Source organism: Desulfitobacterium hafniense DCB-2, assembly GCF_000021925.1.
GTDB lineage: Bacteria > Bacillota > Desulfitobacteriia > Desulfitobacteriales > Desulfitobacteriaceae > Desulfitobacterium > Desulfitobacterium hafniense.
The window spans coordinates 4,265,854-4,323,524 of sequence record NC_011830.1 but is presented as its reverse complement, the minus strand read 5'-3'; the positions used below and the strand labels follow the sequence as shown (position 1 = coordinate 4,323,524).

Here is a 57,671-nt window from a genome sequence, read left to right as displayed (position 1 = left end):
AGGCCTCGTTCTTACAGTTATTTTGCTTATTCGCAATGTTAAAGGCGCTATTTTGATTGGTATTATTGTGACAACTCTGGTCGGTATTCCTTTAGGTCTTACTCATATGGGTTCCTCCATCAGCTTTAGCGGTGCTCTTGCTGAACTGCCGCAAACGTTTATGGCAGCCTTCGGAAATCCCGGACTTGTTTCCCTCTTCAGTGATCCGGCTAAGATTCCTCTCGTTCTGGTCACAATTTTTGCTTTCAGTTTATCTGATGTTTTTGACACTATTGGTACCTTTATCGGCACCGGCCGCAGTTCAGGAATTTTCTCCGAAGCCGATCTGAAAGCCATGGAAACCAGCAAAGGCTTCAGCTCCAAAATGGACAAGGCCCTCTTTGCCGATGCTATCGCTACTTCGGTAGGTTCCCTCTTTGGGACATCCAACACAACCACTTATGTGGAAAGCGCAGCCGGTATTGGAGCCGGTGGACGGACCGGATTAACCAGCATCGTGGTCGCCGTTCTCTTCGCGGCCAGTGCTTTCTTAGCCCCGGTGGTCAGTGCGGTTCCTGGTGTAGCTACTGCTCCAGCTTTAATCATCGTCGGTATTATGATGCTTTCTTCCTTTAAGGAGATTAAATGGGGAGATTTAAGCGAAGCCATTCCTGCTTTCTTTGCCGGTATCTTCATGGCTTTTTGCTACAGCATCTCTTATGGTATTGCCGCCGGCTTTATTTTCTTTTGCATCGTCAAGGTCTTCAAGGGTGAGACCAAAGAAATCAGCCCGGTATTGTGGATCGCTACTCTGCTCTTTGTTCTTAACTTTATTCTTTTAGCCAGAATTTAATTTGAATCAAGGGGACAGGTCCCGTTATTCACTAGCCCGGAGTATTCCTTCCAGGCAGTGAATGATGGGACCTGTCTTTTGGCGTTTTTTTCGGTCAAATTCCCAAGCGCTTGGGAATTTGACCGGGAGTTTTCTCAAAAAGTGGAGACACCAGGGCTTGAGGCCGGAAACTCATGCCCCTGGTGTTTTTAGCATTTTTGTATAGGATAAGGGAAAATTACTGCGGGATTCAGGCTGAAAAACGGGACCTGTCCCCTTGATTCCCTTGATTCCTTCAATAGGACTTTCTTCCCATTTTTCGGTTTTCGCAAAAAAAGCGCTTAAGGCAAGAAGGAAAACCTTTATTAATGGAGAATAAGTGGGGTAAAGTGGGTTGAAGTGGGGCAAAGTGACGCCGCTGTGGGGTGACGAAGTATGTTCATGGGGGAATACCTCCATACGATCGATGGAAAAGGCCGGCTGATTGTACCGGCAAGATTCCGGGAAGCCTTAGGGGAGCGGTTCATCGCCACCAAAGGCTTAGATCACTGTCTCTTTGTCTACCCATTGGACGAATGGAAAGTGCTCGAGGAGAAATTGCGGGCCTTGCCTTTTACTCAACCTGAAGCACGAGCTTTTGTCCGTTTCTTTTTTTCCGGGGCTACTGAATGCGAGTTGGATAAGCAAGGGAGAATTCTTTTGCCTGCTAACCTGCGGGAATATGCTCAGCTTGATAAGGATGCGGTCTTGGTGGGTGTCTCCTCCCGTGTGGAGATTTGGAGTCAGGCCCTTTGGGCAAACTATTCCCGTCAGGCTGAAGATGCTTATGCCAGTGCTGCAGAATCTTTGGTGAACCTGGGAATATAGAGAAGAGGTCGAATGGTTTGGAATTTCATCATGTCACAGTTTTGCTCAAAGAAACGGTGGACGGGGTTGTGAGGGATCCTTCGGGAACCTATGTGGACTGCACCTTAGGGGGAGCAGGGCATAGTGGTTATGTATTGTCGAGGCTGAGTGAAAAAGGAAAGCTGGTGGGCTTCGATCAGGATCCCTTAGCCATCAAAAACGCTCAGGACAAATTTGCGGGAGACCCCCGGGTTTTTCTGGTTAACCGCAATTTCGAAGGGTTGGAGGAGTCTCTGCAATCTCTGGAACTTCTTCCCGTTCAAGGTGTCCTTTTTGACCTGGGGGTGTCTTCCCCTCAACTGGATGAGGCTGAACGAGGGTTCAGCTATATGCAGGATGCGGAGTTGGACATGCGGATGAATCCGCAGAATCCACTGTCTGCGAAGACTTTGGTTAATGAAGGGAAAGCTGAAATGCTGGCTGAGATCCTCTGGAAGTATGGAGAGGAAAAATGGTCCAAACGCATTGTGGAGTTTATTGTGGAAGCCCGTAAACAGAAATCCATCACAACTACGGGTGAATTAGTGGATATTATCAAAAGAGCGATTCCGGCAGGGGCTCGCCGGGAAGGGCCTCATCCTGCGAAGAGGACATTTCAGGCCCTGCGCATAGCCGTCAACGATGAACTGGGGGTCTTGGAGAGAGCTCTGGACCAAGTGATACGCTGTCTGGCTCCGGGAGGAAGGGTAGGAGTCATCACCTTTCACTCTCTGGAAGATCGGATCGTGAAAGAAACCTTCAACTCCTGGCTGGGCCGCTGTACTTGTCCGCCGGTTTTTCCGGTTTGCCAGTGCGGCGCCAGGGCAATGGCCCGTTTAGTTCATCGCAAACCGATTCTGCCCAGTCCCCAGGAGATTGAAGCCAATCCCCGGGCACGCAGTGCGAAGTTAAGAATTGCTGAAAAGCTTTGATTTGGATTTTTTGAATTCTAAAGAGAACGGAGGAGGAATACCTTTGGTATTAGCGCAGGAAAAAATTGAATGGGAACAGCCCATAGAGAAGAGACCCCGCAAAGCAAAAAAACCTGTCCATAGGGAGAAGCCCCGTTCTCACTGGAAAAGTGTACTTATCTTGAGTTTAGTGGTGGCCGTAGCGACAGTTTTTGCCGCGGAAACCATTAATCTGACGGTGGTTAAGGGAGCACAAATCCGGGCGACCCAGAAGGAGATTGCCGACCTGAAGGCTAATAACGATCTTCTGCAAGCCCAAGTGGATAAACTGCGCTCGGTAAGCCGGATTGAAAGTGCTGCACTTGCCATGGGCATGGAAAAACCTGCGGGAACGGTCTATGTGGCTGGAACCTTGCCTGTCGCCAAGACTGAAATGGGCGTCCAGTCAACACCGGCCAAAGCCGAAGAGGTCGTTAAAGAACCTTCCGCTTTGGAACAGATTTCGCAGAAATTTACAAGCTTTTTTGCTTCCACGCAACGATAAACGATCAAAGGCGGTAGAGTTTGCTGTGACGCCCTAGAATAGGGGGTGGGACGATGAGTCCTTATGTCGTCATGCGCAAACGTATCGCCTTTCTTTTTTTCTGTGTCAGTGCTTTTTTGGTGGTGCTGATTGTCCGACTGGCCTTTGTGCAATTGGCTCAGGGGGCGATTTTAAGCGATAAGGCTGATGAAAGCCATTATCGGGGAGTTCCTGTAGCAGCCAAAAGGGGAAATATTGAGGATCGCAACGGGGAGGTGCTGGCCATGAGTGTCAGTACCGAGACTGTCTATGCGGTGCCTGCCCAAGTTCGCTCCTCCGGCAGAGCGGAGGAGATCGCCCATGCTTTGTCCGGCCTCTTGGAGATGGGACCGGAGCAGGTTATGGAAAGAATAACCAAGCGATCGGCTTTGGAATATGTCAAGAAAAGGGTGACGGCAGAGGTGGCGGCTCAAGTCCGGGCCTTAGAGCTGCCTGGGATTGGGATTACTGAGGATAGTGTGCGTTATTACCCCAACAGCACCTTAGCTGCACATATTATTGGCTTTGCGGGGATTGACAACCAGGGGTTAGAAGGAATAGAGTTGACTAGGGATTCCGAGTTGAACGGAGTCCCGGGTGCCGTATTGACAGAGTTTGCTGCCAATGGTATCCCTTTGCCCTTTGCCAATCAAATGTATGTTTCCCCGAAGAATGGCAATACGGTGCGTCTGACCATTGATAAAAATATTCAGGCTTTTGCGGAGCGGGAACTGCAGAAGCTGATGTCCGGCCAAGGGGATAATATGAATGGGCAGGTCCCCAAGAGCGGCACCATCCTGGTTATGGATCCCAATACCGGGCAGGTCTTGGCTCTTGCTTCGGCGCCTACCTATGATCCTAATTATTACAACAACTATGATCAGAGTACCCGGCGCAATATAGCGATTCAAAACGGCTATGAACCAGGTTCCACTTTTAAGATTATCACGTTGGCGGCTGCCCTTGAGGAAAAGAAGATCAGTCCTCAGGAAGGTTTTTTTGATCCGGGAGGAGTGACCATCCTGGGTAAAACCGTTCATTGCTGGAAGCGTGGGGGCCATGGCAGCCAGACCTTCACTCAGGTCGTGGAAAACTCCTGCAACCCAGGGTTTGTCGCCATGGGCCAGCGCCTGGGTATGGATAAATTCTATAAATACCTCCATGACTTCGGTTTTGGTCAGAAAACGGGAATCGAAATGTCCGGTGAAGCTGTAGGAATTTTAGCCGGGAAAAAGAGAGCCACTGCCTTGGATCTTGCCACCATGTCGATCGGGCAAACCAATAATGTGACGGCCATTCAGCTGCTTACGGCAGTTTCCGCAGTAGCTAACGGCGGGAACCTGATGAAGCCCCAATTGGTTAAAGAGATCGTGGGACCTTCGGGGAACGTGGTGGAATCCTTTGAACCTCAGGACGTGCGGCGTGTGATCAGCGAGGGTACTTCGAAAACTGCCCGGCAGATGCTGGAGTCTGTGGTCACCAACGGCACGGGTTACCGGGCCTTTCTGCCCGGATACCGGGTGGCGGGCAAGACCGGGACCGCCCAAAAAGTTGCCAATGGGGCGTACATACAAGGGGAATATATTGCTTCCTTTATCGCCTTTGCTCCGGCCGATAATCCCCAGCTGGCCATCCTTTGTGTGATCGATGGTGTGCCCTTTTACGGGGGATCTGTGGCGGCTCCGCCGGTGAGAGGGGTGCTGCAGGATTCTTTGAAATACTTAGGTGTGGAAATGGATCTGAAAGCCCCTCTGACGCTGGGCAAACCCCGCTTGGATATGCAGATACCTCCAGTGAAAAAAGCGGCAACGGTCCCCTCTGTTCTCGGGCTGACTCTGGCCGAGGCCGAAAAGTCTCTGCGGCAAGCCGGTTTTACCGTCCTGACGGAGGGCAGTGGAACGGTTGTTCAGGACCAAATTCCTCATGGGGATTCTAAAGTGGAAGAGGGATCCTCGGTGCTGCTCTATCTTGGTTCCGAGGCGGGAGCACCCACTTCAGGCAACTGGTGGGCCGTGGAAGAGGAAGTGGATATCGACATAGAAACCATGCTGCAAATGCCCTGGCGGCAGCCCTTAAGCCAATGATTGCAATAGATTTTTACTGTCTATAATAGAGTTGAAAGGTAGTGATGAGGGTGAAGTCTGTTCGCAAAAGACTCTCAGAGATTGCATCCGGAATTGAAATTGTGAATCATGTTGGAGATCAAGATACTCTGATCCAGGGGATGGTTATGGATTCCCGCCAGGTTCAGCCCGGAGACCTCTATGCCTGTGTACCCGGAATGAATGTGGACGGCCATGACTTTGCAGCCCAAGCCATTGCTCAAGGAGCAGCTGCCTTACTGGTGGAACGGATTCTCCCTCTTGATATTCCTCAGCTCCAAGTGAAGAAGGTGCGGGAGGTTATGGGAAATCTTGCAGCCAACCTCTATGATCATCCTGCCGCTAAATTGGAAGTGGTGGGGGTAACCGGTACCAATGGGAAAACCACCATTACCTATCTTGTGGAGAGTATTGCTGCAGGGGAAGGTAAGAAGGTGGGTTTAATCGGCACTTTAGGAGCCCGCATCGCGGGCAGGGAACTGCCGGGAAACCGGACCACCCCGGAGGCCATTGATCTCCAGAAGCTGCTCAAGGAAATGGTGGATGAAGGGGTGCAATTGGCTGTCATGGAAGTCTCTTCCCATGCCTTGGTTTTCGGGCGGGTAACAGGATGCGAATTTGACGCAGGTATTTTCAGCAATTTGACACAAGATCATTTGGATTATCATAAAACAATGGAGGAGTACCTCCAGGCGAAAGCCCAACTTTTCAGCGGTCTTACCGGGGTTAAAGAACCTAAGGTGGGGGTTGTTAACGGGGATGATCCGGCTGCAGAGACCTTGATCCGGCTTTCCGCCGCCCCTGTGGTGACCTATGGCGTTAACGCCGATCTTCTGGATTATCGGGCAGAAGATATCCTGCTGACTGCCGATGGCGTGAAATTCACGGTTCGTTTTAAGGGCGAAGCAGAGCAGGTGGAATACTCAACCCCGGGCATGTTCAGCGTGTATAACGCTCTGGCGGCTTTTGCCTGGGGGGTGGAGAGCGGAAGAAGCCCGGGGCAGGTTCGTGAAGCCCTGGCAGCGGTTCAGGGGGTTCCGGGACGCTTTGAAAGCGTGCGGATGGGGCAGCCCTTTCAGATCATCGTCGATTATGCTCATACTCCTGATGGACTGGAGAATGTTTGCCGAACAGCTCAGGAGTTTACCCAAGGACGTCTGATTACGGTCTTTGGCTGCGGCGGGGATCGGGATAAAGGAAAAAGGCCCCAGATGGGAGCCATTGCCGAGGAACTCAGCGATCATGTGATCGTTACTTCAGATAATCCCCGTACCGAGGATCCCCGGCAGATCATCCGGGACATTCTGGAGGGTATCGAGGGAATCGATTATACTGCTAATGTGAACCGCCGGGAGGCGATTGAATGTGCCTGCCTGCTGGCCAAGGAAGGGGATACGGTGCTGATTGCCGGAAAAGGCCATGAGGACTATCAGATCATCGGCAAGGATGTGTTCCCCTTTGATGATCGGGAAGTAGCCCGGGAAGCCTTAAGGAGGCTCGGTTATGTGGGATAGCCAAAGGATTGCCGATTTGGTCCGGGGGGAATTGACAGGTGATTCCCAGGTCAGGGCTTCCGGCTGTTGTATCGACAGCCGGGGGGTCAAAGCAGGGGAGATCTTTTTTGCCTTAGTGGGCGAGCGGACGGACGGACATGATTATATTGAGGGGGCCTGGCAGAAAGGCGCCTCGGTGGTGATCGGGGAGAAGGAACGGTTGGAACACCGCCGGGAAGTCCGGGTTCCTGAGGGCAAAGCCCTGATCCGGGTGGAGTCCGGCCTTGCCGCTATGCAGACCTTGGCTCAGGCCTGGCGTAAGGAGTTGGGGGCCAAAGTGGTGGCCATCACAGGCAGCAATGGGAAAACCACCACCAAAGATATGGTAGCGGCGGTCTTAAGTGAAAAATACCGCACCCATAAAAATTTAGAGAACCAAAACAATGAGTTGGGCCTTCCTATGACTATTTTAAAGGCGACCGAGAATACGGAAGTTCTTATTTTAGAGATGGGCATGCGCGGATTGGGGCAAATTGCTTTTTTATGTGATATAGCCTGCCCGGATATCGGTGTTATAACCAATATTGGCACGACCCATATGGAGCTTTTAGGTTCACAAGAAGCTATTGCCCGGGCTAAGTGGGAGCTGATTGAAGCCCTTCCTGAGACAGGGAGCGCCGTCCTCAATGGGGAGGATGAGTGGAGTGTGAAGCAGGCTGAGCATGACTCACATCGGACCTTCTTCTATGGCCTGGAAGGGAGATTCCACGAGCCCGATCTGCGGGGAAGGTCTCTGACACCCTTCGGTACTCTGGGAACCTGCTTTCAAGCGGAAATGGGACACGGGGACAGGTCCCTTGTCCCACTAGGAGAAAAGCAAGCCGCTTCGTCGGTTACGGTTCGCCTGCCCCTGCCGGGAGAGCATAATGTGCTGGATGCACTGGCCGCCCTCAGTGTCGGGGTTCTCTTGAATGTATCCCTGGAAGAGGGATGCCGGGGGCTGGCTGCCATGGAACTATCCAGGATGCGCCTGGAGCTTCAACCGGGACCAGGGGGCAGCACCTTAATCAGTGATGTCTATAATGCCAACCCGACCTCGATGAAGGCCTCCCTGCAGGTCTTAAAGGAAAGAGGGGGGGAGTCCACTCTTGCCATACTGGGAGAAATGTATGAACTGGGGCAATCCTGCCGGGCGGGGCATTATGAAGTGGGGCAGACGGTAGCCGACCTGGGAATCTCTGAACTGATCACCGTTGGTCCGCTGGCTGAGGAAATTGCTCGCGGAGCTTTGGAAAAGGGGTTATCACCCCAAAGGATTCATTCTTTTCCTGAGCGCGAGGGGGCGATCAAGAAAGCCCGGGAGTTGCTGGCAGGTTTAAATCAAGGCACCTGGGTCTTAATCAAAGCTTCTCGTGGTATGAAAATGGAAGAAGTCACAAGGGCACTTCGCAAAGATTAGTGTGTCGCTATGCTGAGAGTAAAGGAAGGAATTAATCCATGTGGGAACGCATATTTTTGGCTGCTGCTTTAGCGCTGATGATCACTTTAATACTTGGGCCGTTGATGATTCCCGTTTTACGGGTGATGAAATTTGGCCAGACTATTCGTGAGGAAGGCCCTAAACGGCATTTAGCTAAGGCTGGAACGCCCACCATGGGTGGTATTATCTTTTTAGTGGGGATTGTCGTAAGTGCTCTGATCATGGCGGAAAAACCCACGTCTCTGGAAATGGTCATGGTGATTAGTGCCATGCTGGGATACGGTCTGATCGGTTTTATTGATGATTTTATCAAAGTGGTGCTGCACCGCTCTTTGGGTCTGAGGGCATACCAAAAGTTGATCGGCCAAATAGCCCTGGCGTTGCTCCTGACCTGGGGGGCCAATCGCTATCTGGGGCGGGGGACGGATCTTGTGATTCCCTTTACCTCCATTCATTTGGAGTTAGGTTTATTCTACTATCCTTTTGTCTCCTTCATCATCGTGGGGATTACCAATGCCGTCAATCTGACGGATGGACTGGACGGCCTGGCGGCAGGCACCACCCTGTTCAGTATGCTGAGCTACGTTAGCATCGCTACGCTGGCCGCTTCCCAGGGGGGCGGAGTGGCTATTCTGGCCTATGAATCCGATCTTGCCGTCTTTGCGGCGGCCGCTGTCGGAGGATGTTTCGGCTTTCTCCGCTTTAATAAAAACCCGGCCCGGGTCTTTATGGGGGATACGGGTTCCTTAGCCTTGGGGGGAGCCTTGGTCGGCTTAGCTGTGCTGACCAAAACGGAGCTTATTCTCCTGATTATTGGCGGGGTCTATGTGGTTGAGGCAATTTCGGTTATTTTACAGGTTTTTTCCTATCAGACTACGGGTAAACGGATCTTCCGCATGAGCCCATTGCATCACCATTTTGAACTGGGCGGTTGGAATGAATGGAAGGTCGTCATGGTTTTTTGGCTGGCTTCTCTTCTTTGCGGTGTGCTTGGGGTAATAGCTTACATGGCTGGAATGTTCTGAGCTTGATTTTTTCAAGAGGGTGAAAGAATGAATTTAAAGAAAAAAAAAGTATTGGTCGTCGGTGCTGGAAGAAGTGGCTTGGCGGCAGTTAAAAGACTGAAAGCCCTGGGCGCCCGCGTCATCTTAACGGATCAAAAGGAGCCGGATCAACTCAGTGGTATCTTAGAATTGGGCTTGCCGGATGGACAACTTGTGTTGGGGCATATCCCGCAATGGCATGAGGTGGAAGCTGAAGTGATCGTTCTTTCTCCCGGAGTATCCCCCCAACTTCCCTTTATTCAAGAGGGGATTGCTCAGGGGGCTTTGGTTTGGAGTGAGGTTGAGCTTGCCTTGAGAGATCATCCGGCCTTCAAGATTGGCGTGACAGGTACCAATGGGAAAACCACTACCACCACATTGATTGGGGAACTGGCCAGGCGGACCGGAAAATCAACTCTGGTCGCCGGCAATATCGGCGTGGCCTTAAGCGATCAGGTGGAGAACCTGGATGAGGAAGGGATTATCGTAGCCGAGCTTTCCAGTTTTCAGTTGGAATTGGTGGACAGTCTCTGTATGAATGTGGGGATTCTCCTCAATGTGACCCCTGATCATTTAGATCGTCACGGGACCCTGGAGAATTATCTGGCAGCCAAGGCCCGGATTTTTGAGAAGCAAAGGCCGTCGGATTGTGCCATTTTAAACTGGGATGATGCCAGGGTTCGTGAGTTGGCTCCTCATCTCAAGGCCCGGGTGGTCTTCTTTAGCCCTACTTCTCTCTTGGCAGAGGGATACGGAGTGCAAGGGGATGAGATTGTTCTCGCCAGGGACGGGAAGATCACTCCCATCATCAAGCGCAGGGAACTTCAGCTCAGGGGTAATCATAATCTGGAAAACATTATGGCTTCCATCGCGGCGGTGAGGGAGCTGGGACTTTCCTGGGAGGAGATCGCTCAAGGCCTCCGGGAGTTTAAAGGGGTTGAACACCGTCAGGAAGTGGTAGGGACCTATGAGGGGATCCTTTTTATTAATGATTCCAAAGGGACTAATCCTGATGCGGCAGAAAAAGCCTTATATGCCTTTGAAGAGCCCATCGTTCTTATTGCCGGGGGGAAAAACAAAGGCTTGGATTTCCATGATTTCATGAAAACGGTTAAGGAACAGGTGAAAAGCCTTGTCCTGGTCGGCTCGGCGGCGGCTGAGATGGAGCAGGCGGCCAAAGATACAGGAATTCGGCATTACCTGCGGGCTGAGACCTTTGCAGAGGCTGTGGAGCTGGCCATTGCCGAAGCAGAGCCTGGAAATGTGGTTTTGCTCTCACCGGCTTGTACAAGTTGGGATATGTTTAAGAGTTATGAAGAAAGAGGGGAATTCTTTAAGGAGTTAGTGCGTAGGCATTATAGGGAACCCATTTAAATTTTCAAAGGGGGAACTAAAACATGCCAAGACGCCGTCGCCCTGATCTGGTCTTACTTGGAGCAATCCTGGCGCTCCTTACGATAGGAATCGTAATGGTGTACAGTTCCAGCGCTGTGAAAGGATATGTGATGTATGACGATCCCTATCACTTTCTGAAAATGGAGGTGATGTGGGTTGTCGCTGGCTTAGTGGCGATGATTCTGGCCATGACCCTGGATTTGGACCTTATGCGCCGTTGGGCAAAGCCGGCTCTTATTATCGCTATTGTCCTCCTGATCATGGTTAAGATTCCCGGGATCGGGCGCAGGGTTAATGGTGCTGACCGCTGGATTGGTCTGGGTCCTTTATCCATTCAACCTTCTGAAGTGATCAAGTTGGCCATGGTTTTGGTCATGGCCAACATCTTAGCCATTGATCCGCATAAGATTAGGTCTTTTCGGCATGGTCTGCTTCCCGTATTGGGGCTTTTGGGTCTTGTTGCGGGCCTGATTATGCTCCAGCCTGATTTGGGAACAACCCTTGTGATCGCCGGAGTGACTTTCTTTATGCTCATAGCCGCAGGTGCCAGAGCCAGCCATATTATCGGTTTAGGGGGCACCGGTGTGGGTTTGGTGGTGGCCGCCATTATAGCGGAACCCTATCGCATGAACCGGATTTTTGCCTTCCTGGATCCCTGGGTGGATCCTTCGGGAAAGGGATATCAAACGATTCAGGCGTTGCTTGCTTTGGGGCCGGGCGGGCTTTTTGGCTTAGGCCTGGGGCAAAGCAAACAGAAGTTTCTTTATCTCCCGGAGAATCATACGGATTTTATCTTCGCTATGATCGGGGAGGAACTGGGCTTTGTAGGAGCCACTCTCGTCATTCTGCTCTTCTTCCTGTTTGCCTGGCGGGGGTTCCGGGTGGCTATGGGAGCACCGGATGCTTTTACCGGCTTTCTGGCTGTGGGGCTGACAGGGATGGTGTGCATACAGGCGATGATCAATATGGGTGTGGTCAGCGGAGTGCTTCCCGTGACGGGAATCACCCTGCCGTTCCTAAGCTATGGCGGGACGTCTCTGGTGTTTACCATGCTGGGGGTAGGAGTGCTTTTGAATATTTCGCGGGAGTCGCGCTAGCGACGCTTGGGGCTGGCTTGCGGAGTTTGCGTAAGGGAGACTTCGCAGGAATTTGTGCAAGGGAGTTGCGATTACAGACGCTCGGAAGTTACGGTCGCAGAGCAAACTAAGGGCTAAACTGCCTTTTGCAAGCGGCGGGATTCCGCCCTAAATCGCTCCTGCTCAATAGGGCGCGGGTCACGTCCGTGTGACCCGTCCCGCAGTCTGGGGAGCAGTTTAGCCCAAGTTTGCTTAACTGCTCCCGTAAAAGCCTCGCTTACTGTAATTGCAAGCTCGCTTGCGGGATTAGTCTGAGGAGTGCGTCTTTGGGTGGTGGGGCAGAGCTTGCAGGGCTTGTGCAAAGGAGCTTGCGGGATCGATTGAAGAGTCTCAAGAAGCACACCCTTACATATACTTATAAGTGGGACCCAAGGATTTTGCTATACAGCGGGAAACGCCTTCAAAGCGAGCGGAAACCAATCTTCGCGAAAAGTACGCAGCGGAGCCGGGTTGGAAACAGGACGTTTCCAACCGCCCATTGAGCAGGAGCGATTTGGGCGGCGTCCCGGCGGAGCGGAGTGCTTGAGCGATTAGATTGGTCCGCGCAGCTTTATAGAGTGACCGCGGATAGCAAAATCCTGGAGACTTAACTTCAGAGTAATACCTAAAGAGCGAGAGAACTATCCAAAACAAGCTAATAAAACACTAAGCAGCAACCCAAGCAAACTTACCAAACACGAAGGGAGCAGAATTCCATGCGCGTGATTGTAACAGGTGGAGGAACAGGGGGCCATATCTATCCGGCTCTGGCCATCGCCAAAGGGATTCTCGTCCACCAGCCGGATGCTGAAATTCTTTACATAGGCACTCGGGAAGGGATGGAAGCGCGCCTGGTTCCTGAGGCCGGGCTTGAATTTGCAGGAGTTTCCGGGCAGGGGCTGCCCCGCAAACTCAGCCTGGAAACTCTCAAAGTCGGGGGCAAGAGTTTTAAAGCCCTATGGGAGACCAAACAGATTCTCAAAAAATTTAAACCGGATCTTGTGGTGGGAACGGGAGGATATGTAGCAGGGCCGGTCGTATTGACTGCGGCCTTATTTGGGATTCCGACCTTGCTCCATGAGCAAAATGCACTGCCGGGGATTACCAATAAGATTCTCACCCGTTTTGTGCGCAAGGTCATGGTGACCTTCCCGGAGAGCATTGCTCACTTCGGTGTGAGGCGGAAGTTGGTTTTGACGGGTTTGCCCGTTCGCCCTGAGATAGGGAACATATCCCGGGAGAGAGGGGCGGCATGTTTAGGGCTGCGCTCTGATTGTCTGACCCTCCTTGTCACAGGGGGAAGCCGGGGCGCCCGCAGTATTAATCAAGCCATGCCCACAGTGCTTAAGCATTTGGCAGGCAGAAAAGATATTCAAGTCATTTGGGCTACCGGTAAAGCGACCTATCAGGAAACTCTGGAGAGTTTAAAGACTCAGGGGATTCAGTGGCAGAGGGAAAACTGGCGGGTCCTTGAATACCTCAAGGATATGCCCGAGGCTATGGCCTGTGCTGATTTATTCGTGGGGCGGGCCGGAGCAACGACCTTAGCTGAGATTATGGTAGCTGGCAAACCGGGGATTCTTATCCCTTATCCTTTGGCAGCTGAAAACCATCAGGAATTCAACGCCAGGGCTCTGGAGAAAGATGGTGCCGCCTGTGTTATTCTGGATAAAGATCTAACCGGTGAAAATCTCTGGGCCTTGGTGCAAGGGCTTATAGAAAAGCCTGAAAAGCTGCGCAAGATGGCTCAAGCCGCCCGGAGTCTGGGTCAGCCCGATGCCCTTAATAAGATCGTCAAAGTCTGCCTGGATACGGCCTGGAAATAATCTCCGTCCTTTCACACCTTCTGACTGTGCTGCATAACATATGACAGTCAGAAGGAAGGGAGTGGGTTGCTTTGTGGCCTAAGCGGAAAATATTACTTCTCGTTCCCCGAGATAGGGATGAGTGGCAAGGAATTCTTTCTCTGTTGAATGCCCTGCATAGAGATGTTATAGTCAGAGAAGCATCACCTGAAGCTAGCGTCGATTGGGCAGATGGAACAATCCCGGGTCTGGAAGAGGAGCTGTATGATGCATCCGATGCAGGACCCACAGAAATTCTCTATTGGCCCGGAATCCCTCAGGAGGATCCTCACCGGCAATGGGGCCTCTCCCGAGGGCTTATGCAAACTGAACTGACGGAGTTCCTACATAGGTATTGGGAAGAAGAGATCATCCTCCCGGTAAATTCCGGGGTAGGAGATGATGAACCTTTTCTGTGGAAAATATTGGATTGTGCCGGATTTGAACCGTCATTGCTGTGGCAGACCGAGGAAGGTCAATGGGAGGTTCGCATCAATAACGGCCTGCATTGGATCATCCCTGAAAGCTGGCTTACAGGGGGTTGGGGTCATGAGAGCTTTGGACGCCGGCCCCAGCTGGTTCTCACTGAAAGCTGTTGGGTTTGTCAGGGAGAGCAGGTGGAATTCTATGGGGATAAAGACCGCTTCGAATATCTGGGGGATGTTGCCCCTTGTGGGAATAAACCCCTGGATGACGCGGTATATACAGTAGTGCTGCAGGCGCTCCAGCTGGGGGTTCCCTGGCGGAGTATCCGGCGCGCCTATGATATGATGAACATAAGGTGGTATACCAATGACATGGCAAGGGATGAGGGGACGGATCGAGCACCGGTACCCTCTGCAGAAATTGAATACCTGGCGTATAGGGGGACTGGCTGAAACTGTCTGTTGGCCGGAAAGTGAGGAAGAGCTCCGGGAAATTTGGCTTAAGTGTCAGGAGCAGGGCATACCGTTTCGCTTATTTGGCCGGGGTTCCAATGTGCTGTTTCCGGATGAAGGATTACCCGGGGTAACGGTGATCAGCACGGGCTTAGCTCAGTCTGTATGGGATTCTGAACGGGTCACTGTGGGAGCGGGATATTCTTTGGCCCGGCTGTCTCAAGAGGCAGCCGATCGCGGCTTGACGGGATTGGAGTTTGCCCGGGGGATTCCGGGCACAGTGGGTGGAGCGGTCGTTATGAATGCGGGAGCCCATGGAGGGAGCATCCAGGATATTTTGGAAGAGGTTAAAATCCTGGCTCCAGAGGGAGAAGTGCAGCGGCTTGCTAAAGAAGACATACAGTTTGGTTATAGGGAGTGTTCCTTACGGGATCAGGCCATTGTCCTGGAGGGAGTTTTTCACCTGAAACCCGGAGATCCGGATGTGATCCAGGCCACCATGAGTGAGAACCTGGCCAGGCGCAAAGCAGCCCAGCCTTTGGAGCTGCCTAATGCAGGAAGTGTGTTCCGCAATCCTCCCGGAGGTTCGGCGGGACGTTTAATCGAGGAAGCCGGTTGGAAGGGAAAGCGATTAGGCGGAGCTCAAGTATCCTCAAAGCACGCCAATTTTATAGTAAACCAAGGAAATGCCACGGCCCGCGATGTATTAGCCTTGATTAGGGAAATACAAAAGGATGTTCATCATCAGTTCGGTGTTGAGTTAAAGACTGAGGTGCGGTACATCCCACCCAGCTAAGAGGGAGGAATCTTTCATGGCGATGGATCGCTATGTCATTACCGGAAAACAACAGTTGGAAGGTAGACTGCGTAATAGTGGAGCCAAAAACTCATCCCTACCTTTACTGGCAGCTTCTTTGCTGGTTTCGGGAAAAACCACGTTATTGGATATTCCCCATTTAGCAGATATCAGCAATATGATCGAAGTGCTGGAATATCTCGGTGCTCATGTGGAAGATCAAAAAGAGGCTTTGCTTGTAGATGCTTCAGACCTGGCCCGCTGGGAAGTGGATGAAGGACTGATGCGTCAAATGCGAGCCTCTAATCTTATCCTTGGTCCCATACTGGCTCGCAACGGGCGGGTGCGCATCTCCAAACCGGGCGGGTGTGCGATTGGTTCGCGGCCCATGGATCAACACATCAAGGGCCTCCAGGAACTGGGGGTCAAGGTTAAAGAAAAACATGGTTATATCGAGGCTTGGGCGGATCAGCTCCAAGGGGCTAAGATTTATTTGGATCTCCCCAGCGTAGGAGCTACGGAAAACCTCATGATGGCGGCTGTCCTGGCTAAAGGAACCACCACTATCTACAATGCGGCCAGGGAGCCGGAGATTATCGATCTGCAGAATTTCCTGAACAAGATGGGGGCAAAAGTCCGCGGTGCCGGCATGGATGTTCTGCGCATTGAAGGAGTGAGCAAGCTCTATCCTGTGGAGCATACGGTGATACCGGATCGGATCGAGGCGGGGACCCATATGGTGGCCGCCGTAATGACTCAGGGAGATATTGAAATCAGCAATGTGATTCCTGAGCATTTAGAGCCTGTGACGGCTAAACTGCTGCAAGCGGGGGCGGAGATCATCCTCGGGGATGACACGATTCGGGTCAAGGGCAAGAGGAGAATCAAGGGAGTGGATTGCAAAACTATGCCTCATCCCGGTTTTCCAACGGATATGCAGCCTCAATTCATGGCCCTGCTGTCCATGGCTGAGGGGACCAGCATCATTACTGAAACCATTTTCGAAAACCGTTTTCAGCATGTGGATGAACTTCGCCGCATGGGGGCTCAAATTACTGTGGAAGGGCGGACAGCTATTATCCGCGGTGTGAAAAGTCTGGAGGGCGCCTTTGTAGAGGCTACGGATCTGCGGGCGGGAGCCGCACTTTTTCTGGCGGCTTTAGCTGCCGAAGAAGCTACTGTGCTGGAAAAGGTGGGACATATCGATCGCGGCTATGATAATCTGGAGGAAAAATACCGCAGTGTAGGTGCCAAGCTCAAACGGGTCAAATCTTAGAGTGCCGAAATTAAAGGATTCCCAAAGAAAGACATGACAGAGAGGATTGTATTCGATATACTGAGAGCTGGGGGGAGTGACCGTGGAGCCTAGGAAATCGACTACATCCTTTCTCTATATTTCCATACTTGTTATACTCTTTGTAGTGGGGATAAGCTTCTTCTTGCAGTCCAGCTATTTTAACATTGAAGCAGTAAGCATCGAGGGCCTGCAAGAAATTCCCCTCAATGAAATCGAACGTTTAACTACGGATGTAACAGGACAAAATCTAATTATGTTGGATCAAAGGCAGCTTGAGCAAAAGGTGCTGCTTCACCCTCTGGTGGAGTCGGTGGCATTCAAGAAGAAGTTCCCCAATCGTTTGGTCCTGGAGGTTCAGGAGCGTACCCCTGTAGCTCTGGTGATTGTCGCTTCGGGAATAGTTGAGGTGGATGGTAAAGGGATTTATCTCCGTCGCCGGGAGGGATGGCCTGAGCAAAGCTATCCGGTGATCAATGGAGTGACTCTTCCTGATACAGCAGGTCCTGGGCAGGAATTGGATCTTCCCGGTCTGAAGGCTGCCCTTAATTTGTTAGGACAAGCCCCTCAGGAGTTAAGGCCTTTGATAGGGGAAATCTATGTAAATCCTATCCAGCAGATTATCCTTTTTTTGACGGATGGCATAGAGGTCCGTTTAGGCAAAGCTGATGCCTGGGCAGAAAAACTTAAGTCCCTTTATACGCTGATCAATGATGAGGGGTATAAGTCGTTTAAGAATGGGGTAAGGTATATCGATTTCACGGCTGCTAAGCCTGTTATCGGTCGTTAATGAGGAGGAATTTCTTACATGTGGTTACCATTTTTAGGTCTGATCCTGGGACTGGCTATCGGCTGGTTCAGCCCGTTTTCCGTGCCGGTTGAATACTCGAAGTATCTCTCAGTGGCTATTTTGGCGGCTTTGGACTCCGTATTGGGAGGTATTCGTGCTGCTCAGGAAGACCATTTTGACTCTGTTGTTTTTCTTTCGGGTTTCTTTACCAACATTCTGCTGGCTGGAATCCTTGCCTATGTGGGAGACCGGATTGGGGTGGACCTGTTCCTGGCAGCTGTGGTGGCGTTTGGAGTCCGATTGTTCAATAACTTAGCGATTATTCGCCGACATTTGATTAGGAGATAGAGATAGGGAAGAATAAAAGGATATTCTTGACGATAATCCGTGAACATTAGGTTTTGTGGATAATATTTCATGTTAAAAAATTGAAGTGAAAAGAAGGATAATATGCCTGTCCATAGAATTTACTTTTGGTATGGGAATACTTTGAATTTGCTTCGAACCGGGATTAACTCTATTGGGAAATCGCATTATGGATAAAAGGTTTTCTTTAATATAAGCGAGGGGGTCGTCAGCTAAATGCTTGAATTTGATATGGACTTTAATCAGTTCGCCCAGATTAAGGTGATTGGGGTCGGGGGCGGTGGCAACAACGCGGTTAACCGTATGATTACGGCGGGTTTAAAAGGTGTGGATTTTGTAGCGGTAAATACCGATGCCCAGGCAATTAACCTCTCGCGGGCCGGCCAGAAAGTCCAGATAGGCAATAAATTAACTAAAGGACTTGGTGCAGGAGCAAATCCTGAAATCGGGTCAAAAGCGGCTGAGGAAAGCCGGGAAGAATTGATTAATGTCCTGAAGGGCGCAGATATGGTCTTTGTTACCGCCGGAATGGGCGGAGGCACAGGAACCGGAGCGGCCCCCATAGTTGCTGAAATCGCTAAGGAGCTGGGTGCTCTGACGGTTGGAGTCGTGACACGTCCTTTTTCCTTTGAGGGCAGAAAGCGGGCTATGCAGGCCGAAAAAGGCATCGCTGAGCTTAAGAGCAAAGTGGATACCTTGATCACCATTCCCAATGATCGTTTGCTTCAAGTGGTGGATAAACATACCGCTCTTCATGAAGCTTTCCGGATCGCTGATGATGTATTGCGCCAAGGGGTCCAGGGGATTTCGGATTTGATAGCGGTTCCCGGACTGATTAATTTGGACTTTGCCGATGTGAAGACCATTATGCGCAATACCGGTTCGGCTTTGATGGGAATCGGTTCGGCAACAGGTGAGAACAGAGCGGCGGATGCGGCGCGGAAAGCGATTTCCAGTCCTTTGCTGGAGACCTCTATCGAAGGCGCTCAAGGGGTTCTGCTGAATATCACCGGCGGTCAAAACCTGACCTTATTTGAAGTCAATGAGGCCTCTGAGATCATTGCTGAAGCGGCGGATCCGGAAGCTAATATTATCTTTGGTGCGGTCATCGATGAAGGCCTGAAGGATGAGATTCGGGTTACGGTCATTGCTACCGGCTTTGATCAACAAAAATCCGCTGCCGGTAATTTAAGAGGAAATGCCAATGAAGCGATTCGCCCGGTGGCAGCAACATCTGAGGATCTTGATATTCCCGAATTCTTACGTCGCAGACGTTAATTTGTTAAATTGGTTTTGATGAAGTACATAGGAGTCAGGCTTTGAGTGCTCAGTGAGCAGGCAAGGCCTGGCTTTTTATCATTGGCCTTCGGGGGCTTTTCCGGAGCAGACAGCTCTTTAGGTAGTCATTTTTGAATACAAATAGTTGATATAATTCGTGCGATATTATATAATTATTGTACGAGGTGAGAATAAAATGGACGATAAAAAAGAAGCTAATACGATAAAAGCGAACGACACAATCACGGCTACGGAGCTTAAAAACAACCTGGGCATGTACCTGGACTATGTCATGAACGAAAATGAGGAAGTGGTGATCACCAAAAATGGCAAGAAGGCTGTACGGCTCACCCCCTACATCACAGATGCCGACCGCTATTTTCTCATGAAGGAGAAGGCCCTGGATTACCAGTACGGGGGCAAGAAGGTCTCCTATGAGGAATTCATGGAAATCTATGAGAAAAGCGATCTGCGTATGGAGTTCATCAACGGGGAAATTGTGCTGTTGGGTTCCCCAAGCCTTTCTCACCAGCAAATCTCGGGAAACTTATTTGCAGAATTCAGGAAATACCTCAAAGGCAAGCCCTGTAAGGTGTTCTATGCTCCTTTCGATGTGCATTTCCGCAAAGAGGGGTTCAAAGATCCTGACGTAATGCAGCCGGATCTGTTTATTGCCTGTGATGTGGCGGAGACCACCAATGAGCAAGGGCGCTATATGGGCACACCGGTCCTGGTGGTGGAAATCCTCTCTCCCAGCACCCGCTCCAGGGATATGGTGGATAAGCTGAACACCTTTATGATTTCCGGGGTCAAGGAGTTTTGGATTGTGGATCCTGTGCAGGAGATTATTCTGGTTTATGGGTTTAAAGACCTGGATATTGAGCATTTTATGACCTACCGGAAGCAGGACACGGTCCGGTCCTTCTGGTTTTCTGATCTGGACATTGCAGGGGCTGAGATTTTTTCTTAAAGGGTTAAGGCCAAATAAGGTTTAGGCCCAAACTGATTTTGCAGGAGTTGTCCGAAATAGGTACGCGCGTACCTATTTCGGACAACTCCTTTGCTTTACTGTTGTTCCAGTTGCGGGAAAAGGTTTGCGAAGCTTTCCTGCCCAATTTAGCTTAACCGCGATTATACGTCACCAGTCGCAATAGTTTTCCTAAATATTCCCACCTATTGCGACAGCTTTTATTCGCCACCTTCGGTATAATTTGGGAGAGACGGTAGAAAGGGCTGCAATGAGTCATGGAGAGGTATTTGGATCTTGACCTTTTAGTGAATGGAAGTATGGATGCCTTGCTCTTAATCCTCGCCGCCCGACTAGCGAATCTACCCTTTCGAGGCAAGAGAATTGCGGCAGGTGTAATCGCTGGAGAAATTCCGGTTATTCTATCTGCCTATGCTCCAGCCTCGTTGATTTTTGAATTGAGTAAATACCTCATTCCCTGGCTCATGGTTTGGCTGGCCTATCCCTACCGGGGGTTCAGGCTTTACTTTAAGTCTCTCCTGATCTTTTGGATTCTGTCAGCCGGGCTGGGGGGGCTTATCTACGCTTTATGGGGTTGGCTCAGCTTCGATGGCAGAATAGGGGGTTCTTTGCGGCTTGGCCTGAAGAATCTGTGGATTCTGCCCCTGGTGGCCGGATTGTGGTGGTTTACTCAAAAAGCCTGGCATCGGATCTTAGGTTCCGCTGCCCACCACCAAGCTTCAATCTATGACCTGGAGATTGACATGGGCCGGGGGAACCCTTTCCGGGTAAAAGCGCTCTTGGATACGGGGAATCAATTGCGGGATCCGTTGACCGGATATCCGGTGATTTTAATTGAGGAAGAGGCAGCTGCTGCCGGGGTGCCGGAAGAGCTGCTCCCGGTTTTGCAAGGAGCTTGGCGGGATTTGGACGATCCTTGGCCCTGGCTGTGGCAGTCCGATTCTTTATGGATTAAACAATGTGCCTTTATCCCCTATCAGGGAGTAGGACATAAAAGTTGGCTTCTGGGTATCCGACCCCAAAAGGTGGTTTGTACATCCTTGTCGGAGCCCAGGGAAATGAAAGCAACCCTTGCTTTTGTGCGGCAGGTGCTTAGCCCGGATAGAGCCTATCAGGCCTTGCTGCATCCGGAGCATGTTCAAGGAGCGGAGGAAAGCTGATGAGAAGGATAGTAGAGCATATCAAACTGATAGTGGAACATATCAAGTTATGGGCCGTAAAAATCAAATCAAAACTGATAAGCAAGTTTACCGACTGGCGGGAAATTTATTATGTAGGGAGCAGTGAAGCTCTCCCTCCTCCCTTAAGCACGGATGAGGAAGGAGAGCTGTTGGAACGCCTGGAGCGGGGGGATGTGAGTGTCCGGGATGTTCTGATTGAACGAAATTTGCGGCTGGTGGTCTATATTGCCCGCAAGTTCGAAAATACGGGAGTCGGTATCGAGGATCTTGTCTCCATTGGCACGATTGGGCTGATCAAGGCTGTCAATACCTTTGATCCTCAGAAAAAGATCAAACTGGCAACCTATGCTTCACGTTGTATTGAAAATGAAATCCTGATGCATTTGCGCCGCAACAATAAAACGAGAACCGAGGTATCCTTCGATGAGCCTTTAAATATTGATTGGGATGGTAATGAGCTCCTGCTTTCCGATGTCCTGGGCACGGAAAACGATATTATTTCCCGTCCTTTGGAGGAAAAGGTGGATCGCCAGCTTTTGCATTTAGCGATGGCCAGGCTGACGGATCGTGAAAAACTGATTATGGAATTGCGCTTTGGTTTGGATAATGGAGAAGAAAAAACCCAGAAGGAAGTTGCCGATCGGCTGGGTATATCCCAATCCTATATTTCGCGGCTGGAAAAGCGGATTATCCGCCGTTTGCGGAAAGAATTTATCCGTTTGGAATAAGTTTCAATTCCAGCGGGCATACTCTTCCAAGATGAAAAATGGCTTGGAGGGTGCTCAAATGGCCTTAAACAAAGTAGAAATCTGTGGAGTGAACACCTCAAAATTGCCTGTTCTCAGTAGCGCAAAAATGAAGGAGTTATTTGTTGCCTATCAAAGCGGGGAAAAGGAAGCTCGGGAGAAGTTGATTTACGGTAACCTCCGCTTGGTGCTCAGTGTGATTCAGAGATTCACCAATCGTGGGGAGTATGTGGATGACCTCTTTCAGGTAGGTTGTATTGGCCTGATGAAGGCTATCGATAATTTTGATCTGAGCCAGAATGTAAAATTCTCGACCTACGCTGTCCCGATGATTATCGGAGAGATTCGCAGATATCTGCGGGATAATAATCCGATTCGGGTCAGCCGGTCTCTGCGGGATATCGCCTACAAAGCGCTGCAAGTCCGGGATCAGCTGGTCAATGAATGCTCCCGGGAACCAACGGTGTCGGAGATTGCGGATAAGCTGACTCTGCCCCGGGAAGAAGTGATTTTTGCTCTGGATGCTATTCAGGAACCCATCTCTCTTTTCGAGCCCATCTACCATGATGGGGGAGATCCTATTTTCGTTATGGACCAGATCGGGGATGAAAAGCATTCCGATAACAGCTGGCTGGAGGGAATTGCCGTACGGGAAGCCTTGCGGCGGCTGAGTGAACGGGAGAAGCTCATTTTGTCCCTGCGCTTTTTCCACGGCAAGACTCAGATGGAAGTAGCCGATGAGATCGGGATATCCCAAGCCCAGGTTTCCCGTTTGGAGAAGGCAGCCTTGGGGCATATGCGCAAGTATGTATGAGGTATAAACCTCTTCTCTCCGGAATATATATGGAGAGAGGGGAGGTATAATGGATGCGGATCTCTGAGCTGCGTTTATTGGATATAGTGAATATTAAAGACGGTCGCCGGTTGGGTCCGATTAAAGATCTGGATCTGGATCTGGAACGGGGTTCGATTAAGGAGATCGTAGTGCAGGGTGCCTCTCGAAGCTGGGGTTTCTTTGGGGGACGGACAGAGGATATTCTTGTTCCCTGGGAGCGGGTAAAAAAAATCGGGGTGGATGTCATTTTGGTTGATGCCACCGATTTGCCGGAATTCAATTCCCTGGTGGACGACCGGCGGTGATAGGTGCGACGTCTATAGAGATATGGAAAGTCTTTTGTTAAAAGATAGAGAAAGCCTTCTGAAGGGCAATACACCCCTCGGAAGGCTTTAAATCGTGTAAATAGGACCTTTGGGGAGTGCATCCACCCTAAACTTTATGGTATAGTTAAAGTCGAGAATCGTATGGGGGGAAACCGATGACTTGGAGTTGGCGTCAGGGAAAAAACCTAACCTATCTTACCATTCCCCGCTGGGAAGCGGCGGGACTTCAGATTGGGTTTTCCACACGCTGGGGAGGGGTAAGTCCGGCACCTTATGCCAGCTTAAACCTTGGACTCCATGTAGGGGATGAGCCTGATAAAGTACGGCTTAACCGTGATTTATGGTTTCAGGAATGGGATGCTGCTCCATCTCAGGTTGTGGTTGGGGAGCAGGTCCATGGAACCAGAATTCATCAAGTTCAGGAAGAGGACGGGGGACGAGGCAGCGAGTCCCTGGATAGTGCGATTGCCGGTGTCGATGGCCTGTATACCATGGAACACACCGGCTTGATGGCTTTTTTTGCAGATTGCGTTCCGGTGTTCTTTTATCATCCCGGCCTTCGAGCCGTTGGCATTGCTCATGCGGGATGGAAAGGAACAGCGGGGAAGATCGTGGGTGATATGCTGGAGGAATTCCGGCGCCTTGGCGGAGATCCCGGTGAAACCTGGGCGGCTATCGGACCAAGTATTGGCCCCTGCTGTTATGAAGTGGATGAACGGGTTATGGCTGAGTTTGCTAAAAATTTTACGCAGAGGCCTTTTTTAAAACCAAGCAGAAACGGACATGGGCTGCTGGACTTAAAGGCGGCCAATGCGATGGTATTGAGGGAAGCTGGGATACCCCGGGAAAGACTATGGGTAGCCCCGGAATGTACCGCCTGTCATACGGACTCCTTCTTTTCTCATCGCCGGGAGGGTCCGCAGACAGGACGGATGGCAGGCTGGATTCGCCGGCTGCCGGAAAAGGAGGAATAATCGTGGCCGTAATTTTGGTGGTTGATGACGAAGAACCAATTCAGGAGCTGCTCAAGTTTAATCTTGAGAAAGAAGGCTACCAGGTATTGATGGCGGCAGACGGGTCTGAAGCGTTGCGCATTCTTGAGGAAAAACAACCGGAGCTTGTGGTTCTTGACATTATGCTTCCCGGTATAAGCGGTCTGGAAGTATTGAATCAAATCCGCAAGACCCCCAAGTTTGTTGAACTGCCGGTCATTATGCTGACAGCAAAAGGGGAAGAGATTGATAAAGTATTGGGGCTGGAGATCGGCGCCGATGATTATATTACGAAGCCTTTCAGCCCCAGAGAGCTGATCGCCAGAATCCGGGCCAGGCTGAGGCGTCTCAAGCCTTCGGAGGAGAACAACGATATCCTTCGCCAGGATCTGCATATTGATTTGGACCGTTTCCGAGTATCCGTTCGGGGAGAGTACATAGAATTAACACCGAAAGAATTTGAACTGCTGCGTGTCCTGGCCACCTATCCCGGTAAAGTCTATACCCGGGATGAGCTCCTGGAACGAATCTGGGGATATGAATACGCAGGGGATACACGAACCGTGGATGTCCATGTACGGCATCTCAGGCAAAAGATTGAGAAAGACCCTTCAAATCCTGAATATATCGAAACATTGCGCGGTATCGGGTATCGTTTGAAAGGATAGAACATGAAGATTAAGTGGCTTATCTTAGGTCTTTATCTGCTGGTCAGCTCCTTTTCCATACTGCTTTTCTGGCTGGGTGCTCAAGTGCATACAGGGATTCGTTGGGATATCGATCCTTTGGCGACAGCGTTGGCGATTCTTCTTCCCGGGGGAATAATTTACTTCTTTGCTTTTCAATTTGAAAAGCGCATCCGCAGGATCAATGATGCCATTGCCGGGATTCTTGAAGAGGAGTTTCAGCCAGACTCTCTTCCTGAGGATGCTGATGAATTAGGAACTTTATCCAAGGCAATTGCCAATTTGGGTCAGCAAATCAATCTCAGCATGCTGAATAATCGACAAGAAGCTCAGAAGATTCAGGCCATTCTTGCCGGTATGCAGGAAGGGGTTATTTCCCTGGATCATGTGGGACGCATTGTCTTGCTCAACCGGGCGGCGGAAAGGCTTTTTGGCAGAGAGCAGGAGGCTGTCCGGGATAAGCACTTCAGTGAATTATGCGGGTTTGAGGAATTAGGAGACCTGGTGACTCAAGCTTTGGAAAAGGGCAGCTCCGGCCAAATCGAGCTGGCTACGAATTCGAAACTCATGATCCGGGCACAGGTCAGTCCCATAAGCGGGGAGAGGGCCCGTTCTCAGGGGGCAGTGATCGTCTGCTATGATATTACGGAAATTCGCCGTTTGGAGCTGCTCCGGACGGAGTTTGTCGGGAATGTATCCCATGAGCTGAGAACCCCGTTAACCTCGATCAAGGGATTTGTAGAGACTTTGCTGGATGGGGCTTCGGAAGTTCCTCATTTGCGGGAGCGTTTTTTAAATATCATCCATAAGGAGACCTTGCGTTTGCAGCGCTTGGTGGATGAGCTGCTGACACTTTCCCGGATCGAAAACCAACGGCAGGATGCGGGTCAGGGCATGAGCAAAGTTCAGGAAGCCTATGAGAAGATCCGCCCCGTGATTGAGCCTTATGCGGAAGCTAAGAAAGTCGAATTAGAGATTAAAATACCTAAGGATCTTCCGGAAGTTGCCATGGGCATAGATTTATTGAGCCAGGTACTCCTCAACCTTATGGAAAATGCTGTAAAATATACTGTGAAAGGTAAAGTGTGGCTCCATGCTTTTCATGACGACGGGAAGATTCTTTTAGAGTTCGGCGATACAGGGTGCGGGATTCCTAAAGAGGACCTGCCCCGCATCTTTGAACGTTTTTACCGGGTGGACAAAGCCCGCTCCCGGGAACAAGGAGGAACGGGGCTGGGTTTAAGCATTGTCAAGCATATCGTTGAAGGAGTCAAAGGAAAAATTACTGTGGCCTCTGAACCGGGTTCGGGCTCAGTATTTATCTGTGAATTACCAACCGGAAATGGAGTGGAGAGGAATGAAGAGGAGGAGCCCAAGGAGGGGAATTTATAAAGTTGTTCGGGTGTTTGGTGTCAGCGTTTTTCTTCTTCTTCTCTTGGGTTCGCTGGGATGGGTTTACCGTTCCAGCTTCCTGACAGGATCTCTTAAGGTTGAGATCGCCAGGCAAGGGAGTATTGACCATCTCCAGACTGTCGCGGCGGTTTTTGCCAATGAGGAAACCTTGCTTAAAGCACCTGGCGCAGGAACAACCGAGTTTCTGGTTCAGGAAGGAGAAAGAGTACGCAAGGGGGACCTGATCGCCAGGATTCATTCCGGAGGGGTGGTGCTGGGACAGGAGAATGCCGCTGCCGCCCATGACCTCTATGCCTCCAGCGGCGGTATCGTCTTTTCTGTCATCGATGGATTGGAAACGTATTTAACCCCTGAAAATCTCCTGGCCATGGATGTGGGTAAAATTCTTCAACCGACCCAGGAGCTATCCACAACTCAGGAAGCTCAGGAAGCTCAGGAGCCGTCCCCCCCTCAGAGCAGCGGGAGTGTGGCGGCAGGAAAAGTGATCGGTAAGATAGTCAACAATCTCAAACCTACGGTGGCGGTGCTCAAAGTTGAGCCTAAGGGGTATGAGGTAGGGAAAAGCGTTAAGCTGATCATTGATGATCAGAATTACAGTGCCAAGATTCTGCGCCTTCTGGATAATCCCCATGGTCTGGTCGTTCAATTTAACCAATATATCAATGGGACAAGCCAAAAGAGGCTCCAGGATATTTCCCTTGTGCAGAGACCTTCGGTCAGCGGGGTGCTTGTTCCTAAGAGCAGCTTGTGGAGTAAAGGGGAAGAGCAGGGGGTCTATGTGGTTAAGGAAGGGGCTATTCAGTACCGCAAAGTCAAGATTTTGGATCAAAATGACCAGGTCATTTGTGTTGAGAACCTGCCCCATGGAATTCCCGTCATCACTAATCCCCGAACGGGCATCGATGGGCTGATCATGAATATAAAAAATGTTTCTCAATCTTAACCTGTTCTGTGAAACAGGCAGGAAACGGGCCTTCTTTGTAGAATTGAAACAAGATGGACGGTGTAACAAATGGATATTTATGGAAGTTTATCTGCTGTGCGGCAGAGGATTCAGCAGGCTGCAGTGAAAAGCGGCCGGGATCCATCCGCAATCAAGCTGTTGGCAGTAAGTAAAACCATGAGTGCCGGGACGGTGCAAAGGGCATATGAAGCAGGACAGCGGTCTTTCGCCGAAAACAGGGTTCAGGAATGGCAGGATAAGGTAACACAGCTTCCGGCGGATTGCGAATGGCATCTCATTGGCCGTTTGCAAACCAATAAAGTGAAGTATCTGGATGAGAGGATCAATCTTATCCACTCTCTGGACAGGCTTAGCTTGTTAGAGACCTTAGAAAGCCAAGGAGCTCAGCGAAATATTATCTGGCCTACCCTCGTCCAGGTTAATATTGCCCGGGACTCACAAAAGGCAGGATTATTGGCCGAAGAAGTGGAGGATTTCCTGAGGGAGGCAGCGGGTTGTCAGCATATCCAGGTCTATGGATTGATGACCATCGGTGCCTTGGGTGCTTCCCCTGAGGATACTCAAGGTTTTTTCCGGGAGCTTCGTCTGCTCAAGGAGCGGCTTCAGCAGAAAAATCTGCCCCATGTGAACCTCAAAGAGCTATCTATGGGGATGAGTCAGGATTTTGGGTGGGCGATTCAGGAAGGGTCCACCATCATCCGGGTGGGAAGACAAATCTTTGGCGAACGAATAGATTTGAATCATGAGTGATGTTGAAGGAGGTCAATGACAATGGCTAAATTATTTGACAAAGTGATTGGTATTATGGGTTTTGCAGACGATGATTATGAGGAAGATTATTTCGAGGAAGAAGAGGAGAAAGAAGAAGTCCGGGAAGAGACCAGAGGGACCGGCAATCGCAAAGGGGCTCAGGTGGTCAGTATTCACACCCAAAAGCAAATCAAAGTGGTAGTGATGGAACCCCAGGCCTTTGAAGATTCGCAAAGCATCGCCGATCAATTGAGAAACCGCCGTCCTGTAATTGTTAATCTGGAAAATGCTGAACGCAATTTGGCAAAGCGGATTGTGGATTTTGTCAGCGGCGCTACCTATGCTTTAGGCGGAAATATGCAAAAAGTCGGCAACGGCATTTTCCTCTTTGTGCCTAATAATGTGGATATATCCGGAGAAATGAAGGATGATTTTAAAGAGAAAGGCTTCTTTTGGTCTCTCACTAAATAAGGAGTGATTATTATAATTTTTGTTTATCAAGTAGCGGATAAGGTGCTCCTGATTTTGATGTACGCCATCATTTTGCGTGCTTTGTTATCATGGATTCCCAATCTGCCTTACAATGCTTTTGTGCGCATCCTGCATGATATTACGGATCCCTTGATAAGGCCCTTTGAGCGTCTTCAATTTGGCGGGCCTGGTTTTGCCATTGGTTTGGCGCCGCTTATTGCCTATTTCGTGCTGATGCTGGTTCGCTCCATCTTGCTTCCTGGGATATTCAGCTTTTTGCTTCGTCTCTAAGGGTGGAAGGGATGGAATATCATATTGACCGCAGTGCCTTGAAATTCTGGACGGAGAAAGAGATGCGGCTGGAAGGGGCTCATTTGCTGGATTTATGCAATGAGGCCTTGGGTCAAGGTCAGCCGGTATGGACTCCTTTTCTGGGACAGGCGTTAGCTAATTGGTTGGAAGGCATCCTGCAGAGGGAAGGTCTTGCCTTTCGGTTGGAGGGTGGGTTTCCCGATGCAGAAAGGGTGCGCTTTCTGATGGTCGAAGATCCGGATGTTCTGGATAATGTCCCCAGCGAGATCCGTGCTTTGCAGGCAACCCCGGCTGATCCACGGGGCAAGCTGGATCATCGTCAGGTTTTAGGCTCCCTGATGGGTTTGGGGTTGAAGCGGGAAGTTATTGGGGATATACGTTTGACTGAACAGTGCTGCTTTGTGGCCGTTGCCCAGGAGATCGCCGATTTTCTTCTTAGTCAATGGGATAAGGCGGGGAGGGAACGGATTCGTGTGGAGGCTGTGGAGAAAGATGTGGAGATTCCCCTGGAACAGGGGAAAGAGCGGCGCATTACCGCAGCATCTTCCCGCATTGATGCGGTGGCTTCCAGCGGTTTTAATGTTTCCCGGACTATGTTCCAGGAGCTTATTCAGCAGGGGAAAGTTAAACGCAATGACCGGATGGTTGCCAAAGCGGATCTGGAAGTGAAACCTGGGGATATATTATCCTGCCGCGGTTATGGCCGTATGCGTTTGCTTGAGTTTCAAGAGACCCGCAAGGGGAGAATGGCATGGAACGTCATACTATATACACCTCATAAGCATTAAGAGGAGGATGATTATGGCATTAACTCCCATCGATATTCAAAATAAAGAGTTTCGCAAAGGGGTTCGGGGTTATAATACTGAAGAAGTAAATAAGTTTTTGGAAAGCATCAGCAAAGAATATGAGGGGGTCTATGCTGAGATTTTTGAACTGAGAGACAAAGTCCAGCGTCTTGAGGCGGAGTTAAAGCAGTATAAGCAGTTGGAGTCTACTTTGCAGCAGACCATGGTCCTGGCTCAACAGACCGCTGACGATGTGAAGCAAGCGGCACGGCATGAAGCTGAGCTGCTCTTAAAGGAAGCTGAACAAGAGAAGACAAAGCGTATGAGTGAGGCGCAGAAGAAACTGAATCAAGTAAACGATGAAATTGAAGATCTGCAAAAACGCCGGGAAATGATTCGTACCCAATTAAAGTCTTTCTTGCTTGCTCAGCTTGATTTAGCAGAAGCTTTTGACAAAGATCGTGTTTCTTGAATGCTTGCGAAACAATGAGTGATTGTGCTAGAATTAAATCTAGACATTTTTTGAAGGGGAAGAAGATTTCGCATGAAGAGTATTTTGTATTCGGAGCTTGGCTCCGACTTTCTTGTGCAGGGCTTGGGACTACACAAAGAGGAGCAGGGTTCTATCACAGGGAAGTTAGGACGCCACGAAATAGAGATTACCTCTTCGCCAAACTCTTTGAGGAATCAAGAGGAAGTGCAGGTCATCTATATTGGTAAAGCGGAACCTGGTCCTTATCGGGACGGAGACATCCTGATGTCTGGAAGCGATGATTTGCTGGATCGCGCCTTCCGTGCTCTTGATGATATGGAACAACGGGGTGTGGTCGTTGGTTTATCCTCTGCGGCGGACCCTCATCAACTGAGCTTGAACAGAGATGAACTCAATCAAACAACCCTGGCTTGGAAAGAGAAGAAGGTTCCCTTTCTTTGCTTATTTATGAGAGAGCCGGTTGGTTTAGAAGGTCAAGCCAAGCTGGTGACCATTATTCGTAAGGTTTTGAATGACTAAGCACCAATCCCTTTTGGGCATTATATTCTATAAGTAATAAGCAGAAATTTTTATATGAAACAGCGTTGATAAGGACTGTCCTTGTCTGGAGCCTCTAAAGCGAGCAGGAAGTGGTGAAAGCCTGTGAGGAAAAACAAGGAGTATCCCCTTAGAGTGAAGTGCAGAAATTAAGTAAGCCTTCCGTCCGGTCCCCGTTAAAGGACTTCCGAGTGGCCATAGCAATGGCAACAAGGGTGGTACCGCGAGTGATATCCCGTCCCTTTTTTGGGTGCGGGATTTTTTATATTCAGAAGAGCTAGCTTTATCGAAACAAGGAGGAATTATAACGATGGATTACCGGAATACATTGAATTTACCGGAAACGGACTTTCCGATGCGGGGAAACCTGCCCCAGCGGGAGCCGGAAATTTTGCAGAAATGGGAAGAAGAAGATATCTATGCTACGGTGCAAAAGGCCCGGGCAGGGCGGCCGAAATTTGTTCTTCACGATGGCCCTCCTTATGCCAATGGTGATATTCACCTTGGCCATGCTCTGAATAAAGTGATCAAAGACATTATCGTTAAATACAAAACCATGGCAGGGTTCGACGCCCCCTATGTTCCCGGCTGGGATACTCATGGTCTGCCCATCGAGCAACAGGTCATCAAGAAATTAGGGGTTAATCGCCATGCTGTTTCGGTGGTGGAATTCCGCCGGATGTGCAAAGAGTATGCCAAAAAATATATCAGCATTCAGAAAGAGCAGTTTAAGCGGTTAGGTGTGCGGGGAGATTGGCAGAATCCTTATTTAACCCTGGAGAAAGAGTATGAGGCTGCTCAAATCGGAGTCTTTGGTAAAATGGCCCGCAAGAAATACATCTATAAAGGCTTAAAGCCGGTCTACTGGTGTCCTTCTTGTGAAACGGCTTTGGCGGAAGCGGAGATCGAGTATGCTGAGAAGACCTCCCATGCCATCTATGTCAAGTTCCCCGTTAAGGAAGGAAAAGGGGTCCTTACTGATGAAAACACTTTTGTCATCATCTGGACCACTACCCCTTGGACTTTGCCTGCCAACCTGGCCATTACCCTGCATGAAGAGTTCAGCTATGTCCAGGTGCAGGTGGAGAAGGAGCATTGGCTGGTTGCTGAAGGGATGCTGGAGAGCCTGCGTTCCCTTTGGAACCTTGAACTCCCCGTGGAAAAGCGTTTCGTAGGCAAAGAGCTGGAAGGTGTTATCTGTAAGCATCCTTTCATCGAGCGGGATTCTGTACTCATTCTGGGAGAGCATGTTACCCTGGAAGCAGGAACAGGCTGTGTTCATACCGCTCCCGGACATGGGGAAGAAGACTTTAATGTGGGTAAAAAATATGGGCTGCCTGTGCTTTGCCCTGTGGATCATCAAGGGAAGTTTACCGCTGAGGGCGGGGCCTATGCAGGCATGAAAGTGGACAAAGCGAACCCGGTGATCATTGAAGATCTTAAGAATCTCCACGCCTTGGTTCATGAGGATAAAATAAAGCATAGCTATGCTCATTGCTGGCGTTGCAATAACCCCATTATCTATCGGGCCACAGAGCAATGGTTTGCTTCCATCGATGGCTTCCGCAAAGCGGCCCTGGAGGAAATCGACAAGGTGCAATGGATTCCTTCCTGGGGCAAGGACCGTATTTATAACATGATAGCTGATCGGGGAGACTGGTGCATTTCCCGGCAACGGACCTGGGGGGTTCCCATTCCCATTTTCTACTGTGAGGATTGCGGGAAAGAGATCATTAGCGATGAGACCATTGCCAAGGTTCAGGAGATCTTCCGTGAGGAAGGGTCTGACGCCTGGTTTCTCCGTCCCGCCGCCGAACTTTTGCCGGAAGGATTCACCTGTGCCTGCGGTGGTAAGTCTTTCCGCAAAGAGACAGATATCATGGATGTTTGGTTCGACTCCGGAACCAGCCATACCAGCGTCTTGATGGAACGGAAGGAGCTCGCCTGGCCCGCCGACCTCTATATGGAAGGATCGGACCAACACCGGGGCTGGTTTAACTCCTCCTTGTCCACATCGGTAGCCGCTTATGGAAAAGCTCCTTATAAGGCAGTTCTGACTCATGGTTTCCTGGTGGACGAAAAAGGACGCAAAATGTCTAAGTCCCTGGGCAATGGAGTGGACCCCCTGCAGGTAACGAAGGAGATGGGGGCGGATATCTTAAGACTCTGGGTGTGCGCCGCCGATTATAAGAACGATGTGGCGGTATCACCGCGGATTATGAAGCAAATGTCCGAAGCCTATCGCAAGATCCGCAACACCTTAAGATTCCTGCTGAGCAATCTCAATGATTTTGATCCGGCCAAGGACCGGGTGGCTTACAAGGATTTGCCGGAGATTGACCGTTGGGCTCTGCTGCAGCTGGGCAAAGTGACTCAGCGGGTATTGCAGGGGTACGAGAAGTACGAATTCCACTGGGTTTATCATTCGGTGCATAACTTCTGCGCTGTGGAACTAAGCGCCATTTACCTGGATATCGTGAAAGATCGGCTTTATGTGGAAGGAAAGAATTCCACTCTGCGCCGCGCCTCTCAGACCGTGCTCTACGATGTTCTCAATGCCCTGGTACGCTTGATGGCGCCGGTGCTGACCTATACGGCGGATGAGATTTGGCCTTATGTCCCAGGGGTGCCCGCTGGTTCCCATGTCCAAACTGAGGAAATGCCCGAGGCCCTTCCGCAATGGCTGGATGAAGCGCTGGAGAAAAAATGGGATACTCTGTTGGCGGTCCGCTCCGAGGTAACAAAAGCCTTGGAAAAAGCCCGTCAGGATAAATTGATCAACCATCCTTTGACAGCTCAGGTAGACCTGTATCCCAATGCTGAGCTGGAAGGATTCTTAAGAGGTATTCCCAATCTGTCGGAAATCTTCATCGTCTCGGCAGTTCAGCTCCATAGTGCAGGCGAAGAGAAGCCTGAGGGCCTGAGCATGGCAGAAGACCTGGCTGGTTTCGGTATAGCCGTGAACTCGGCGGCAGGAGAAAAATGCGAGCGCTGCTGGATTTACGATACAGGAGTTGGGGAGAATCAGGAGCATCCCACCCTCTGCCCCCGCTGTGCCTCTGTTGTAAGCCATCTCTAAAAAATAGCATTTCTTCAATATTTCCATTAAATAAGACTTGGGCGGTACCATCTGCTCAAGTCTTGTTTAATGTATCTAAAACGATAACGTTTATTATTAAGGGCAAATCCATGGACAATAGTTTGAATACTTAGTATTATATTTAGTGATGAAAACCAGTGGATTTATTTGTCTAATTTTTAGGATCAGGTACTAAATTGCACTTGATTTTCTTCTGGGATTTTGAATTAAATGCTCAAATTAAGACCTGCAGAGGTGGGAGTGAAGAGAATGAGGCTTACAGAAAGTCTGGCCAACCGGATTGTGGATTTGATTTATACCGAAAGTGGGTTTCATGGCATTGTTTGTGACGCTACGGGGACCATTATCGCCGATTCGGCTAAACAGCGGGTTGGCATTGCCCATGCGGGTGCACACCGCATCATGACGACCTCTATCCAAGACATTAAAATCACTGCGGAAGATGAAATGAATTCTCAGGGAAAACAACGGGAAGGCATGAACATTGCCATTGTCCTCGAGGGGGAAAAGCTGGGGACCTTTGGCGTGGCCGGCCCTTTGGATAGCGTTAGTCCTGTAGCGAAGGTCACAGCGGCGATGATTGCTTTTTTACTCCGGGATGAGGAGCTGAAAGAGGTTCTCAAGGCTCATGTGGAGAGGATGGGAGAGGCTCTGGAACAAGCGGCTGGGGCTATCCAGGAAATGGCGGCTTCTTCGGAAGAGGTGGCGGGGGTGAGCCAGACTGTGGCTACGGTAGCCCAGAATGCCAAAGAGCATGTTAAGGCCACGGAAGGTGTCACCGAATTCATTCGCCGGGTGTCGAAGCAGACCAATCTTTTAGGGCTTAATGCGGCCATTGAAGCGGCCCGTGCCGGAGAACAAGGAAAAGGATTCTCGGTAGTGGCGGGAGAAGTGCGCAAGCTGGCCGATGAAAGCAACCGTTCAGCCAATGAAATCAATAATTTGCTGAGCACCTTTCAGGATACCATGGAAGAGATCGCCAATGGGGTGTTTCAAAACAATGTCATAGCTCAAGAACAAGCTAAGGCCACTCAGGAGATTGCTCAGATGGTGGAGGAGCTGCAGCAGGTCGGCACTGAATTAAACGAGCTGGCCCACAAGCTGTAAGAAATAATCATTGTACATTTAATTATTTCATAGAAATGGGATATTTGTGTAGACGAAAATCGGTTTGCTGACTATAATAAAAGCAGGTAAATATAGTCAATCTATATCAGGTAAAAATACATATGGCTTCGAATGATTCCAGTAGGAGAGACTCGACATCCTGAGCGCCGAAGGAGAAACTTCCTGAATGTCGCCTGTTCAGAAAGGGAAACTCTCAGGCAAAAGTACTGCTGGAAGACGAAACTCTGGAGAGCTTCTCAGCGGAGAACACCAAAGGGGTAGCCCGCAAGCAAAGGGTAAATCTCTCAGGTCAAAGGACAGAGGTAGCGCGACGTGCTATTCTCTGTTTTTTATTTTACCCATTTCTTTATTTTCCCTATGTTCAATAATGTTTTTTCCGGTTTTGGTTAATACTCAATTCTAGGGAGGTGTCCTAAGTGACGGAACTAAAAAGAACACCACTGTATGAGCAGCACCGCCGGGCCGGTGCGAAGCTCATTGATTTCGGCGGCTGGGAAATGCCGGTTCAATACGCCGGAGTCATTGAGGAGCACAAGGCCGTGCGCAGCAAAGCGGGGCTTTTTGATGTCTCTCATATGGGTGAGGTGGAGTTGAAGGGAAAGGATAGCCTTGCTTTTTTGCAGTACCTATTGACCAATGATGTGTCGCGAATTCAGGATAACCAGATTCAGTATTCCCCCATGTGCACCTCTGCTGGGGGTGTGGTGGATGATCTGCTGGTCTATCGTTATAGCCGGGAGCATTTTTTGCTGGTGGTCAATGCCTCCAATACGGATAAGGATTTTGCCTGGATGCAGGCTCAAGCTGAGGGCTTCGAAATAAGTCTGGAAAATCGCTCCGGGGACTTTGCCCAATTGGCTTTGCAAGGCCCTTGGGCGGAGAAAATCCTGCAAAAGCTGACAAGTATGGATTTAGCACAGATCAACTACTATTGGTTTAAGCATGGGGAAGTGGACGGAGTCCTTTGCCTGATTTCCAGGACAGGTTATACCGGGGAAGACGGCTTTGAAATTTACCTGCCTCCCGAGCATGCTCCCCGGATGTGGGAAAGAATTCTCGAGGTTGGAGGGTCGGAGGGAGTTCAGCCCATTGGTCTGGGCGCCCGGGATACTCTCCGTTTTGAAGCCAGGCTGCCTTTATACGGCAATGAACTGGGGCCGGATATCACACCTTTGGAGGCCGGGCTAGGGTTTTTTGTCAAGCTGGAGAAGGATAACTTTATCGGTAAAGAGGCGTTATCAGCCCAGAAGGAAAAGGGAGTGCCGAGAAAGTTGGTAGGCCTGGAAATGATCGAACGGGGCATAGCCCGCTCCCATTATCCCCTTCAGAAAGAGGGTAAAGAAATCGGCTTTATTACTTCAGGTTCTTTTTCACCTACTTTAAACAAAAACATTGCCCTTGGCTTGATTCCCCCGGAGTATGCTCAAATAGGGGAAACCTTGGATGTGATCATTCGTGGGAAAGCCGTTAAAGCCCGGATTATTCCTTCACTGTTCTACAAACGGCAGGGGTAAAGCGGTGCGAAAATCGTCCTCGCCGGGCAAGGCAGGTTTTAAGTGCTGCAGAGCACTGGGGATGTTAAAAAACACGATTAAATGGGGTTAGGGACCTGTTCCTTTTCCCCGCAAAATAAGGAGGATGATAGTATGAATCCAGTAGAATTAAAGTACAGCAAATCTCATGAGTGGGCTAAGGTCGAAGGAAATACTGTGACTTTGGGGATTACGGCTCACGCTCAGGACAGCTTAGGAGATGTGGTCTTTGTGGAGCTGCCTGATAACGATACCACGGTGGTGGCCGGGGAGGCCTTTGGAACCGTTGAATCCGTCAAGGCCGTGTCGGATATGATTGCTCCGGTCAGCGGCAAGGTTATCGATTATAATCAAGAGGTGCTGGATTCTCCGGAACTTCTCAATGATGATCCTTATGGTGAGGGATGGCTGATTAAGGTGGAAGTGGATGATCTGACGGTATTGGATGAACTCTTATCAGCCGCGGAATATGAGGCGTTTCTTGCGGAGGAGGGCCAATAAATGAATTATGTGCCGAACACGGTGGACCAGCAGGAACAGATCCTCACCCGGATTGGCGTGGGCTCCCTTGAAGAGCTTTTTGCGGATATCCCGGAAAGCGTTCGGCGCCAGGCCCAATTGAAGATTCGGGAAGGGCTGTCTGAGCTGGAACTGGTAAAATATATGGGCAGGCTGGCTGCAGAGAATAAAACGGTGGAAGAGTATACCTCTTATCTGGGAGCGGGGGCTTATGAGCATTTTATCCCCAGCTATGTGGATCAGCTCTTGCTGCGCTCGGAGTTCTATACGGCCTATACCCCTTATCAACCGGAGATCAGCCAAGGGACCTTGCAGGCCATCTATGAGTTCCAGACCCTTGTCTGTGAGCTGACCGGAATGGACGGGGCCAATGCTTCCATGTATGATGGGGCATCGGCCCTCGCCGAAGCAGCTTTAATGAGCTGTGACGCCACCCGGAGAAAGAAAGTCCTGGTGCCTCAAACGATTCATCCGGAATACCGGGAGGTCCTCCGGACCTATCTGCTTCCCCGGGGGGTGGAAATCCTGGAGATCCCTTATCAGGAGGGAGCTGTAGACTCTGAGGCTTTAGAAAAAGCATTGAATACCGAGGTGGCGGCGGTTCTGATCCAAAGCCCTAATTTCTTCGGTATGATCGAAAAAGCTGTAGAGATCGGCCAAATGGCTCATGCCAAGGGCGGACTGCTGGTGATGGCGGTTAATCCGGTGTCTTTGGGATTGCTTAAATCTCCCGGGGAGCTGGGGGCGGATATCGTGGTCGGCGAGGGTCAGCCCTTTGGCAATCCCCTGAACTTCGGCGGTCCCTATCTGGGGTTTCTGGCTTGCCGGGAAAAATATGTACGCCGGATGCCGGGGCGGATCGTAGGCGCCACCAAAGATAAAAACGGCAAGAAGGGCTATGTGCTCACTCTGCAAGCCCGGGAACAGCATATCCGCCGGGAAAAGGCAGCCTCCAATATCTGTTCTAACGAGGCCCTTTGTGCCCTGGCTTTTACCATTCATCTCTCGGGATTGGGAAAACGGGGATTAAAGGAGATGGCCAGGCTTAATCTGCAGAAGGCCCATTACGGGGCTGAGGAGATTGGCAAGCTTCCCGGCATGAGCCTTGCTTTCCAAGGTCCTTTCTTCCATGAATTTGTGATCAAGACTGAGGTCAGTCCCCGCAAAATCAATGAAGCTCTTTTAAGCCATAAGATCATCGGCGGTCTGGAGCTTTCCCGCTTCTACCCTGAGCTGGATCAGCATCTTCTCTTCTGCGTAACGGAAACCAAGACCAAGGAAGATATTGACAGGCTGGTGGCCGGAATGGGGGAGATAAAATGAGAGCCTTGGAACCGCTGATTTTTGAACTAAGCAGGGAAGGGAGAACAGGGGTAAGCCTGCCCTCCTGCGATGTGCCGGAAATTCCTCTCGAGGATCTGATTCCTCAAGAGTTTTTAAGAGATAAGGAACCTGAACTGCCGGAAGTTTCCGAGGTGGATGTGGTCCGTCACTTCACCCGGCTCTCTTCCTTCAATCATGGAGTGGATACGGGTTTCTATCCTTTAGGCTCCTGCACCATGAAATATAACCCTAAGGTTAATGAGAAACTGGCCCGCTTGCCGGGCTTCAGTCAGATTCATCCCTATCAGCCGGAAGAATTAACTCAGGGTGCCCTGGGTTTGATGGTTGAACTCCAGGAGGAACTTGCCGAGATTACCGGCATGGATGCCTTTACATTACAGCCCGCTGCCGGTGCCCATGGGGAGATGACCGGGATTCTGATCATCAAGGCCTACCATGACCACCGTCAGGATGTTAAGCGCAGGAAGGTTATTGTTCCCGATTCCGCTCATGGGACCAACCCGGCCACAGGGGCCATGGCCGGCTATGACATTGTTCAGGTGCCCAGCAATGAGCGGGGAGGGGTGGACATCGAGGCCTTGCGCCAGGTGGCCAATGATGAAGTGGCTGCCTTGATGCTGACCAACCCTAACACTCTGGGATTATTTGATGAAAACATCCTGGAAATCGCTGAAATCATCCACTCTGTGGGGGGCCTGATCTATTATGATGGAGCCAACGCCAATGCCATTATGGGAATAGCCCGCCCCGGGGATATGGGCTTTGATGTGGTGCATCTTAATCTGCACAAGACCTTCTCCACTCCCCATGGCGGCGGGGGCCCAGGGTCAGGCCCGGTAGGGGTGAAGGAATTCCTCGCTCCCTATCTGCCTAAACCCGTGGCAATCCGGACCCCTGAGGGCCGTTACTCATGGGATGAGGACCGTCCGCTCTCCATTGGCCGGGTAAGAGCTTTTCAGGCTAATTTCGGAGTCCTGGTAAAGGCCTATGCCTATATCCGGGCCTTAGGCGGAGAAGGGCTGAAAGCCGCCTCTCAAAATGCCGTCCTCAACGCCAACTTCCTGATGAGCATCCTGAAAGAGCATTATCACCTGCCCTATGACCGGGTGTGCATGCATGAGTTTATCATCACTCCCAAAAATCTCAAGAACTATGGCATCCATACCTTGGATATTGCCAAGCGGCTTCTGGATTATGGCTACCATCCCCCGACGATCTACTTCCCCCTCATTGTGGAAGAGGCCATGATGATCGAGCCTACAGAGACTGAGAGCCTGGAAACTCTGGAGCAATTTGCCCGAGTGATGATCCAAATCGCTGAAGAAGTGAAGCAGGACGCGGAAATGGTGAAAAATGCCCCCCATGATACCCTGGTAACCCGTTTGGATGAAACAGGGGCTGCCCGCAAACCCGATCTGCGCTGGCGGAAACCGCAGTAAGGGCTTTGTCGCCATAGCAGCAGCCATTAGTGAGTAATCAGAAGGCTATGATTAGTAAAAAGATCTCCCTGCCGTTTTTTTGGCGGGAGATCTTTCGATACTTTTTTGGGGGCATCTTCAAGGCCTCTCTTAGCTCCCATAGCCTTTCCCAAGACACCCGACCATGCCGCTTAAGCGGCGTCGGTAAAGACGGAAAAAGCTGCTTGGATCGGTAACTTATCCTACAAAACCTTGCATGCACAAACCCGAAAAGCAGCCCAAGGATTTTGCTTTATGAAAGGAAGCGAATTTAAGCGAGCGGAAACAAAACTTCGCGAAAAGCATGCAGCGGAGAAAGGTTGGAAACAGGACGTTTCCAACCCGCCATTGAGCAGGAGCGATTTGGCGGGGTACCTTTCGGAGCGGAGGGCTTGAGCGGTAGTTTTGTCCGCGCAGCTTATGGAGCGACTGGTGTAAAGCAAAATCCTGGAGACTCGGCTTTCGCCTCTCTTCCAGAACAACATGTAATGCCCCAAGCAGCTTTAGGAAAGGCTAAGAAAACCCTTTAAAAAACCCTTAAGCCAAAGTAACAATTTTCAGATACAGATTTTTGCCGAATTGTGGAGTATAATTAATCAATGTGCATACGAGAAGCTTGCAAAATCTAAACCAGGAGGTTATTATAATGCAAACCTTTAAAGTTCCCGTAGGAATTTCCAATCGCCATGTTCATCTCTCTGAAGAACATATTGAAATTTTATTTGGTGCCGGACATCAGTTGACCCGGACCAAGGATTTATCCCAGCCCGGTCAATTCGCCTGTGAAGAAACGGTAACCCTGGTGGGGCCAAAGGGCACCATGGCCAATATCCGGGTGCTGGGACCTGCCCGCAAAGCAACCCAGGTGGAATTGGCAGCCACGGACACCTTTAAGCTTGGCGTCAAACCCCCGGTCCGGGATTCGGGAGATCTTTCCGAAACGCCTGGTTTGGAGCTGGTTGGCCCTGCCGGAAAAGTGCAGATCGAAGCCGGAACCATTATTGCTGCCCGCCATATTCATATGACTCCGCAAGATGCTGAAAAATACGGTTTAAAAGATGGAGATCATGTCAAGGTCCAAGTCACCGGGCCACGGGCCGGGGTCTTTGAACGGGTATTGATTCGGGTAAACCCCAATTATGCGCTGGATATGCATGTGGATACGGACGAAGGCAATGCCTTTGGTTTAAAAAATGGGGATTTGCTGGACGTTATTATCGAGTAAGAACTCACTCGGCATCCCCATTGGTAATGAGGCAATAGGGATGCTGTACGTATACTATTCGAATGAGAACAACGCTAATAAAATAAACCTGTCACAGGAAGAGGAGTTTCTTGTCCTGGGACGGGTTTTTTTACAATAAAACGCTATGCGTTCCGGTGGTCGTGTATGAAGCGGAAATAGAAAATCCTTTGCTTGCGAACCGCCGCCCGGAGGGAAAATTGTTTTGCTGATCACGTACGGCGAGGAGCTGGTGAAGAGGTGCTGCACGCATCTTTACCGGCTCGGGGGATGACGGACATTCGTTTTTTTTACAACATGAAATCTGCATACATCATCGCCGTCGGCCAGCGTTTGGGTGCGAATCAGATTCGCTCCCATTTGGTCATAGGTAATAAAATCAATGTTACAGATATATTTTACGAGAGCAAAGCAGTCTTCGCGTTTTCCAAGCTCGCATATGGCGCACTGACGAAACGTGGTGATGTGCTCGTCCGGACCTTTTATTTCATGTGTAAAGACCCAATCCGTACTGTATTCCCGTTTCTGCGAACGCTCCGCGGCGATGGTTTTTTGGCGCATCATTTTTTCGGAAAAGGCATCCTTTTGGGAATAGGATTTGAGCAAGAACGGTGTATGTGCCGCATGATCTGTCATTTCCCCGAACATTTGCTCGCTGATGGTGCCGTTCGCTGCCTTATAAACCGCAAAAAACATCGCAGCCATGATAAGACCTGAGCGGAAAATGTTATCCTTACCGCCCACCGAAGGGGTTCTGAGCAGCATTTCCCGATATTCCTTCTTCGCTTTTCTGCGGATCAAAGCTGTTTTTTCTTTTCCCAGGATGCCGGTAAGATAGCCGAAAACCCTTTTACTAAACATAAGAAACAAAATTCTTGCCTGCATATCATAGGTGAAGGTTTCTTTCATTGCCGTTCCTCTCCTCATCTCACGTTAATGAAGCGCCAGTCCGTTGACAAAAATCTTTCCTTTGCGCTCCCTGCCGGAAAGCTTGTCGCCGGCTTCCCCCGGCAGGGCCTGACATAGGACAGAATGCTCCCTATGACACCTTTTTTTTATTTATTCTCCTCCTTGGGGGGAGTTTTAGTTAGTGAATGCTAACTTTTATGTTAAAAAATTTTGGCATGTTCGGTCTCGTGCTTTAAGGTTCAAAACCCTAAAACAGCTTGCCAGTTAAAAAATTTAGTAATGATGCGGCAATGGTGCAGCGCTTTTTCTTTGGAAAAATCATGGATAATCGTTTCGAACAGGGTGGACCAATATGCCGTCAGGAGGATGTGGAGCTCATCTTCGTCAATGCGGTTTTTTGTAAGCCCCCGGGCAAAGGCTTTTTCCACAAAGGCCAGGGTATGTTTGGTGTTCTCAGCTACAAAATCATTCAAAAAATTCGCATATACGGAGCCTGCGGAGCAGCACAAAAGAAGCTTAAAGCCGTCGTATCTGGAGTAAAGAAACTCGATCCATCTTTGGTGGGTTGCTTCCGACATATCCCACACCGCCTGCATTTCTGCCCGTTCCAGGTGCTCATAATTACTCTGTTCCACGGCTTCGCTTAAGGCGTTGATGTCCTTCAGAGTAGGTTCCAGTACGGCCGCGAACAATTCCTCCTTTCCGGAAAATCTTTTGTACAGAGCGCCGGTGGTGACGCCGGCTTTTTGGCATATTTCCCGCAAGGAAGCCTCGGCAAATCCCTTTTGCAAAAACTCTTCTTTGGCGCTGACCAATATCTTAGGATCAATGCTGCAATTGGGTAATGACATGACATCCCTCCCACGTAGATAACCGTGTTATCGATAACGATGTTATCAGTATAATGCAATCCTTTTTTCCTGTCAAGATATACGCCTGTTTCTGCAATTGCCGCCGAGCGGGTTGGGGTGAAATATCCTTGTCTGATTCGACCTTTTGTTAGGCATGACCATATAGACAACAAGTGGGTCGACAGTGTCGACCTGGCGAAGTAACAAAGTGTGCGAAAGCAGTCTTTGGGGACTTTCTTTACGATAAGTCTGAAAAGTGAAGATTGGTTTAGGCTAAGAAAATAGTGTATTATATAAGAGATTAACATATAAGAGATTTAACAATTAAAGCGTCAGTAAGACGAGGGATTCTATGGATAAGGGGGATGGCAATGCCCAAAGAAGAAAAGCTCAAAGTCGCCGTGGTGGGAGGAGGAGCCGCCGGTCTTTTGGCAGCGGTGATCGCCAGGCGGGAAGGGGCAGAGGTTAGGATATTGGAAAGGAATCAACGGGTCGGCAAGAAAATCCTGACCACAGGCAATGGGCGCTGTAACCTGACGAATACGGATTTGCATCTATCCCATTACCATGGCCAAAATCCTAAATTTGCTTATAGCGCTTTACAAGCTTTTGATAATCACCGGGCCATCGACTTTTTTGAGGAGCTGGGTATCACTCATAAAGTTGAAGAAGAAGGCAAAGTCTTTCCTTTTTCCAATCAAGCCTCCAGTGTCCTGGATGTTCTGCGTTATGAAGTGGAGCGCTTGGGGATCGAGACGATCCTCGAAGCGGAAGTGAAAGAGATTCGTAAAGTGAGCCAAGGCTTTGATTTGGCGGCAAAGGATGGCAAGAAGTATTTTGCCCATCGCGTTATTCTGGCTGCCGGAGGTAAGGCCGCTCCTAATCTGGGTGCCAATGGCAGTGGGTATGCATTGGCCGAAAAACTGGGACATCACCTGGTGGAACCCTTCCCGGCTTTGGTCCAGCTGAAGCTGGAGTCGCCCTTCCTCAAACAGATTAAAGGCATCAAATTCGATGGCGGGGCGGAAGTGCTGGTCAAGGGAAAAACTTTGGCCAAAGCCCAAGGGGAAATCTTATTTACGGAGTATGGGATTTCCGGTCCGCCGATTTTCCAATTAAGCCGGACGGCTGCCGAAAAACTGCGGATGAAGGATGAGGTTTGGCTTAAGGTGGTGTTGCTCCCCACTTGGCCCAGGGAAAAGCTGGAGGGGTATCTAAGCAAGCGCTGGGAGGAGGCTCCGGAAAAGAGCGTGCATTTCAGCTTTGTGGGCTTTATCAATAAGCAGTTAGTTCCCGTGCTCCTCAAACAGTCCGGCCTTGAAGAGATCAATAAGCCGGTCTCTGCTTTGACCGCCCGGGAAAAGGCCGGAATTCTGAACCTGCTTCAAGACTGGCGCTTCCAGGTCATCGGCACCAACAGCTGGACAGCTGCTCAGGTCACGGCCGGAGGCATTGATGTTCGTGATATCAACCCCAGGACCATGGAATCTCTGCTGGTGCCGGGACTTTATTTTGCCGGTGAGATCCTGGATATTGACGGAGACTGCGGAGGCTATAACCTGCAATGGGCCTGGTCCTCAGGCTATGTGGCGGGCAAGAGTGCTGCCGACGGATAATGAAATGATTAGAGAGGCGGTGTGGAAAGATGATTTTAAAATCCATTGCCAATCCTGATGTTTATAAATTTATGGATACAGATCAAGAGCCGGTCTATCATGGTGCCTGTCAGGGCTGGTATCCTACCATTTGGCAGCGCCGAGCCGGCTGCGGACCCTGTACTGCCGCCAATATTATGTATTATCTTACTCATGGCCGGCTTGCGCCTGGAGAGGGTTTTCGGAGCCGCGGGGAATGGATTACCTTAATGGAAGAGTTGTGGAAGTATGTTACCCCCTCCCTCAAAGGGGTCAATAAGCTGAGCATGCTTTATGAACCATTGGCAGCGTTTGCCCGGACCAAGGATATCTCTCTTGAATATCACCTTTGTGAGGTGCCTGAGGAGGTTCACCGCCGGCCATCCTTAGGGGAGGTTGTGGATTTTTTAGCTGAAGCCCTGGACCAGGATGCCCCTATTGCTTTTCTTAACTGGTGCAATGGGGAGGTAAAAAACCTGGACCGCTGGCACTGGGTCAATATCATTCAGCTGGATTTCGATGAGGAAAAGCAGAAAGCCTATGGAACGATCCTGGATGAAGGCAGACTAAAGAAGATCGATCTGGCATTATGGCTTAAAACCAGCACATTGGGCGGGGGATTTGTTTATTTCACGCCGGTGGGGAGCGTTTAAGCTCCTTTTTCTCTGATTTCTTTCTTTATCCCTGTTTGAGAAATGGATATAATAAGGCTATTAGGTTGTCTTTTGATGCTGATACGAGAAGGTATCAGTGAAAAGATTGAGGAACTATAACGAGAGATATAATGAGAAGTGTAATGAGAAATATAATAAGAACTTAATGAGGAGAGAGCTATGAGCAGTGACTTCACTTCCCGACCGCCCCAAAAACACCATTGGAAGATATGGTGGGAATTAATTCGTCCCCATACCTTGACGGCCGCCACAGTTCCGGTTCTGCTGGGATCGGTTCTGGCCTTGCTGGAGGGGAAGACCCATCTGCTGCTTTTTGCCGCTATGATGATCGCCAGCCTGCTCATTCAGGCGGCAACCAATCTTTTTAATGAATACTACGATTATAAGCGGGGATTGGATACGGAGAAATCGGTGGGCATTGGCGGCGGCATTGTGCGTCATGGTATGGCTCCCCGCCTGATTATGACCCTTGCTCTGAGTATGTATGCGATCTCGGTACTGCTGGGCGTCTATATCTGTGCTTCTTCCTCCTGGTGGCTGGCAGCGGTAGGGTCCCTGTGCATGCTGATGGGCTATCTTTATACCGGCGGTCCTTATCCTATTTCCTATACTCCCTTGGGAGAGCTGTTTTCCGGTTTGTTTATGGGCTTCCTGATCATCCTGATCGCCTTTTTCATTCAGACCGGTTATGTCTCAACTACTGCTGTTTTAGTGGCGGTTCCCAGCGGTATTTTAGTAGGGCTGATCAATCTAAGCAATAATTTGCGGGACCGGGATGGGGATAAGGCCAACGGACGTAAAACCATTCCTGTTTTATTGGGACCGGAAAAGACCATCGTATTTATGGGGATGATGTTTGCCGTTGCTTATCTCTGGATCGTGGGGCTGGTGATGGCCCGGCTTGTTACCCCCTGGGCTCTTTTGGCCTTGCTGAGCATACCCAAAGCGAGGCAAGCGACAAAAGGCTTTGTAGGGAAGGTAGAACCCATTACCATGATGCCGGCTATGAAAGCGACCGGACAGACCAATACCTTTTTTGGTTTGCTGCTGGCTCTGGGGCTGTTGGTGGGGTATTTTCTCTAATGTACGGACTTTAAAGAAGAGAGCAACCCGCCTGAGGCGGGTTTTCTTTATTTTTATGCTAAAGCAGTTCTTAGCGAATCTTCAGGTTGGGCGCAGGCTTAATGAGGGATTGGTAAGAGAGGGAGGGAAAAGATAGTGATGGTGCCGGAACAAAAAATAGGTATTTTTTCCTGGTTTGGGTTTGTCCTACCCTTCGGGGAGAGAATCTCATTAATACAGGAAGCGGGGTTTACAGGGACTTCCCTTTGGTGGGAAGATGAAGAGGAACCTTTTCCTATGCCCAAGGAAAGGATGCCGGCCTTAGTGCGGGAAAAAGGGTTAATTCTGGAGAACATTCATGTACCCTGGTGTGATGCCAATGCCCTATGGTCGGATGATCAAGCTTTGCGCCGAGAGATCATCGCCAGGCATAAGCAATGGATAGAAGATTGCGCACGGTTTGAAATTCCTTTGCTGGTCATGCATTTATGCGATGGGGAAAACCCGCCGGAGCCCAATGAGTACGGGGTGGCAAGTATGGGGGAGCTGGCCAGGGCGGCTGAGGAGCAGGGGGTCAGGATTGCCGTGGAAAATACCCGCCGCAGGGACAGTGTGGACTATGTGCTTCAACATATTGCCTCCCGGGCCTTGGGTTTTTGCTTTGACAGCTCTCACCACAGGCTGACGGATCAGGAGGACTTTCAACTGCTCAGAACCTGGGGCGACCGCCTGATGACCACTCATCTTTCCGACAATGACGGGTTGAAGGACCGGCATTGGCTGCCCGGCCATGGTGTGATCGATTGGGTTAAAGTTGCCGAGGCCTTCCCCAGGCTGTATAAGGATTTTCTCACCTTGGAGGTCTATCCTACTCCCTCGGAAGCAGAAGGGACTCCTGAGGAATTTCTGGAGAGGGCTTATGAAAGAATCAGCGGAATCAGAACATTGAGCGAGCAGGCCCAAAAGTCCGCCCAAGGCATGGTCTGAGCCTAAAGATGTTGCAGTGTGCAAGCAGTGCTGTCAGATGATCAGCCTTAAGCATGGTGTTTGGAAAGGAAGGGAAAAAGGATATGAAGAAACGCGACATTAAAAAAATGATCCGGGGACAGAGAGCGACAGACGGAGCGGGTGTCCGGCTGGTCCGCGTCCTTGGGCGCCGGGATGTGGAGGATTTTGATCCCTTTCTGATGCTGGATTCCTTTGACTCGACGGATCCCGAAGATTATGTGGCAGGGTTTCCTATGCATCCGCACCGGGGGATAGAAACCATCACCTATTTGATTGCAGGGGAAATCGACCATGAAGACAGCCTGGGCAACAAGGATACCATTCATGCCGGTGAAAGCCAGTGGATGACCGCCGGCAGCGGCATTATGCATCAGGAAATGCCCCGGGAATCGGCTTGGATGCTGGGTTTTCAACTGTGGCTGAATATGCCCCGTGGGGAAAAAATGGCCCCGCCCGCCTATTTGTCCATTACCCAAGACAAGATAGGCAAAGCGGCCAAAGAGGGCGCGGAGATTCGTATCCTGTCGGGGCGGCTCGGCGAAACGGCAGGCGTGACCACCAAGCATATTCCGGCCACCATCTATGATGTTTCTCTTGTTCAGGGAGGAGAGGTCGAGATTCCCACCCATCCGGAGGAAAATGTGTTTGTCTTTTTGATCGAGGGGGATGCCTTGATCAACGGGGAGCTGATTGCCGCCAAAACGGCGGTATTGTTTGGGGAGGGGGAGTATATTTCTGTAGCCGCTCCTCCGGGACTTGAGCTGAGATTTGCTTTTTTTGCGGCCAAACCTCTGGGAGAGCCCATCGCCTGGGGAGGACCGATTGTGATGAATACCCGGGAGGAATTGGAGCACGCTTTTGCGGAGTTAAGGGAAGGGACGTTTATTAAGCATAAATAAAGGGAATCGTCCATCTGCGTCCAGTTTATTCGCGAAAGGCAAAAGCCGGTGAACTATAGAGTTTGCCGGCTTTTTCCCTATCCGGATGTCATGCCCGAGCGCGGTAGGATATTAAAATAATTCAAGAGAAATCCTTTTCTGGGCAGAATTCAGGGTAATTTATTTTCACCTGGGGAAAACTGATGTTGAAATCATGGCGAGGTGAAGACAGTTGACGGCCTCCAAAAAGAAAGTTAGACATGCAAAAGAAGATCCAGAACGCATTGGCCAAGGGACCGATGAAGCCCGGCTGCCCAATAATGAGCCGCTGGATTGGGACGAGCTGCGGGATAAGGTAACGGAACTTTATCTGGTACTGGAAAGGATCAATCTCACCGAATATATTGCCTATCTCAACAACCCCCGGCGGCTGCTTTGGCTTAATTTTGGCGTGGGGCTGGTTAAAGGCTTGGGAGGTGCCATCGGGGCTACTCTCTTGCTGGGCCTGCTGGTGATGTTTTTGAGGCGTCTGGTTTTACTTAACCTTCCGGTGATCGGCGGAGTCATCGGCGAAATCGTCAAGCTCGTCAATGCCCATAATGGATATTAGACAAGGAGGAGACTTAGCATGGATACCAGTAAATACGCCCGGCTTATTGAACAATTGAAGAAAGATAAAGAGGAGGCTTGGGCAACAGCTCAGGGACTGATTACGGGAGATATGAGAGAATCCATCGCCGAACTTTCCTTAATCGACAACCATCCCGCGGATATTGCCACTGAGGTTTATGAGCGTTCCCGGGATGTGGCCATCCACGACCGGCTTCACCACCGCATCCAAGCTATTGACTCCGCCCTTCAGCGTTATGAGGAGGGAAAGTACGGCCTCTGTGAGCATTGTCAAAAAGAGATTCCCCTGGGAAGGCTTGAAGCGTTGCCCTTCACTACTGTCTGCACGGAATGCAGCCGTCTTGAGGAAATGGAAGAACAGCATTCCCTGCATCGGGACTCTGTGGAAGAAGAGATTCTGGACATGCCTTTCGCCAGGACCTTTAATGATGGCAAGGATCAGGTGGGCTTTGATGGGGAAGATTCCTGGCAAGCTGTGGCCCGTTTCGGCACCTCGGATACCCTGCAGGATTTAGGAACCAATCATGATTTGAGTGATCCGAACAGCTTTTATGAGCACGGGGATGAAGTCATCGGTGCCGTGCAAGCTGTGGAAACCATCGAAGTGGAACTGGAGCCTGGGCATGCCAATACAGTGTATTATGGGAAAAAGCACGGCCGGACATAGAATGGTCACGATTGCCCCACCCTACCCTCCTATGATAATATAGACTGAGCAAATAGAAGTTCTGGGAGGGTAATCGCTTGCTGATATGGATAACGATTGGGATTGTTTGGGCCATTGACCGTGTACTGAAGGTTTTAATTCAGGGGAACTTTGTCGTGGGGGAATCGGTCCCTGTTATCCCTGACTTTTTTCACTTGACGTATGTTCTGAATCCGGGAGCCGCTTTTGGCTTACTGCCGGGCCGGACCTGGATTTTTATCCCTGCAGCCATTATTGTCTGTGCCGGGATCATTTATGCCCAATTCAAAATACCCCGGCAAGAATGGTTGATGCGTCTGACCCTGGGGTTAATCGGCGGAGGTGCTTTGGGTAATCTTTATGACCGTTTGTTCATCGGTAAGGTCGTGGATTATCTTGATTTTCAAATCTGGCCCTTCGTCTTTAATTTCGCCGACAGCGCTATTGTCGTCGGTGTGGGGCTATTGATGATCTTGATGCTGCTTGAGGATCGCAAGGAGCGCAAAACAGAGTAAATTGAGGGAATACGGGAGCGAACAGGGGATAATTATGGATTGGGAAGGGTTGAATACCGGATTGGAAGCTGAAGAGCTGGAACTGGAACTGGAGTTGGAGAACGGGGATAGAGAACATCAGGAAGCGGAACAGAAGATGGAGTTCCGGCTTGCTGAAGGAACCCGCTTGGATGTGGGGGTTACGGAAAGGGTAGGCAAAAGCCGGTCTTTCATCCAGGGATTGATCGAGGAAGGCCATGTCTTGGTCAATGGGGCCGCCAGAAAAGCCAATTATAAAGTGCGGGCCATGGATCAGATTGCGGTGGTGATTCCTCCTCCCAGGGAATTGAAGGTGGAGGCAGAGAATATCCCTTTGGAAATCCTCTATGAGGATGAGGACGTCCTGGTCGTAAACAAGTCTCAGGGGATGGTGGTTCATCCGGCCCCAGGGGCCTGGACGAAGACCCTGGTGAATGCCCTGCTTTACCATTGCCGGAATCTCTCGGGAATTAATGGGGTATTGCGCCCCGGCATTGTCCATCGTATTGATAAGGATACCTCGGGGCTCTTGGTCGTGGCCAAAAATGACCTGGCCCATCAAGGTTTAGCGGAGCAGATCAAAGCCCACAGTATGGCCAGACGCTATCTGGCTATAGTGCATGGAGTGGTGTTCGAGCCCTCGGGTACGGTGGAAGCTCCCATCGGCAGAGATCCTGCCGATCGTAAAAAAATGGCGGTGGTTTTTCAGAATGCCAAAGAGGCTGTGACTCATTATGAAGTCCTGGAGAGGTTTCGGGATTTTACCTTGCTTGAAGCCCGGCTGGAAACAGGCAGGACTCATCAGATTCGGGTCCATATGGCTTATCTTAAGCATCCTGTGCTGGGAGATCCTCTTTATGGACCAAGGAAGAATCCCTTCGGCCTGCAGGGGCAGATGCTTCATGCCCAACTTTTAGGGTTTCAGCATCCGCGCAGCGGGGAGTATATGGAGTTCAGCGCCCCGGCTTCCGGGATGTTTCAAAAGGTTCTGGAGGAGATTCGCCGGGATGATCTGGAATGAGGTGCTTGGGCCGGGGGCAGGGTGATTGGAATAGGGTGAGGATAGATGACGGAGATAAACAGCCAAAACATCAGGTTGTTTCGCTTATATACCCATCATCTGGATATGCGGCGTGACAAGAATGGCATCCCCGCAATTGCAGGTGCTTGTGGGATGCAAAACACTCCGCCCGGTGCGTGGGAAACTGCTTTGTTTAACCGCATTTCCGATTGCAGCCTTGGGGAGATGAACGGGCTTCTTTATACGGAAAAATCCCTCTTACAGGCGTGGAGCTTTCGTGGTGCGCCTGTGGTGTTCCCTGCCGGGGAAAGCGACGTATTTCTGTCCGCCCTCGTTCCTGAGGACAGTGAGGATTGGATTTATACTCGTGGAATTTCGGGGGCACTCGACTTTTTACAAATGCCTTTTGATGAATTACTGGGCAAGCTAAAACAGGTTATGCCACTGTTGGATGACCAAACAATAGAAAGCAAAAGCACCCTTGACCAGACATTAGCGGCAGGGATGCTGCCGCTTTTGCCTTTTGAAAAACGGGATTTGTGGAACAGCCCTTCCATGTACGGAGCACCCGACCGGCAGACCGTTGGCGGGGCTGTGGTGTCTTTCCTGCTGCGGCCATGTGCCTTTTTGGGGTTGGTGGTATTCGGGGAACGCATTGGCATCAGTCCTACTTTTACCTCCTACAAGGGCTGGCTGGGGCAGACGCTTAACCCTGGCGGGGACGCGGTAAAAAAGCTGATGCGGAAGTTTCTGCACTGTTATGGTCCCACCACCCCTCACGCTTTGGCGAGCTGGCTGGGCTGTTCGGAAAAACAAGCACGGCGCATGTGGGAAGCTGTTTCCGATGAGCTGGAGCCGGTCAGTGTATGTGGAAAGAAAGCCTTTATTCTGTCTGAGGATAAAGATTTGCTGTGTTCTCCACCTTCTCCGCAAAGAGAATGGCTCCTTCTCGGTGGGCATGATCCGTATCTTGACCAGCGTGACCGGCATATCTTGCTGGATGATCAGGCCCTTCATAAGCAGGTTTGGAAAACAGTAACCAATCCAGGGGCTATTTTGCAGTCTGGTGAAATCGTTGGTATTTGGACGAGCAAAAAGAAGAGCAAAGGCATAGAAGTCAAAATGATCTTGTGGAAGGATCGGTCTGCCGAAAAACAAAAGATCTATGACTTGGTCGAAGAATACGCCGTTTTCCGGCAAGAAAAACTGCTGAAAATTGAGCAATAGCTTTCATTTATGGAGTGTGTTGGTTTAAAGCAATCAATTGCCTGGAATATTAAATATTACGCCAATTCATTGAGACATTGACATTGGACAAAATCTAAGCTAGACTAAATTCAATGAAGCCTTTAAAAAGGTCCCGTGAGACACAGAAGGCAGGAAGAAGTAGGGTAAACTGTCTGCTGTGGCGGACAGTTTTTTATATGCCGAAAGGAGTGCAAACCCTTGGAAGGAATCACAAAGAGCAAGATCCTTGATGCGGATGGAATTCGTCGGGCGATCACCCGGATAGCTCATGAAATTGTGGAAAAAAACAAAGGGACCGACGGAGTGGTTTTAGTGGGAATCCGCCGGCGGGGTGTTCCTCTGGCTGAGCGGATTCAACGGCGGATCGAGGAATTTGAAGGGGTTAAGCTTCCTTTGGGAATTCTGGATATCACCTTATATCGGGATGATTTAAGCCTGATTGATGTGCAGCCTGTGGTTCATCAGACCGAAGTGCCCTTTACTATCGAGGGAAAAACAGTGGTCCTGGTGGATGACGTTCTCTACACGGGACGTACAGCCCGGGCGGCCCTGGATGCCACCATGGACTTAGGGCGGGCGGAAAAAATACAGCTGGCCGTTCTCGTGGACCGGGGACATCGGGAACTCCCGATTCGCGCGGACTATGTGGGGAAAAACCTGCCTACCTCAAGGCGTGAGATTGTCTCCGTCTGCATTAAGGAGATTGATGAGACGGAAGAGGTCCTTTTGTTGGAGCGAGTGGATAAGTAAATCCCGGCTCTACGGATATGTATAATGATGAGTGAATTGAACTTCATAAACACCCTTTAAGTGCTTTCCAGAGAGTGAGCCAAGGGTAGAGAATACAGGATCTTTGTATCCTTATATCCTCTTGCCTTTGGCAAGGGGATTTTTTGTTATCAGGAAGTATAAGAACCACCGATTCGTTAAAGGTAATAAAAGAAAAAAGATAAGGGGAGAAGCATATGGGCTGGTCACGTAAAGATTTACTGCATATTGAAGATTTGCCTGCCAAGGAAATTCAACTCATCCTCAATACAGCCAAACCGATGAAAGAAATCATGTCCCGGGCAGTCAAGAAACTGCCCACCTTCCGGGGGAAATCGGTTTACAACCTGTTTTTTGAATCCTCGACCCGCACCCGGACTTCCTTCGAGACGGCGGCGAAGATTCTCGGTGCCGATACCTCCAGCCTGGCGGTGGCCCAAAGCAGTCTCAATAAAGGAGAGACCCTGCTGGATACAGTGAGGACCTTGCAAGCCATGAAACCGGATCTTGTGGTCATCCGTCACTCCAGTTCCGGTGCCGCCCAGTTTCTGGCCAAAGAGCTCAAGGCCGGTGTGATCAATGCCGGGGATGGCCAGCATGAACATCCCACCCAAGCCCTGCTGGATTTGTATACCATGCAGGAGCGCCTGGGCAGTGTGGAAGGGCGTAAAATTCTCCTGGTGGGGGATATCCTCCATTCCCGGGTAGCCCGCAGCAATGTCTGGGCTTTGAAGAACTTAGGCGCGGAAGTGGTTCTGGTGGGGCCCCCCACCTTGCTGCCTCCTGAAATCAAATCCTGGGGAGTGAAAACGACCTTTAATCTGGATGAAGAACTGCCCGGAAGCGATGTGATTATGGCGCTGCGCCTGCAGCTGGAACGCCAGCAGTCGGGACTTTTGCCCAGCTTGCGGGAATACTCTCAGCTCTATGGGATTACGGCCGAACGGGTCAAGAAGACAGGCAAACAGACCCTAATCATGCATCCCGGTCCTGTGAACCGGGGCGTGGAGATCGAGAGCAGCATTGCCAATTCCAGTCAATCGGTGATTGAAGAACAGGTAACCAATGGGGTTGCGGTGAGAATGGCCATTATGTATTTATTATTAGGAGGAGGAACCGCTCATGTGGTGGATTAAAAATGCTCAGGTCGTTGACCCGGCTCAGGGACTTTCCGGTGTCTATGATGTTCTGATTGGAGAAGGAAAAGTTCTGCAGCTGAAAAAAGGACTTACCGAAGCTGAAGTCAAAGGGGAATGTGGAGAAACAGGGTGGCAGGAGATTGACGCCGCAGGAAGCTATCTTTTCCCCGGATTGATCGATGTTCACACTCATTTGCGGGAACCGGGCCGGGAGGATAAGGAAGATATCGCCAGCGGTTCCCGGGCAGCCGTCCGGGGCGGATTTACCACGATTTTAGCCATGCCCAATACCACGCCCATTCTGGACCAAAAAGCCCTTGTCGAATATGTAGTGAACCAAGGAAAGAAAGTTGGTTTAGCCAAAGTACATCCCATCGCCGCCATCACCAAGGGTCAGGCGGGAAAAGAACTGGTGGAGATGGTGGAACTGGCTGCCGCAGGAGCGGCGGGCTTTTCCGATGATGGCAGAGGAGTTCAGCAGGGGGAAATGATGCGCCTGGCTCTGGAGTATGCCAAACTGACCTCCTGCCCGGTGATCAGCCATTGTGAAGATGAGAGCCTGGCCCATAAGGGAGTAATGCACCGGGGAATCGTCAGCACCCGTCTGGGCTTAAAAGGAATCCCCAGTAGCTCGGAAAGCGTCATGGTGGCCCGGGATATTCTCCTTGCTGAAGAGAGCGGCGGCAAACTCCATCTGGCCCATATCTCCGCTAAGGAAAGTGTGGCCCTGATTCGTGAAGGGAAAAAGCGGGGGGTGGATGTGACTGCCGAAGTGAATCCTCATCATCTGCTCTTTACCGACGAGGCTGTGGCCCGGACTCCTTATGGAACATCCTATAAAGTCAATCCTCCCCTGCGCAGGGAAGAGGACCGGCAGGCCTTGATTGAGGGCTTGCTGGACGGGACCCTTGATATGCTGGCCACCGACCATGCCCCCCATACCTGGGAAGAGAAGACCAATCCCTTTGATCAGGCTCCTTTCGGAATTTCCGGTCTGGAGACCGCTTTAGCCGCAGTCTGGCAAGAGCTGGTGACCACCGGCATTCTGCCCATAGAGCTCCTGATTAAGGCCTGGAGCATGAATCCTGCCCAGCGTTTCCAGCTGCCGGGAGGAACCTTAAAAGTCGGCGGGCCGGCGGATCTGATTCTTTTTGACCCTGAGCACACAGAGCTCATCGATACGGAGTACCTGGCCTCCAAAGGCAAGAACACCCCATTTCTGGGACAAAGACTGCAAGGATTCCCTGTCAAAGTCTGGGTGGATGGCCGCCTGGTTCATGAAATTTAAGGAGGGCTAAGCATGGCGTTTCTCGTATTGCAGGACGGTACAGCTTTTGAAGGAGAAAGGTTTGGAGCCTGGCCGGAAGATAAAGAACAAAAAGTTCAAGCCGGGGAGGTGGTGTTCAACACCTCCATGTCGGGATATCAGGAAATGATTACCGACCTTTCCTACACAGGTCAGATTCTGGTCCTGACCCATCCCCAAATCGGCAATTACGGCTGGCATGATGAAGAAAATGAGGCGGATAAAATTCTGCTCAGAGGGCTGGTGGTGCGGGAGCTTTCCCAGGGAGAAGGCAGTGCCCACGGGGATCGTTCTCTGGAAGAGTTTTGCAGGCTGCATAACATCTGGGGATTGAAAGGAATCGATACCCGGGCCTTGACCCGCCATATCCGCAACCAGGGCACCCTGCCGGGAGTCTTTGCCCAGACCCTGGAACAAGGAAAAAAGTATTGGCAAGAGTACGCCGACATTTCCTCGGCTGCGGAAAAAGAGCCCCATTGGGTTTATCAGGCTACAGTCAAAGAGAGTTATGAAATTCCGGGGAGCGGTCCTTATGTGGCGGTCCTTGATTGCGGAGCGAAGCGCAATATTCTCCGCGCCCTGCAGCAAAGAGGATTAAGAATCAGAGTGTTCCCTGCGTGGAGCAGTGCGGAAGAGATTTTAGCCTCTTCCCCCAAGGGAGTGTTCATCAGCAATGGACCTGGGGACCCCAGCGGACTGCCCGAGCTGATTGAGACGGTCCGGACACTGCTGCCCCAGCTGCCGATCATGGGGATTTGCCTGGGTCATCAAATTCTGGCCCTGGCCGCCGGGGGAAAAACCTATAAACTCCCCTTCGGTCATCGGGGAGGGAATCATCCCGTCCAGGATCTGCGCACAGGTCAAACCACCATGACGGCGCAGAATCACGGCTATGCCGTTGCCGAAGAGTCTATGGCCGGAACAGGATTTCAAATTATATTGCGCAATTTAAATGATGGCACGGTGGAAGGAATGGAGCATACTCAGTATCCCGTTTACTCCGTTCAGTATCACCCGGAGGGAGCGCCGGGTCCGGAAGAGAACGGGATGCTCTTTGAAGGATTTTTTGCCGCGATAGGTGCCGGAGCAGCCGGCTGAACAGGGGACAGCCTATCCCCTGAGAAAGAGATAACCAAGGGAAAGCCGGGAAAACAGGAGGAATATATGAACGCAGAGAACGGAAACAGGAACACGAAGAAATGGAATAAAGTGCTGGTGATCGGTTCCGGTCCTATCGTCATCGGGCAAGCGGCGGAATTCGATTATGCGGGAACCCAGGCTTGCCGGGCCTTGCAGGAAGAAGGGGTGGAGGTGGTTCTGGTCAATTCCAACCCGGCCACCATCATGACGGACCAGGAAGTGGCGGATCGGATCTATATCGAACCCCTGACGGTGGAATTTCTGGAGAGAATTATTGAAAGAGAACGGCCTGACGGCATCATCGCCACCATGGGGGGGCAAACCGGCCTGAACCTGGCTTTTCAGCTGGCGGAAAAGGGAATTCTCCAGCGCTGCGGCGTTCAGCTGATGGGAACTTCGCTGGATAGCATCACCAAGGCAGAGGATCGGGAACATTTCCGGAGCCTGATGAGAGAGCTTGGAGAGCCGGTTCCTCCCAGCGTTATCGTATCGGATCTTGAAGAGGCCCTCAGTTTTGGCGAGGAGATCGGATACCCCGTGATTGTCCGCCCTGCCTATACCTTGGGAGGCACAGGAGGGGGCATCGCTCATAACCGGGAGCAGCTCAAGGAAATCGCCAAAAGCGGCTTGCAGGCCAGCCTTATCGATCAGATTCTGGTGGAAAAAAGCGTGGCGGGCTGGAAGGAAATCGAATATGAAGTGTTGAGAGATAGTCAGGGGAATTGCATCACCATCTGCAACATGGAGAATATGGACCCGGTAGGGGTGCATACGGGGGACAGTATGGTTGTGGCTCCTTGCCAGACCCTGACGGATCGGGAAGTTCAAGCCCTGCGCACCTCCTCCCGCAAAATCGTGGCGGCTTTAGGTATTGAAGGAGGATGCAATGTCCAATATGCCTTGCATCCGGAACGGCTGGAGTATGTGGTCATTGAAGTGAATCCTCGGCTGAGCCGCTCCAGCGCCCTGGCTTCCAAAGCTACGGGCTACCCCATTGCCAAAGTGGCCGCCAAGATCGCTTTAGGATACACTCTTCCGGAGCTGACCAATGCCGTCACCGGCAAAACCAGCGCCTGTTTTGAACCGGCTCTGGACTATGTGGTGGTTAAAATCCCCCGCTGGCCTTTTGATAAATTCTCCGATGCGGACCGCCGTCTGGGAACCCAGATGAAGGCGACGGGGGAAGTCATGGGCCTGGGCCGGAATCTGGAGACCGCTCTGCAAAAGGCTGTCCGTTCTTTGGAAATCAAAGCCTTTGGTCTGCTGCTCCCCGAATTCCAGGAGCTTACCGATGAAGAGATTCTGGAGCGCTGCCAAAAGCCTGATGATCAATTGCT

General features: G+C 50.5%; 57 protein-coding genes, 2 riboswitches and 1 other annotated feature (2 of these 60 only partly in view). Of the genes, 55 read left to right on the top strand and 2 right to left on the bottom strand.

Annotation, left to right across the window (positions count from 1 at the left end; genetic code table 11):
* The 40 genes from DHAF_RS20320 to DHAF_RS20120 form a co-directional block, all read left to right on the top strand.
* Positions 1-832, top strand: the 3' portion of a protein-coding gene (locus DHAF_RS20320) for an NCS2 family permease (protein WP_015945002.1). 581 nt of this gene lie to the left of the window's left edge; only the last 832 of its 1,413 coding nucleotides appear in the window; the start codon falls outside the window, past its left edge; it ends in the stop codon at positions 830-832.
* A 414-nt stretch (positions 833-1,246) separates the two neighbouring features.
* A complete protein-coding gene (gene mraZ / locus DHAF_RS20315; protein WP_015945001.1) occupies positions 1,247-1,678 on the top strand; it encodes a division/cell wall cluster transcriptional repressor MraZ in 432 nt (143 codons plus the stop codon).
* Between the two features lie 17 nt (positions 1,679-1,695).
* Complete coding sequence (gene rsmH / locus DHAF_RS20310) at positions 1,696-2,628, top strand: 16S rRNA (cytosine(1402)-N(4))-methyltransferase RsmH (protein ID WP_011460703.1); 933 nt, start codon at positions 1,696-1,698, stop codon at positions 2,626-2,628.
* Positions 2,629-2,671: 43 nt separating this feature from the next.
* Entirely contained in the window at positions 2,672-3,151 is a 480-nt protein-coding gene (locus DHAF_RS20305) for a septum formation initiator family protein (RefSeq protein WP_015945000.1), read from the top strand.
* A gap of 53 nt (positions 3,152-3,204) precedes the next feature.
* Positions 3,205-5,253, top strand: a complete 2,049-nt coding sequence (locus tag DHAF_RS20300) for a stage V sporulation protein D (RefSeq protein WP_015944999.1) — start codon at positions 3,205-3,207, stop codon at positions 5,251-5,253.
* Positions 5,254-5,297: 44 nt separating this feature from the next.
* Positions 5,298-6,785 (top strand): UDP-N-acetylmuramoyl-L-alanyl-D-glutamate--2,6-diaminopimelate ligase, encoded by a 1,488-nt coding sequence (locus DHAF_RS20295; RefSeq protein WP_015944998.1) that lies wholly within the window; start codon positions 5,298-5,300, stop codon positions 6,783-6,785.
* Entirely contained in the window at positions 6,775-8,223 is a 1,449-nt protein-coding gene (locus DHAF_RS20290; protein WP_005811392.1) for a UDP-N-acetylmuramoyl-tripeptide--D-alanyl-D-alanine ligase, read from the top strand. The genes DHAF_RS20295 and DHAF_RS20290 overlap by 11 nt, the downstream gene beginning before the upstream one ends.
* A 38-nt stretch (positions 8,224-8,261) precedes the next feature.
* A complete protein-coding gene (gene mraY / locus DHAF_RS20285; protein WP_015944997.1) occupies positions 8,262-9,269 on the top strand; it encodes a phospho-N-acetylmuramoyl-pentapeptide-transferase in 1,008 nt (335 codons plus the stop codon).
* A gap of 27 nt (positions 9,270-9,296) precedes the next feature.
* Complete coding sequence (murD, locus tag DHAF_RS20280) at positions 9,297-10,661, top strand: UDP-N-acetylmuramoyl-L-alanine--D-glutamate ligase (RefSeq protein ID WP_015944996.1); 1,365 nt, start codon at positions 9,297-9,299, stop codon at positions 10,659-10,661.
* Between the two features lie 23 nt (positions 10,662-10,684).
* The gene (spoVE, locus tag DHAF_RS20275; RefSeq protein ID WP_015944995.1) at positions 10,685-11,779 is read left to right on the top strand and encodes a stage V sporulation protein E; all 1,095 of its coding nucleotides are present in this window, start codon (positions 10,685-10,687) and stop codon (positions 11,777-11,779) included.
* 734 nt (positions 11,780-12,513) lie between these two features.
* Positions 12,514-13,623 (top strand): undecaprenyldiphospho-muramoylpentapeptide beta-N-acetylglucosaminyltransferase, encoded by a 1,110-nt coding sequence (murG, locus tag DHAF_RS20265; protein ID WP_015944994.1) that lies wholly within the window; start codon positions 12,514-12,516, stop codon positions 13,621-13,623.
* 71 nt (positions 13,624-13,694) lie between these two features.
* Positions 13,695-14,519, top strand: a complete 825-nt coding sequence (locus tag DHAF_RS20260) for a hypothetical protein (RefSeq protein ID WP_041272008.1) — start codon at positions 13,695-13,697, stop codon at positions 14,517-14,519.
* Positions 14,434-15,315: a UDP-N-acetylmuramate dehydrogenase gene (murB, locus tag DHAF_RS20255; protein WP_015944993.1), complete on the top strand. Its 882-nt coding sequence runs from the start codon at positions 14,434-14,436 to the stop codon at positions 15,313-15,315. Before DHAF_RS20260 ends, murB begins: the two co-directional genes overlap by 86 nt.
* A gap of 16 nt (positions 15,316-15,331) precedes the next feature.
* Positions 15,332-16,591, top strand: coding sequence for a UDP-N-acetylglucosamine 1-carboxyvinyltransferase (gene murA, locus DHAF_RS20250; protein ID WP_015944992.1), 1,260 nt, complete (start codon positions 15,332-15,334; stop codon positions 16,589-16,591).
* Positions 16,592-16,673: 82 nt separating this feature from the next.
* Positions 16,674-17,399 carry a cell division protein FtsQ/DivIB gene (locus DHAF_RS20245; RefSeq protein ID WP_015944991.1) on the top strand — a complete coding sequence of 242 codons (726 nt, stop codon included), beginning with the start codon at positions 16,674-16,676 and terminating at the stop codon, positions 17,397-17,399.
* An 18-nt stretch (positions 17,400-17,417) separates the two neighbouring features.
* On the top strand, positions 17,418-17,747 hold the full coding sequence (locus tag DHAF_RS20240) for a small basic family protein (RefSeq protein ID WP_005811377.1): 330 nt from the start codon (positions 17,418-17,420) through the stop codon (positions 17,745-17,747).
* A gap of 234 nt (positions 17,748-17,981) precedes the next feature.
* Positions 17,982-19,043, top strand: a complete 1,062-nt coding sequence (ftsZ, locus tag DHAF_RS20235) for a cell division protein FtsZ (protein WP_005811376.1) — start codon at positions 17,982-17,984, stop codon at positions 19,041-19,043.
* A 196-nt stretch (positions 19,044-19,239) separates the two neighbouring features.
* On the top strand, positions 19,240-20,013 hold the full coding sequence (locus DHAF_RS20230; protein ID WP_015944990.1) for a type II toxin-antitoxin system Phd/YefM family antitoxin: 774 nt from the start codon (positions 19,240-19,242) through the stop codon (positions 20,011-20,013).
* Positions 20,014-20,288: 275 nt separating this feature from the next.
* Complete coding sequence (locus DHAF_RS20225; RefSeq protein ID WP_005811356.1) at positions 20,289-21,191, top strand: sigma-E processing peptidase SpoIIGA; 903 nt, start codon at positions 20,289-20,291, stop codon at positions 21,189-21,191.
* Positions 21,191-21,940 (top strand): RNA polymerase sporulation sigma factor SigE, encoded by a 750-nt coding sequence (sigE, locus tag DHAF_RS20220; RefSeq protein WP_005811355.1) that lies wholly within the window; start codon positions 21,191-21,193, stop codon positions 21,938-21,940. The genes DHAF_RS20225 and sigE overlap by 1 nt, the downstream gene beginning before the upstream one ends.
* A gap of 58 nt (positions 21,941-21,998) precedes the next feature.
* Entirely contained in the window at positions 21,999-22,772 is a 774-nt protein-coding gene (gene sigG, locus DHAF_RS20215) for an RNA polymerase sporulation sigma factor SigG (protein ID WP_015944988.1), read from the top strand.
* A gap of 53 nt (positions 22,773-22,825) precedes the next feature.
* Positions 22,826-23,098, top strand: a complete 273-nt coding sequence (locus DHAF_RS20210) for a YlmC/YmxH family sporulation protein (RefSeq protein WP_015944987.1) — start codon at positions 22,826-22,828, stop codon at positions 23,096-23,098.
* A 176-nt stretch (positions 23,099-23,274) separates the two neighbouring features.
* Entirely contained in the window at positions 23,275-24,093 is an 819-nt protein-coding gene (pgeF, locus tag DHAF_RS20205; protein ID WP_015944986.1) for a peptidoglycan editing factor PgeF, read from the top strand.
* A 2-nt stretch (positions 24,094-24,095) separates the two neighbouring features.
* Positions 24,096-24,779: a response regulator gene (locus DHAF_RS20200; protein WP_015944985.1), complete on the top strand. Its 684-nt coding sequence runs from the start codon at positions 24,096-24,098 to the stop codon at positions 24,777-24,779.
* A 3-nt stretch (positions 24,780-24,782) separates the two neighbouring features.
* The gene (locus DHAF_RS20195) at positions 24,783-26,189 is read left to right on the top strand and encodes a sensor histidine kinase (protein ID WP_015944984.1); all 1,407 of its coding nucleotides are present in this window, start codon (positions 24,783-24,785) and stop codon (positions 26,187-26,189) included.
* Entirely contained in the window at positions 26,155-27,153 is a 999-nt protein-coding gene (locus DHAF_RS20190) for an HlyD family efflux transporter periplasmic adaptor subunit (protein ID WP_015944983.1), read from the top strand. Before DHAF_RS20195 ends, DHAF_RS20190 begins: the two co-directional genes overlap by 35 nt.
* Positions 27,154-27,222: 69 nt before the next feature.
* Positions 27,223-27,924, top strand: a complete 702-nt coding sequence (locus tag DHAF_RS20185; protein WP_015944982.1) for a YggS family pyridoxal phosphate-dependent enzyme — start codon at positions 27,223-27,225, stop codon at positions 27,922-27,924.
* A 21-nt stretch (positions 27,925-27,945) separates the two neighbouring features.
* On the top strand, positions 27,946-28,395 hold the full coding sequence (locus DHAF_RS20180; RefSeq protein WP_015944981.1) for a cell division protein SepF: 450 nt from the start codon (positions 27,946-27,948) through the stop codon (positions 28,393-28,395).
* 3 nt (positions 28,396-28,398) lie between these two features.
* A complete protein-coding gene (locus DHAF_RS20175; protein WP_011460681.1) occupies positions 28,399-28,686 on the top strand; it encodes a YggT family protein in 288 nt (95 codons plus the stop codon).
* A gap of 11 nt (positions 28,687-28,697) precedes the next feature.
* On the top strand, positions 28,698-29,495 hold the full coding sequence (locus tag DHAF_RS20170; RefSeq protein WP_015944980.1) for a YlmH family RNA-binding protein: 798 nt from the start codon (positions 28,698-28,700) through the stop codon (positions 29,493-29,495).
* A gap of 13 nt (positions 29,496-29,508) precedes the next feature.
* Positions 29,509-29,967, top strand: coding sequence for a DivIVA domain-containing protein (locus DHAF_RS20165; RefSeq protein ID WP_015944979.1), 459 nt, complete (start codon positions 29,509-29,511; stop codon positions 29,965-29,967).
* Positions 29,968-30,039: 72 nt separating this feature from the next.
* Complete coding sequence (locus DHAF_RS20160; RefSeq protein ID WP_015944978.1) at positions 30,040-30,507, top strand: hypothetical protein; 468 nt, start codon at positions 30,040-30,042, stop codon at positions 30,505-30,507.
* A 56-nt stretch (positions 30,508-30,563) separates the two neighbouring features.
* Positions 30,564-30,771 (top strand) — a binding site (T-box leader).
* Positions 30,772-30,835: 64 nt separating this feature from the next.
* Positions 30,836-33,604: an isoleucine--tRNA ligase gene (gene ileS, locus DHAF_RS20155; RefSeq protein ID WP_015944977.1), complete on the top strand. Its 2,769-nt coding sequence runs from the start codon at positions 30,836-30,838 to the stop codon at positions 33,602-33,604.
* A gap of 270 nt (positions 33,605-33,874) precedes the next feature.
* Positions 33,875-34,732 (top strand): sugar diacid recognition domain-containing protein, encoded by an 858-nt coding sequence (locus DHAF_RS26625; protein ID WP_015944976.1) that lies wholly within the window; start codon positions 33,875-33,877, stop codon positions 34,730-34,732.
* Between the two features lie 132 nt (positions 34,733-34,864).
* Positions 34,865-34,972, top strand: a riboswitch (glycine riboswitch).
* A 1-nt stretch (position 34,973) separates the two neighbouring features.
* Positions 34,974-35,057, top strand: a riboswitch (glycine riboswitch).
* Positions 35,058-35,169: 112 nt separating this feature from the next.
* Positions 35,170-36,267, top strand: coding sequence for a glycine cleavage system aminomethyltransferase GcvT (gcvT, locus tag DHAF_RS20145; protein ID WP_005811336.1), 1,098 nt, complete (start codon positions 35,170-35,172; stop codon positions 36,265-36,267).
* Between the two features lie 132 nt (positions 36,268-36,399).
* Positions 36,400-36,786 carry a glycine cleavage system protein GcvH gene (gene gcvH / locus DHAF_RS20140; protein WP_015944975.1) on the top strand — a complete coding sequence of 129 codons (387 nt, stop codon included), beginning with the start codon at positions 36,400-36,402 and terminating at the stop codon, positions 36,784-36,786.
* Positions 36,787-38,127: an aminomethyl-transferring glycine dehydrogenase subunit GcvPA gene (gene gcvPA / locus DHAF_RS20135; RefSeq protein ID WP_005811332.1), complete on the top strand. Its 1,341-nt coding sequence runs from the start codon at positions 36,787-36,789 to the stop codon at positions 38,125-38,127.
* Positions 38,124-39,587, top strand: coding sequence for an aminomethyl-transferring glycine dehydrogenase subunit GcvPB (gcvPB, locus tag DHAF_RS20130; protein ID WP_015944974.1), 1,464 nt, complete (start codon positions 38,124-38,126; stop codon positions 39,585-39,587). Before gcvPA ends, gcvPB begins: the two co-directional genes overlap by 4 nt.
* A 338-nt stretch (positions 39,588-39,925) precedes the next feature.
* Positions 39,926-40,135 (top strand): hypothetical protein, encoded by a 210-nt coding sequence (locus tag DHAF_RS20125; protein WP_015944973.1) that lies wholly within the window; start codon positions 39,926-39,928, stop codon positions 40,133-40,135.
* Positions 40,136-40,251: 116 nt separating this feature from the next.
* Positions 40,252-40,830, top strand: a complete 579-nt coding sequence (locus tag DHAF_RS20120; protein WP_015944972.1) for a phosphate propanoyltransferase — start codon at positions 40,252-40,254, stop codon at positions 40,828-40,830.
* Between the two features lie 273 nt (positions 40,831-41,103).
* Here the strand turns inward: DHAF_RS20120 and DHAF_RS20115 are convergent, their stop codons facing one another.
* The gene (locus tag DHAF_RS20115) at positions 41,104-41,757 is read right to left on the bottom strand and encodes an L-2-amino-thiazoline-4-carboxylic acid hydrolase (RefSeq protein ID WP_015944970.1); all 654 of its coding nucleotides are present in this window, start codon (positions 41,755-41,757) and stop codon (positions 41,104-41,106) included.
* A gap of 239 nt (positions 41,758-41,996) precedes the next feature.
* On the bottom strand, positions 41,997-42,608 hold the full coding sequence (locus tag DHAF_RS20110) for a TetR/AcrR family transcriptional regulator (protein WP_015944969.1): 612 nt from the start codon (positions 42,606-42,608) through the stop codon (positions 41,997-41,999).
* A 365-nt stretch (positions 42,609-42,973) separates the two neighbouring features.
* On the opposite strand from DHAF_RS20110, the gene DHAF_RS20105 reads away from it, so the two are divergent.
* From DHAF_RS20105 to carB, 15 genes are all read left to right on the top strand, one after another.
* Positions 42,974-44,224 carry a BaiN/RdsA family NAD(P)/FAD-dependent oxidoreductase gene (locus tag DHAF_RS20105; protein WP_193345573.1) on the top strand — a complete coding sequence of 417 codons (1,251 nt, stop codon included), beginning with the start codon at positions 42,974-42,976 and terminating at the stop codon, positions 44,222-44,224.
* Between the two features lie 29 nt (positions 44,225-44,253).
* Entirely contained in the window at positions 44,254-44,895 is a 642-nt protein-coding gene (locus DHAF_RS20100; RefSeq protein WP_015944967.1) for a hypothetical protein, read from the top strand.
* Positions 44,896-45,075: 180 nt separating this feature from the next.
* Positions 45,076-45,999, top strand: coding sequence for a 1,4-dihydroxy-2-naphthoate polyprenyltransferase (locus DHAF_RS20095; protein ID WP_015944966.1), 924 nt, complete (start codon positions 45,076-45,078; stop codon positions 45,997-45,999).
* Between the two features lie 135 nt (positions 46,000-46,134).
* Positions 46,135-46,965 carry a sugar phosphate isomerase/epimerase family protein gene (locus tag DHAF_RS20090; protein ID WP_018306072.1) on the top strand — a complete coding sequence of 277 codons (831 nt, stop codon included), beginning with the start codon at positions 46,135-46,137 and terminating at the stop codon, positions 46,963-46,965.
* Positions 46,966-47,048: 83 nt separating this feature from the next.
* Positions 47,049-47,885 carry a pirin family protein gene (locus DHAF_RS20085; protein ID WP_015944965.1) on the top strand — a complete coding sequence of 279 codons (837 nt, stop codon included), beginning with the start codon at positions 47,049-47,051 and terminating at the stop codon, positions 47,883-47,885.
* A 211-nt stretch (positions 47,886-48,096) separates the two neighbouring features.
* On the top strand, positions 48,097-48,474 hold the full coding sequence (locus tag DHAF_RS20080; RefSeq protein ID WP_015944964.1) for a DUF5665 domain-containing protein: 378 nt from the start codon (positions 48,097-48,099) through the stop codon (positions 48,472-48,474).
* An 18-nt stretch (positions 48,475-48,492) separates the two neighbouring features.
* The gene (locus DHAF_RS20075) at positions 48,493-49,161 is read left to right on the top strand and encodes a TraR/DksA C4-type zinc finger protein (protein ID WP_011460665.1); all 669 of its coding nucleotides are present in this window, start codon (positions 48,493-48,495) and stop codon (positions 49,159-49,161) included.
* A 77-nt stretch (positions 49,162-49,238) separates the two neighbouring features.
* Positions 49,239-49,694 carry a signal peptidase II gene (gene lspA / locus DHAF_RS20070; RefSeq protein ID WP_011460664.1) on the top strand — a complete coding sequence of 152 codons (456 nt, stop codon included), beginning with the start codon at positions 49,239-49,241 and terminating at the stop codon, positions 49,692-49,694.
* Between the two features lie 34 nt (positions 49,695-49,728).
* Positions 49,729-50,733, top strand: a complete 1,005-nt coding sequence (locus tag DHAF_RS20065; protein ID WP_015944963.1) for an RluA family pseudouridine synthase — start codon at positions 49,729-49,731, stop codon at positions 50,731-50,733.
* Between the two features lie 45 nt (positions 50,734-50,778).
* Positions 50,779-51,960: a winged helix DNA-binding domain-containing protein gene (locus DHAF_RS20060; RefSeq protein ID WP_015944962.1), complete on the top strand. Its 1,182-nt coding sequence runs from the start codon at positions 50,779-50,781 to the stop codon at positions 51,958-51,960.
* Positions 51,961-52,179: 219 nt separating this feature from the next.
* Complete coding sequence (gene pyrR, locus DHAF_RS20055; protein WP_015944961.1) at positions 52,180-52,731, top strand: bifunctional pyr operon transcriptional regulator/uracil phosphoribosyltransferase PyrR; 552 nt, start codon at positions 52,180-52,182, stop codon at positions 52,729-52,731.
* A 215-nt stretch (positions 52,732-52,946) separates the two neighbouring features.
* The gene (locus DHAF_RS20050) at positions 52,947-53,885 is read left to right on the top strand and encodes an aspartate carbamoyltransferase catalytic subunit (protein ID WP_011460660.1); all 939 of its coding nucleotides are present in this window, start codon (positions 52,947-52,949) and stop codon (positions 53,883-53,885) included.
* Positions 53,872-55,176 carry a dihydroorotase gene (locus DHAF_RS20045; protein ID WP_015944960.1) on the top strand — a complete coding sequence of 435 codons (1,305 nt, stop codon included), beginning with the start codon at positions 53,872-53,874 and terminating at the stop codon, positions 55,174-55,176. Before DHAF_RS20050 ends, DHAF_RS20045 begins: the two co-directional genes overlap by 14 nt.
* Positions 55,177-55,188: 12 nt before the next feature.
* On the top strand, positions 55,189-56,292 hold the full coding sequence (gene carA / locus DHAF_RS20040) for a glutamine-hydrolyzing carbamoyl-phosphate synthase small subunit (protein ID WP_015944959.1): 1,104 nt from the start codon (positions 55,189-55,191) through the stop codon (positions 56,290-56,292).
* Between the two features lie 66 nt (positions 56,293-56,358).
* Positions 56,359-57,671, top strand: the beginning of a protein-coding gene (carB, locus tag DHAF_RS20035) for a carbamoyl-phosphate synthase large subunit (RefSeq protein WP_015944958.1). The gene runs 1,885 nt beyond the window's last position; the window shows 1,313 of its 3,198 coding nt (coding positions 1-1,313); the start codon lies at positions 56,359-56,361; its stop codon lies beyond the right edge, outside the window.

Coding starts and splice junctions, on each gene's coding strand:
- DHAF_RS20295 (WP_015944998.1), top strand. CDS start 5,298: ATGAGGGTGAAGTCTGTTCGCAAAAGACTCTCAGAGATTGCATCCGGA.
- DHAF_RS20230 (WP_015944990.1), top strand. CDS start 19,240: ATGGACGATAAAAAAGAAGCTAATACGATAAAAGCGAACGACACAATC.
- DHAF_RS20190 (WP_015944983.1), top strand. CDS start 26,155: ATGAAGAGGAGGAGCCCAAGGAGGGGAATTTATAAAGTTGTTCGGGTG.
- DHAF_RS20195 (WP_015944984.1), top strand. CDS start 24,783: ATGAAGATTAAGTGGCTTATCTTAGGTCTTTATCTGCTGGTCAGCTCC.
- DHAF_RS20065 (WP_015944963.1), top strand. CDS start 49,729: ATGGATTGGGAAGGGTTGAATACCGGATTGGAAGCTGAAGAGCTGGAA.
- DHAF_RS20060 (WP_015944962.1), top strand. CDS start 50,779: ATGACGGAGATAAACAGCCAAAACATCAGGTTGTTTCGCTTATATACC.
- DHAF_RS20180 (WP_015944981.1), top strand. CDS start 27,946: ATGGCTAAATTATTTGACAAAGTGATTGGTATTATGGGTTTTGCAGAC.
- DHAF_RS20240 (WP_005811377.1), top strand. CDS start 17,418: ATGTGGTTACCATTTTTAGGTCTGATCCTGGGACTGGCTATCGGCTGG.
- carA (WP_015944959.1), top strand. CDS start 55,189: ATGGCGTTTCTCGTATTGCAGGACGGTACAGCTTTTGAAGGAGAAAGG.
- murB (WP_015944993.1), top strand. CDS start 14,434: ATGACATGGCAAGGGATGAGGGGACGGATCGAGCACCGGTACCCTCTG.
- murA (WP_015944992.1), top strand. CDS start 15,332: ATGGCGATGGATCGCTATGTCATTACCGGAAAACAACAGTTGGAAGGT.
- DHAF_RS20170 (WP_015944980.1), top strand. CDS start 28,698: ATGGAATATCATATTGACCGCAGTGCCTTGAAATTCTGGACGGAGAAA.
- ileS (WP_015944977.1), top strand. CDS start 30,836: ATGGATTACCGGAATACATTGAATTTACCGGAAACGGACTTTCCGATG.
- DHAF_RS20165 (WP_015944979.1), top strand. CDS start 29,509: ATGGCATTAACTCCCATCGATATTCAAAATAAAGAGTTTCGCAAAGGG.
- DHAF_RS20115 (WP_015944970.1), bottom strand. CDS start 41,757: ATGAAAGAAACCTTCACCTATGATATGCAGGCAAGAATTTTGTTTCTT.
- sigG (WP_015944988.1), top strand. CDS start 21,999: ATGGCCTTAAACAAAGTAGAAATCTGTGGAGTGAACACCTCAAAATTG.
- mraZ (WP_015945001.1), top strand. CDS start 1,247: ATGTTCATGGGGGAATACCTCCATACGATCGATGGAAAAGGCCGGCTG.
- DHAF_RS20225 (WP_005811356.1), top strand. CDS start 20,289: ATGGAGAGGTATTTGGATCTTGACCTTTTAGTGAATGGAAGTATGGAT.
- DHAF_RS20300 (WP_015944999.1), top strand. CDS start 3,205: ATGAGTCCTTATGTCGTCATGCGCAAACGTATCGCCTTTCTTTTTTTC.
- mraY (WP_015944997.1), top strand. CDS start 8,262: ATGTGGGAACGCATATTTTTGGCTGCTGCTTTAGCGCTGATGATCACT.
- DHAF_RS20045 (WP_015944960.1), top strand. CDS start 53,872: ATGTGGTGGATTAAAAATGCTCAGGTCGTTGACCCGGCTCAGGGACTT.
- murD (WP_015944996.1), top strand. CDS start 9,297: ATGAATTTAAAGAAAAAAAAAGTATTGGTCGTCGGTGCTGGAAGAAGT.
- DHAF_RS26625 (WP_015944976.1), top strand. CDS start 33,875: ATGAGGCTTACAGAAAGTCTGGCCAACCGGATTGTGGATTTGATTTAT.
- DHAF_RS20185 (WP_015944982.1), top strand. CDS start 27,223: ATGGATATTTATGGAAGTTTATCTGCTGTGCGGCAGAGGATTCAGCAG.
- DHAF_RS20100 (WP_015944967.1), top strand. CDS start 44,254: ATGATTTTAAAATCCATTGCCAATCCTGATGTTTATAAATTTATGGAT.
- DHAF_RS20105 (WP_193345573.1), top strand. CDS start 42,974: ATGGCAATGCCCAAAGAAGAAAAGCTCAAAGTCGCCGTGGTGGGAGGA.
- DHAF_RS20050 (WP_011460660.1), top strand. CDS start 52,947: ATGGGCTGGTCACGTAAAGATTTACTGCATATTGAAGATTTGCCTGCC.
- pgeF (WP_015944986.1), top strand. CDS start 23,275: ATGACTTGGAGTTGGCGTCAGGGAAAAAACCTAACCTATCTTACCATT.
- DHAF_RS20075 (WP_011460665.1), top strand. CDS start 48,493: ATGGATACCAGTAAATACGCCCGGCTTATTGAACAATTGAAGAAAGAT.
- DHAF_RS20160 (WP_015944978.1), top strand. CDS start 30,040: ATGAAGAGTATTTTGTATTCGGAGCTTGGCTCCGACTTTCTTGTGCAG.
- DHAF_RS20210 (WP_015944987.1), top strand. CDS start 22,826: ATGCGGATCTCTGAGCTGCGTTTATTGGATATAGTGAATATTAAAGAC.
- gcvPB (WP_015944974.1), top strand. CDS start 38,124: ATGAGAGCCTTGGAACCGCTGATTTTTGAACTAAGCAGGGAAGGGAGA.
- sigE (WP_005811355.1), top strand. CDS start 21,191: ATGAGAAGGATAGTAGAGCATATCAAACTGATAGTGGAACATATCAAG.
- ftsZ (WP_005811376.1), top strand. CDS start 17,982: ATGCTTGAATTTGATATGGACTTTAATCAGTTCGCCCAGATTAAGGTG.
- spoVE (WP_015944995.1), top strand. CDS start 10,685: ATGCCAAGACGCCGTCGCCCTGATCTGGTCTTACTTGGAGCAATCCTG.
- DHAF_RS20085 (WP_015944965.1), top strand. CDS start 47,049: ATGAAGAAACGCGACATTAAAAAAATGATCCGGGGACAGAGAGCGACA.
- DHAF_RS20290 (WP_005811392.1), top strand. CDS start 6,775: ATGTGGGATAGCCAAAGGATTGCCGATTTGGTCCGGGGGGAATTGACA.
- gcvPA (WP_005811332.1), top strand. CDS start 36,787: ATGAATTATGTGCCGAACACGGTGGACCAGCAGGAACAGATCCTCACC.
- murG (WP_015944994.1), top strand. CDS start 12,514: ATGCGCGTGATTGTAACAGGTGGAGGAACAGGGGGCCATATCTATCCG.
- DHAF_RS20110 (WP_015944969.1), bottom strand. CDS start 42,608: ATGTCATTACCCAATTGCAGCATTGATCCTAAGATATTGGTCAGCGCC.
- gcvH (WP_015944975.1), top strand. CDS start 36,400: ATGAATCCAGTAGAATTAAAGTACAGCAAATCTCATGAGTGGGCTAAG.
- DHAF_RS20120 (WP_015944972.1), top strand. CDS start 40,252: ATGCAAACCTTTAAAGTTCCCGTAGGAATTTCCAATCGCCATGTTCAT.
- DHAF_RS20095 (WP_015944966.1), top strand. CDS start 45,076: ATGAGCAGTGACTTCACTTCCCGACCGCCCCAAAAACACCATTGGAAG.